The 55,236-nt window shown below is 62.6% G+C and carries 56 protein-coding genes (2 of these 56 only partly in view); 29 read left to right on the top strand and 27 right to left on the bottom strand.

The genetic code is table 11. The annotated features are described in order from the left end of the window. On the top strand, positions 1–562 hold the 3' portion of the coding sequence (locus tag N7568_RS22390; RefSeq protein ID WP_261611954.1) for a LysR family transcriptional regulator substrate-binding protein. It extends 164 nt beyond the left edge of the window; the window shows 562 of its 726 coding nt (coding positions 165–726); the start codon falls outside the window, past its left edge; the stop codon is at positions 560–562. On the opposite strand, the gene N7568_RS22385 is transcribed toward N7568_RS22390, so the two are convergent. Continuing rightward, positions 563–1,261, bottom strand: coding sequence for a GntR family transcriptional regulator (locus N7568_RS22385; protein ID WP_261611953.1), 699 nt, complete (start codon positions 1,259–1,261; stop codon positions 563–565). A 109-nt stretch (positions 1,262–1,370) separates the two neighbouring features. Between N7568_RS22385 and N7568_RS22380 the strand changes: the two genes are divergently transcribed. Genes N7568_RS22380 through N7568_RS22365 form a run of 4 tightly spaced genes read left to right on the top strand, consistent with a single transcriptional unit; the run spans position 1,371 to position 6,962 of the window. Beyond that, complete coding sequence (locus tag N7568_RS22380; RefSeq protein ID WP_261611952.1) at positions 1,371–2,129, top strand: LamB/YcsF family protein; 759 nt, start codon at positions 1,371–1,373, stop codon at positions 2,127–2,129. Between the two features lie 47 nt (positions 2,130–2,176). After that, on the top strand, positions 2,177–3,526 hold the full coding sequence (locus tag N7568_RS22375) for an MFS transporter (RefSeq protein WP_261611951.1): 1,350 nt from the start codon (positions 2,177–2,179) through the stop codon (positions 3,524–3,526). Between the two features lie 6 nt (positions 3,527–3,532). Further along, positions 3,533–5,197 carry a 5-oxoprolinase/urea amidolyase family protein gene (locus tag N7568_RS22370; RefSeq protein ID WP_261611950.1) on the top strand — a complete coding sequence of 555 codons (1,665 nt, stop codon included), beginning with the start codon at positions 3,533–3,535 and terminating at the stop codon, positions 5,195–5,197. Between the two features lie 7 nt (positions 5,198–5,204). Beyond that, positions 5,205–6,962, top strand: a complete 1,758-nt coding sequence (locus N7568_RS22365; RefSeq protein ID WP_261611949.1) for an acetyl/propionyl/methylcrotonyl-CoA carboxylase subunit alpha — start codon at positions 5,205–5,207, stop codon at positions 6,960–6,962. Between the two features lie 3 nt (positions 6,963–6,965). Here the strand turns inward: N7568_RS22365 and N7568_RS22360 are convergent, their stop codons facing one another. After that, the gene (locus tag N7568_RS22360; protein WP_261611948.1) at positions 6,966–8,213 is read right to left on the bottom strand and encodes a D-arabinono-1,4-lactone oxidase; all 1,248 of its coding nucleotides are present in this window, start codon (positions 8,211–8,213) and stop codon (positions 6,966–6,968) included. A 129-nt stretch (positions 8,214–8,342) separates the two neighbouring features. Here N7568_RS22360 and N7568_RS22355 point away from each other — a divergent pair, with 129 nt between their 5' ends. Further along, positions 8,343–9,347, top strand: coding sequence for a LacI family DNA-binding transcriptional regulator (locus N7568_RS22355; RefSeq protein WP_261611947.1), 1,005 nt, complete (start codon positions 8,343–8,345; stop codon positions 9,345–9,347). Here N7568_RS22355 and N7568_RS22350 read toward each other — a convergent pair whose 3' ends face one another. From N7568_RS22350 to N7568_RS22340, 3 genes are all read right to left on the bottom strand, one after another. Further along, entirely contained in the window at positions 9,348–10,343 is a 996-nt protein-coding gene (locus N7568_RS22350) for a bile acid:sodium symporter family protein (RefSeq protein WP_261611946.1), read from the bottom strand. A gap of 84 nt (positions 10,344–10,427) precedes the next feature. Beyond that, complete coding sequence (locus tag N7568_RS22345) at positions 10,428–11,924, bottom strand: SulP family inorganic anion transporter (protein WP_261611945.1); 1,497 nt, start codon at positions 11,922–11,924, stop codon at positions 10,428–10,430. A 6-nt stretch (positions 11,925–11,930) separates the two neighbouring features. After that, positions 11,931–13,037 (bottom strand): GTP pyrophosphokinase, encoded by a 1,107-nt coding sequence (locus N7568_RS22340; protein ID WP_261611944.1) that lies wholly within the window; start codon positions 13,035–13,037, stop codon positions 11,931–11,933. Positions 13,038–13,147: 110 nt separating this feature from the next. Here N7568_RS22340 and N7568_RS22335 point away from each other — a divergent pair, with 110 nt between their 5' ends. Then, positions 13,148–13,969: an alpha/beta hydrolase fold domain-containing protein gene (locus tag N7568_RS22335; RefSeq protein ID WP_261611943.1), complete on the top strand. Its 822-nt coding sequence runs from the start codon at positions 13,148–13,150 to the stop codon at positions 13,967–13,969. A 40-nt stretch (positions 13,970–14,009) separates the two neighbouring features. After that, positions 14,010–14,945, top strand: a complete 936-nt coding sequence (locus N7568_RS22330; RefSeq protein WP_261611942.1) for a carbohydrate kinase family protein — start codon at positions 14,010–14,012, stop codon at positions 14,943–14,945. Between the two features lie 3 nt (positions 14,946–14,948). On the opposite strand, the gene N7568_RS22325 is transcribed toward N7568_RS22330, so the two are convergent. Further along, positions 14,949–16,007 carry a glutathione S-transferase family protein gene (locus tag N7568_RS22325; protein WP_261611941.1) on the bottom strand — a complete coding sequence of 353 codons (1,059 nt, stop codon included), beginning with the start codon at positions 16,005–16,007 and terminating at the stop codon, positions 14,949–14,951. Between the two features lie 84 nt (positions 16,008–16,091). Between N7568_RS22325 and N7568_RS22320 the strand changes: the two genes are divergently transcribed. Then, entirely contained in the window at positions 16,092–16,901 is an 810-nt protein-coding gene (locus tag N7568_RS22320; RefSeq protein ID WP_261611940.1) for an HAD family hydrolase, read from the top strand. Between the two features lie 58 nt (positions 16,902–16,959). Beyond that, positions 16,960–17,778, top strand: a complete 819-nt coding sequence (locus N7568_RS22315; RefSeq protein WP_261611939.1) for an isocitrate lyase/PEP mutase family protein — start codon at positions 16,960–16,962, stop codon at positions 17,776–17,778. A gap of 31 nt (positions 17,779–17,809) precedes the next feature. On the opposite strand, the gene N7568_RS22310 is transcribed toward N7568_RS22315, so the two are convergent. Together N7568_RS22310 and N7568_RS22305 are read right to left on the bottom strand one after the other, a co-directional pair. Next, entirely contained in the window at positions 17,810–18,727 is a 918-nt protein-coding gene (locus tag N7568_RS22310) for a methyltransferase family protein (protein ID WP_261611969.1), read from the bottom strand. A 2-nt stretch (positions 18,728–18,729) separates the two neighbouring features. After that, positions 18,730–19,596, bottom strand: coding sequence for an SDR family oxidoreductase (locus tag N7568_RS22305; RefSeq protein WP_261611938.1), 867 nt, complete (start codon positions 19,594–19,596; stop codon positions 18,730–18,732). A gap of 134 nt (positions 19,597–19,730) precedes the next feature. Here N7568_RS22305 and N7568_RS22300 point away from each other — a divergent pair, with 134 nt between their 5' ends. Then, positions 19,731–20,000, top strand: coding sequence for a hypothetical protein (locus N7568_RS22300; RefSeq protein ID WP_261611937.1), 270 nt, complete (start codon positions 19,731–19,733; stop codon positions 19,998–20,000). 13 nt (positions 20,001–20,013) lie between these two features. Continuing rightward, positions 20,014–20,811 carry a glycerophosphodiester phosphodiesterase gene (locus N7568_RS22295; RefSeq protein WP_261611936.1) on the top strand — a complete coding sequence of 266 codons (798 nt, stop codon included), beginning with the start codon at positions 20,014–20,016 and terminating at the stop codon, positions 20,809–20,811. A gap of 82 nt (positions 20,812–20,893) precedes the next feature. On the opposite strand, the gene N7568_RS22290 is transcribed toward N7568_RS22295, so the two are convergent. After that, a complete protein-coding gene (locus N7568_RS22290) occupies positions 20,894–22,711 on the bottom strand; it encodes a glycoside hydrolase family 2 protein (protein ID WP_261611968.1) in 1,818 nt (605 codons plus the stop codon). 74 nt (positions 22,712–22,785) lie between these two features. On the opposite strand from N7568_RS22290, the gene N7568_RS22285 reads away from it, so the two are divergent. Genes N7568_RS22285 through N7568_RS22275 form a run of 3 tightly spaced genes read left to right on the top strand, consistent with a single transcriptional unit; the run spans position 22,786 to position 26,297 of the window. Beyond that, positions 22,786–23,748 carry a D-2-hydroxyacid dehydrogenase family protein gene (locus tag N7568_RS22285; RefSeq protein WP_261611935.1) on the top strand — a complete coding sequence of 321 codons (963 nt, stop codon included), beginning with the start codon at positions 22,786–22,788 and terminating at the stop codon, positions 23,746–23,748. A gap of 49 nt (positions 23,749–23,797) precedes the next feature. Further along, entirely contained in the window at positions 23,798–24,940 is a 1,143-nt protein-coding gene (locus N7568_RS22280) for a glycerate kinase (protein ID WP_261611934.1), read from the top strand. 58 nt (positions 24,941–24,998) lie between these two features. After that, the gene (locus tag N7568_RS22275; protein ID WP_261611967.1) at positions 24,999–26,297 is read left to right on the top strand and encodes a GNAT family N-acetyltransferase; all 1,299 of its coding nucleotides are present in this window, start codon (positions 24,999–25,001) and stop codon (positions 26,295–26,297) included. Positions 26,298–26,322: 25 nt separating this feature from the next. On the opposite strand, the gene N7568_RS22270 is transcribed toward N7568_RS22275, so the two are convergent. Then, positions 26,323–26,559: a DUF2630 family protein gene (locus N7568_RS22270; RefSeq protein ID WP_261611933.1), complete on the bottom strand. Its 237-nt coding sequence runs from the start codon at positions 26,557–26,559 to the stop codon at positions 26,323–26,325. 93 nt (positions 26,560–26,652) lie between these two features. Between N7568_RS22270 and N7568_RS22265 the strand changes: the two genes are divergently transcribed. Further along, positions 26,653–27,096, top strand: a complete 444-nt coding sequence (locus N7568_RS22265; protein WP_261611932.1) for a YdeI/OmpD-associated family protein — start codon at positions 26,653–26,655, stop codon at positions 27,094–27,096. Between the two features lie 119 nt (positions 27,097–27,215). Then, complete coding sequence (locus N7568_RS22260) at positions 27,216–28,049, top strand: alpha/beta fold hydrolase (RefSeq protein ID WP_261611931.1); 834 nt, start codon at positions 27,216–27,218, stop codon at positions 28,047–28,049. A 27-nt stretch (positions 28,050–28,076) separates the two neighbouring features. Here N7568_RS22260 and N7568_RS22255 read toward each other — a convergent pair whose 3' ends face one another. Next, positions 28,077–28,967, bottom strand: a complete 891-nt coding sequence (locus N7568_RS22255) for a LysR family transcriptional regulator (protein ID WP_261611930.1) — start codon at positions 28,965–28,967, stop codon at positions 28,077–28,079. A gap of 204 nt (positions 28,968–29,171) precedes the next feature. On the opposite strand from N7568_RS22255, the gene N7568_RS22250 reads away from it, so the two are divergent. Further along, positions 29,172–30,497, top strand: a complete 1,326-nt coding sequence (locus tag N7568_RS22250) for an MFS transporter (protein WP_261611929.1) — start codon at positions 29,172–29,174, stop codon at positions 30,495–30,497. 50 nt (positions 30,498–30,547) lie between these two features. Here N7568_RS22250 and N7568_RS22245 read toward each other — a convergent pair whose 3' ends face one another. The 6 genes from N7568_RS22245 to N7568_RS22220 form a co-directional block, all read right to left on the bottom strand. Beyond that, positions 30,548–32,092, bottom strand: a complete 1,545-nt coding sequence (locus tag N7568_RS22245; protein ID WP_261611928.1) for a PucR family transcriptional regulator — start codon at positions 32,090–32,092, stop codon at positions 30,548–30,550. A gap of 103 nt (positions 32,093–32,195) precedes the next feature. Continuing rightward, entirely contained in the window at positions 32,196–33,338 is a 1,143-nt protein-coding gene (locus N7568_RS22240; protein ID WP_261611927.1) for a DUF917 domain-containing protein, read from the bottom strand. A gap of 1 nt (position 33,339) precedes the next feature. Then, positions 33,340–34,896 carry a hydantoinase/oxoprolinase family protein gene (locus N7568_RS22235; protein WP_261611926.1) on the bottom strand — a complete coding sequence of 519 codons (1,557 nt, stop codon included), beginning with the start codon at positions 34,894–34,896 and terminating at the stop codon, positions 33,340–33,342. Then, positions 34,893–36,236, bottom strand: coding sequence for a purine-cytosine permease family protein (locus tag N7568_RS22230; RefSeq protein ID WP_261611925.1), 1,344 nt, complete (start codon positions 36,234–36,236; stop codon positions 34,893–34,895). Before N7568_RS22230 ends, N7568_RS22235 begins: the two co-directional genes overlap by 4 nt. A gap of 122 nt (positions 36,237–36,358) precedes the next feature. Beyond that, a complete protein-coding gene (locus tag N7568_RS22225; RefSeq protein ID WP_261611924.1) occupies positions 36,359–37,480 on the bottom strand; it encodes a VanZ family protein in 1,122 nt (373 codons plus the stop codon). A 136-nt stretch (positions 37,481–37,616) separates the two neighbouring features. Beyond that, a complete protein-coding gene (locus tag N7568_RS22220; protein ID WP_261611923.1) occupies positions 37,617–38,882 on the bottom strand; it encodes an MFS transporter in 1,266 nt (421 codons plus the stop codon). Between the two features lie 50 nt (positions 38,883–38,932). Between N7568_RS22220 and N7568_RS22215 the strand changes: the two genes are divergently transcribed. Then, on the top strand, positions 38,933–39,886 hold the full coding sequence (locus N7568_RS22215) for an ArsR/SmtB family transcription factor (protein WP_261611922.1): 954 nt from the start codon (positions 38,933–38,935) through the stop codon (positions 39,884–39,886). A 48-nt stretch (positions 39,887–39,934) separates the two neighbouring features. Here the strand turns inward: N7568_RS22215 and N7568_RS22210 are convergent, their stop codons facing one another. The 5 genes from N7568_RS22210 to N7568_RS22195 all read right to left on the bottom strand — a co-directional run bounded on the left by N7568_RS22210 (position 39,935) and on the right by N7568_RS22195 (position 43,875). Next, positions 39,935–40,486 (bottom strand): dihydrofolate reductase family protein, encoded by a 552-nt coding sequence (locus N7568_RS22210; protein WP_261611921.1) that lies wholly within the window; start codon positions 40,484–40,486, stop codon positions 39,935–39,937. A 21-nt stretch (positions 40,487–40,507) separates the two neighbouring features. Then, positions 40,508–40,828 (bottom strand): hypothetical protein, encoded by a 321-nt coding sequence (locus tag N7568_RS22205; protein WP_253465376.1) that lies wholly within the window; start codon positions 40,826–40,828, stop codon positions 40,508–40,510. Positions 40,829–41,373: 545 nt separating this feature from the next. Continuing rightward, entirely contained in the window at positions 41,374–42,075 is a 702-nt protein-coding gene (locus tag N7568_RS26000) for a trypsin-like serine protease (protein ID WP_368736529.1), read from the bottom strand. Positions 42,076–42,116: 41 nt separating this feature from the next. Further along, positions 42,117–42,506, bottom strand: coding sequence for a hypothetical protein (locus N7568_RS22200; RefSeq protein ID WP_261611920.1), 390 nt, complete (start codon positions 42,504–42,506; stop codon positions 42,117–42,119). Positions 42,507–42,663: 157 nt separating this feature from the next. After that, positions 42,664–43,875 (bottom strand): hypothetical protein, encoded by a 1,212-nt coding sequence (locus N7568_RS22195; protein ID WP_261611919.1) that lies wholly within the window; start codon positions 43,873–43,875, stop codon positions 42,664–42,666. A gap of 128 nt (positions 43,876–44,003) precedes the next feature. Here N7568_RS22195 and N7568_RS22190 point away from each other — a divergent pair, with 128 nt between their 5' ends. The 3 genes from N7568_RS22190 to N7568_RS22180 all read left to right on the top strand — a co-directional run bounded on the left by N7568_RS22190 (position 44,004) and on the right by N7568_RS22180 (position 46,232). Continuing rightward, positions 44,004–44,294, top strand: a complete 291-nt coding sequence (locus tag N7568_RS22190) for a DUF4190 domain-containing protein (protein WP_261611918.1) — start codon at positions 44,004–44,006, stop codon at positions 44,292–44,294. Positions 44,295–44,413: 119 nt separating this feature from the next. Beyond that, positions 44,414–45,601: an MFS transporter gene (locus tag N7568_RS22185; RefSeq protein ID WP_261611917.1), complete on the top strand. Its 1,188-nt coding sequence runs from the start codon at positions 44,414–44,416 to the stop codon at positions 45,599–45,601. A gap of 250 nt (positions 45,602–45,851) precedes the next feature. Continuing rightward, complete coding sequence (locus tag N7568_RS22180) at positions 45,852–46,232, top strand: hypothetical protein (protein WP_172325457.1); 381 nt, start codon at positions 45,852–45,854, stop codon at positions 46,230–46,232. A 465-nt stretch (positions 46,233–46,697) separates the two neighbouring features. Here N7568_RS22180 and N7568_RS22175 read toward each other — a convergent pair whose 3' ends face one another. Together N7568_RS22175 and N7568_RS22170 are read right to left on the bottom strand one after the other, a co-directional pair. Beyond that, positions 46,698–47,240, bottom strand: coding sequence for a GNAT family N-acetyltransferase (locus N7568_RS22175; protein WP_261611916.1), 543 nt, complete (start codon positions 47,238–47,240; stop codon positions 46,698–46,700). Positions 47,241–47,416: 176 nt separating this feature from the next. Next, entirely contained in the window at positions 47,417–47,983 is a 567-nt protein-coding gene (locus N7568_RS22170; RefSeq protein ID WP_253465431.1) for a type 1 glutamine amidotransferase domain-containing protein, read from the bottom strand. A gap of 192 nt (positions 47,984–48,175) precedes the next feature. Here N7568_RS22170 and N7568_RS22165 point away from each other — a divergent pair, with 192 nt between their 5' ends. The 5 genes from N7568_RS22165 to N7568_RS22145 all read left to right on the top strand — a co-directional run bounded on the left by N7568_RS22165 (position 48,176) and on the right by N7568_RS22145 (position 51,438). After that, on the top strand, positions 48,176–48,667 hold the full coding sequence (locus N7568_RS22165; RefSeq protein ID WP_261611915.1) for a DUF2975 domain-containing protein: 492 nt from the start codon (positions 48,176–48,178) through the stop codon (positions 48,665–48,667). Continuing rightward, the gene (locus N7568_RS22160) at positions 48,667–48,870 is read left to right on the top strand and encodes a helix-turn-helix domain-containing protein (RefSeq protein ID WP_231343434.1); all 204 of its coding nucleotides are present in this window, start codon (positions 48,667–48,669) and stop codon (positions 48,868–48,870) included. Before N7568_RS22165 ends, N7568_RS22160 begins: the two co-directional genes overlap by 1 nt. A gap of 69 nt (positions 48,871–48,939) precedes the next feature. After that, positions 48,940–50,370 (top strand): lysozyme, encoded by a 1,431-nt coding sequence (locus tag N7568_RS22155; protein WP_261611914.1) that lies wholly within the window; start codon positions 48,940–48,942, stop codon positions 50,368–50,370. Between the two features lie 82 nt (positions 50,371–50,452). Further along, on the top strand, positions 50,453–51,064 hold the full coding sequence (locus N7568_RS22150; RefSeq protein ID WP_261611913.1) for a nucleotidyltransferase domain-containing protein: 612 nt from the start codon (positions 50,453–50,455) through the stop codon (positions 51,062–51,064). Continuing rightward, positions 51,064–51,438 (top strand): hypothetical protein, encoded by a 375-nt coding sequence (locus N7568_RS22145; RefSeq protein ID WP_261611912.1) that lies wholly within the window; start codon positions 51,064–51,066, stop codon positions 51,436–51,438. Before N7568_RS22150 ends, N7568_RS22145 begins: the two co-directional genes overlap by 1 nt. Positions 51,439–51,839: 401 nt before the next feature. Here N7568_RS22145 and N7568_RS22140 read toward each other — a convergent pair whose 3' ends face one another. Then, complete coding sequence (locus N7568_RS22140) at positions 51,840–53,195, bottom strand: uracil-xanthine permease family protein (protein WP_261611911.1); 1,356 nt, start codon at positions 53,193–53,195, stop codon at positions 51,840–51,842. A gap of 255 nt (positions 53,196–53,450) precedes the next feature. Here N7568_RS22140 and N7568_RS22135 point away from each other — a divergent pair, with 255 nt between their 5' ends. Further along, positions 53,451–54,056, top strand: a complete 606-nt coding sequence (locus N7568_RS22135) for a malonic semialdehyde reductase (protein WP_091325629.1) — start codon at positions 53,451–53,453, stop codon at positions 54,054–54,056. Positions 54,057–54,141: 85 nt separating this feature from the next. Here N7568_RS22135 and N7568_RS22130 read toward each other — a convergent pair whose 3' ends face one another. Beyond that, positions 54,142–54,288 (bottom strand): hypothetical protein, encoded by a 147-nt coding sequence (locus N7568_RS22130; RefSeq protein WP_261611910.1) that lies wholly within the window; start codon positions 54,286–54,288, stop codon positions 54,142–54,144. 109 nt (positions 54,289–54,397) lie between these two features. On the opposite strand from N7568_RS22130, the gene N7568_RS22125 reads away from it, so the two are divergent. Beyond that, on the top strand, positions 54,398–54,913 hold the full coding sequence (locus tag N7568_RS22125) for a 2'-5' RNA ligase family protein (RefSeq protein WP_261611909.1): 516 nt from the start codon (positions 54,398–54,400) through the stop codon (positions 54,911–54,913). On the opposite strand, the gene pgm is transcribed toward N7568_RS22125, so the two are convergent. After that, positions 54,903–55,236, bottom strand: the final stretch of a protein-coding gene (gene pgm, locus N7568_RS22120; protein WP_261611908.1) for a phosphoglucomutase (alpha-D-glucose-1,6-bisphosphate-dependent). Its footprint extends 1,328 nt past the window's final position; the window shows 334 of its 1,662 coding nt (coding positions 1,329–1,662); its start codon lies off the right edge, out of view; its stop codon occupies positions 54,903–54,905. The genes N7568_RS22125 and pgm overlap by 11 nt on opposite strands.

Below are 55,236 nucleotides of genomic sequence, written 5' to 3'. Positions count from 1 at the left end.
GGTGTTGCATGACGGTTCCGCTGACCTGAGCTTTGTTCGGTTGCCCGTGGACCGTGAGGGCCTGAACGTCATCCCCCTCTATGAAGAGCAGCCAGTGGTGGTCGCTCCCAAGGGGCACGAGATCTCGGTGTTTGAAGAGGTGGCCCTTGAGGATCTCTCCGAGGAGAACTTCCTCAACATTGAGGAAATGGGCGGGCCGGACATGGCCCTCCAGGTGGTGGCCGCCGGTGCTGGGCTGGCAATTCTGCCGATGTCCGTGGCGCGGCATCTGAATGCCAAAGACACCGTCATGCGGCGCCTGACCGGTGCACCCACCACGCAGATTGGTTTGGCGTGGCTCGTTGGAACGGACAGCCCGGTGATCGAGGAATTCATCGGGATTGTGCGGGGGAGGACGGCGCAGAGTTCGCGTCAGCCGTCAGCCCAGCAGGAGAAGCCCAAGAAGGAACCAAAGCCCGACCGCCGCGGGGGAGGCCCCAGGAAGCCTGCCGTTGCGCAGCGCTATGCGCCGAATCCCGACAAGGGCCGCGGCAAGGGCTCCCGCAAGAAGGGCAAACGGTAGCTACGCGCCGTGGATTGCGGTCTGCTGCTGCTCTGAGCGGTTGAGGTAGGCCAGGAGAAGGTCGCCAGCGCGTTCGAGTTCGCCCGCTTCCAACGCTGAGCAGATTTGCTCGTTTTCCTTGAGCCAGTCGCTGTAGAAGTGCGCGTTCATGGTGGCCTTGTGGAAGTACAGCCGCATCTCCGCGAGGATCTGGGCCATGATCGTGTCCAGCCGGTTGCTCTCGGCAAGGGCAACGATCGCGCCGTGGAAATGCTGGTTGGCGCTGCCCAGCCCTTCGTTGTTGTCGGCTGCAGCTGCGCGCTTCCCTTCTTCGACGGCGGCCCGGACGGCGGCGATGCGCTCCGGTGAGCCACCGGCGCGGATGGAGCTGACTTCAATGGCGCGCCGAACCGTGTAGACGTCGTGGATATCGCCGGCTTCGAGGGTGGCCACAAAGACGCCCTTATTGGGTTGGCGGAGGAGCAGCCGCTCGGCGGCGAGTTCAGCAAAGGCCTCGCGGACAGTGTTCCGTGAAACGCCCAGATCCTCTGCGATGGTGGCCTCGGTCAACTTGGCTCCGGGAACCAAAAAGCCTTCAGCCAGTTGGTAGCGCAGTTCTTCGGCAACCCTCTCCGCAACGGACGGGACCTTCATGCGTACCCGTGCCCGCGCGCTATTAAGGCCAACGTGGTCGTAATTTCCCTGATCTGCACTGGCCATGACACCAAAATTACACGATTGCCGAAACCTTGGATTGCTGGATCGTTGAACAATCCAGCGAAATAGTGCATGCTGGATGTAACGCACATCACGAGGCAGGGATCACATCATGGCAAGCATCGATCTGAACAGCGACGTCGGAGAGTCATTCGGGCGCTGGACACTCGGCGATGACGCCGCCATGTTTGAGTCCGTCTCCAGTGCCAACGTTGCGTGTGGATTCCACGCTGGCGACCCCAGCGTCATCCGCAGCACGTGCCAAAAGGCGGTTGAGGCCGGCGTCGTGATTGGTGCCCATGTTGGCTACCGCGACCTCGCTGGGTTCGGCCGCCGCTTCATGGACATCGATCCCATGGAACTGGCCGATGACGTGGTCTACCAGATCGGTGCGCTGCAAGCGCTGGCGGCCACTACAGGTACCCGTGTGCAGTACGTGAAGCCCCACGGCGGTCTCTATAACGCGATCGTCAAGCACACCGCCCAGGCCCGCGCCGTCGTCGATGCTGTGAAATCGGTTGACCCCACCCTTCCGATCCTCGGCCTCCCCGGCTCTGAAGTCCTGCGGCTTGCCGAGGAAGCCGGCCTTCGGGGCGTTTCCGAAGCGTTCGCGGACCGTGCGTACAACCCGGACGGAACGCTCGTTTCCCGCTCACAACCGGGCGCCGTCCTCCATGACCCCGCTGAGGTTGCGGACCACGTCCTGCGGATGGCTACCGAACAATCCGTCAGGACCATTGACGGGTCCATCCTGAAAATCCGCGCAGAGAGCATCTGCGTGCATGGTGACTCACCCGGAGCCGTTGCGATGGCTACCGCTGTGAAGTCCGCACTGGGCGCTGCCGGCGTTACCGTCGGCTCGTTCCTCTAGCCCATCCTGGGCGCCCCGCACCATCCCTCATCCCCCCGGAGGACATCATGACCAGCACCAACAACGCAGCCAAGGCAGTGACAAGGAAGCCACCGCCCGGCGCGCTTAAGGCGTACGTTGCCAGCCTCACCGGCACCTCGCTGGAGTACTACGACTTCGCCATCTACTCAGTGGCTTCGGCCCTCGTGTTCCCCAAGATCTTCTTCCCGGGCAATGACGAGTTCGTTGCACTGCTTCTCTCCTTCTCAGCCTTCGCGGTGGGCTACCTTGCCCGTCCGATCGGTGGCATCATCTTTGGTCGTCTCGGTGACAAGATCGGCCGCAAGTACGTCCTGGTCTTCACCCTCGTCCTCATCGGCGTCGCAACCGTCCTCATCGGTGCTTTGCCCGATTACTCGGTGATCGGCGTCGCGGCACCAACCATCCTTGTGCTGCTGCGACTGGCGCAGGGCATCGGTGTCGGCGGCGAATGGGGCGGCGCAGTGCTGTTGTCCAGTGAGTTCGGCGACCCCAACAAGCGCGGTTTCTGGTCCTCCGCAGCACAGATCGGCCCGCCCGCCGGCAACCTCATGGCCAATGGTGTCCTGGCCATCCTCGCTGCGTCACTCAGCGACGAAGCATTCCTCTCCTGGGGCTGGCGTGTAGCCTTCCTGGCCTCCGCTCTCCTGGTGGTCTTCGGCCTGGTCATCCGCCTCAAGCTGGAAGAAACCCCGGTGTTCAAGGCCATTCAGGCGCACGGTGACCGTCCCAAGGCTCCCATCAAGGAAGTCTTCACCACCCAACCCAAGGCCTTGGTCGCAGCTGCACTCTCGCGTGTATGCCCCGACATCCTCTATGCGCTGTTCACGGTGTTCGTTGCCGTCTACGCCACCAAGGAACTGGGCATGACCACGGGCAACGTCCTGTCCGCCATCCTGATCGGCTCAGCCTTCCAGCTGTTCCTGATCCCGGCGGCCGGCGCGCTGACGGACCGTTTCAACCGTCGCTGGGTTTACGGCATCGCCGCAGCAGCGACCGCCGCTTACATTCCGCTGTTCTTCCTGATGATCCAGGGCAAGTCCGTCGCCATGCTGACCATTGGCACTGTGATCGGCCTGGCACTCCATGCCTTCATGTACGGTCCGCAGGCTGCGTTCATCACAGAGCAGTTCCCGGCCCGACTCCGTTACGCCGGCAGCTCGCTGGCCTATACCTTGGCCGGTGTGATCGGTGGAGCCGTTGCACCCATCATCTTCACAGCGCTCTATGGGGCAGCCGGCGGAGGTTGGTACCTGATCGCCGTTTACATCCTTGTCGCTTCTGTTGTCACGATCGTGGGCATGCTCCTCGGTCGCGACCCGAAGCCGGAAGAAGATGTCCGTTTGATGCAGGGAACGCACGCTCAGCCGGCGGCGTAGCCAAAGATGGAAACCGTGATGCAAACGACCACCGCTAAGAGGGTTCGCTCCGTCAGGCCCGTCGGCACCCGTGCCGTCCTGGCCGAGCTGGATGGCCTGCAGGATGTCCTGGCCCTGCAGGACATGCTCTACAAGTCCCCGCTCCCTGGTCAGGTGGACGTGCTCGCAGCCGCGGAAACGGTAATGGTGGTGGGTGAGTCGGCGTCGGCCACCCGCGCTATCGGCGCCAGGCTACTGGAGCTGGAACTCACCGCACCGGAAGTCACTGACTCCGGGTTGGTGGTCATCGATACCGTGTACGACGGCGATGACCTCGCCGATGTTGCGGAGCTCACCGGTCTCAGCGTGGACGGTGTCATCGCAGCGCATAGCGGCCAGATCTGGACCGTTGCCTTCGCGGGGTTCGCTCCCGGCTTCGGCTACATGGTGGGCGAAAATGAAGCCCTCACGGTTCCGCGACGCTCTTCTCCGCGGACGGCAGTTCCCGCAGGGTCTGTTGCCCTCGGTGGGCAGTACTCAGCCGTTTACCCGCGCCGTTCACCGGGTGGCTGGCAGCTGATCGGCCGCACCGGGGCGCGGATGTGGGACCTGGACCGATCGCAGCCTGCGCTTGTGAGGCCCGGCGACCGCGTTCAGTACCGGGCGGTCCGGGAGGTTGTGACGGCTGGAGCTTCAGAGGCCCGCGAGCCCGAAAAGGAGCACCACACTGAGTCCGGTCTTCGGATTCTCAACCCTGGTGCACAGAGCCTGATCCAGGACCTGGGCCGTCGGGGTTACGGTCCGCTGGGCGTCTCTGCCGCCGGGGCCCTGGACAGGGCATCGCTCCGCAGAGCCAACCGCCTGGTGGGGAATGCCGCTTCGGCAGCGGCCATCGAGTCCGTCAACGGAGGGCTGACCGTCGAAGCCGTCGGTGATCAGGTGATTGCCGTGGCAGGTGCGCCGGCAACGCTGACTGTCCAGTCGCCGTCGTGGGTTGAGTCCGAAGAGCCCGACGGCGGCGTCCAGCCGGGCGCGCGACGGACCGTCCCGGTGGCCGCGCCTTTCGCGCTGCTCGACGGCGAGGTGCTCACCGTGGGTGCTCCGGAGTCCGGGTTCCGGAACTACCTGGCCATCCGAGGCGGAGTAGACGTTCCCGAGGTTTTGGGCAGCCGGTCAGCGGACACGATGTCCGGGATCGGACCTGCTCCTTTGGTCATCGGGCAGACGCTGCCGATCGGCCGGGATACGGAATCCACGGCTGTCGGGAGCCCCGAACTACAGCCCGATTTCCCGGGAACTGGTGTCACGGTGTTGGACGTTGTGCCTGGACCGCGAGCCGATTGGTTCGATCAGGAGGCGCTTGACTCATTGTGCGGCCAGGAATGGTTGGTCACTCCGCAGTCCAACCGTGTGGGCATGCGCCTGGACGGCACTCCACTGAAGCGCACCCGCGAGGGTGAGCTTCCCAGCGAGGGCACCATGGCCGGCGCCCTCCAGATTCCGCCTGCTGGACTGCCCGTCTTGTTTCTGGCGGACCACCCCATAACAGGCGGCTATCCGGTGATCGGAGTGGTGCGCGATGAACATCTGGACCTTGCCGCGCAGGTCCCCATCGGCGGACGGATCCGGTTCCGGTTTGTCCGCGACTCCCCAGACTTCACCACGACTGTTACCAAGACCCCAGAGAAGTGAGTATTTGATGCGTAAGGTCCTGATCGCGAACCGCGGCGAAATCGCCGTCCGCGTCGCCCGAGCCTGCGACGACGCCGGCATCTCGTCGGTAGCCGTTTACGCCGACATCGACGCCGACGCCATGCACGTTGGTGCGGCCGACGAAGCCTACAGCCTGGGCGGAAACTCGCCGGCTGAAACCTATCTGAACATTGAAAAGCTGCTGGCGGTCGCGGCGCAGGCCGGGGCGGACGCCGTCCACCCCGGCTATGGCTTCCTGTCCGAGAACGCCGACTTTGCGCAAGCAGTGCTCGACGCCGGACTCGAGTGGATCGGCCCGTCCCCTGAGTCCATCCGCCAGCTGGGCAACAAGATCACCGCACGCGAGATCGCTGTCCGCGCCGGCGCGCCCCTCGTGGCAGGCAGCGACGGACCGGTGTCATCTGCCGCTGAAGCCCGTGCTTTTGCCGAGCAACATGGCCTTCCGCTTGCCATCAAGGCTGCTTTTGGCGGTGGAGGGCGCGGGCTGAAGGTAGTTCGGGAGCTCACTGAAGTTGAGGAAGCGTTCGACTCTGCAGTCCGCGAAGCCGTGGCTGCCTTCGGCCGTGGGGAATGTTTCGTGGAGCAGTACCTTGACCGCCCCCGTCACGTTGAGGCGCAGGTCATCGCCGACGTCCACGGCAACGTGGTTGTGGTGGGTACGCGCGATTGTTCGCTGCAGCGCCGCCACCAGAAACTCGTGGAAGAAGCTCCGGCTCCCTTCCTGAGCGAGGCTCAGCGGCAACAGATTTACGACGGCGCCAAGGCTATCGTCCGTGAGGCCGGCTATTACGGTGCCGGGACAGTGGAATTCCTGGTGTCCGCTGATGGCGCTGTGGCATTCCTTGAGGTCAACACACGCCTCCAGGTTGAGCACCCCATCACGGAGGAAACTGCCGGGATTGACCTTGTGCAGGAGCAGTTCCGCATTGCTGCCGGCCTGCCCCTGAGCATCACGGAGGATCCCGCGGCACGGGGACACTCCTTCGAGTTCCGTATCAACGCCGAGGACGTGGGCCGTGGATTCCTGCCGTCCCCTGGCACGGTGGATTCCTTTGAAGCGCCGACTGGTCCAGGCATCCGCTTGGACACCGGTGTCCGGTCCGGCTCGTTCGTGGCGCCGCAGTTCGACTCGCTGTTGGCCAAACTGATCGTCACCGGAGCTGACCGCCAGCAGGCGCTGCGCCGTGCCCGCCGGGCCCTCGCCGAAATCAACATCACGGGGCTGGCAACTGTCCTGCCGTTCCATCGCGCGGTCCTGGAGTCCGAGGATTTCACTTCCGTGGCCGGAATGCGGGTTCATACCCGTTGGATCGAGACCGACTTCGCAGACCAGATCCCCGTGGACCCCGAATACAACGTGGTTGCCCCCGAAGGGGAACGTCGAACCATCACGATCGATGTCGACGGCAAGCGGCTGGCTGTTGGCCTTCCAGCGGATCTGTTGGATGGCTGGGCACGTTCCGGTCAGGGGCTTCCCACGGCTGCGGACGTCACGGGACTGCCGGTTTCTGATTCGGATTCATCCGTTGCTGAATCCGCCCTCGTCTCCAGCATGGCCGGTACCGTGGTGAAGTGGCTCGTGGAACCCGGCGACGAGGTATCCGCCGGTGACCCCTTGGTGGTCCTTGAAGCCATGAAGATGGAGACCCAGGTGCCCGCCCACCGCGCAGGAACGCTCTCCGAGGTGCTGTCGGCACCCGGTGGTGTGGTCACAGCTGGCGCCGTGCTGGCTCACATCGAGTAGCCGCTAGGACGTAACGGCCACGCCCAGCACGCTGTCCAGGAGGCTGTTCCGGAACTTGCCTGTGGGATCACTTGCCAGGACCAGCGCCCGGAAGTCCTCGAACCGGGGGTAGAGCGCAGCGAAGTCGTACTGGCTGGGTGTGAAGAGTTTGCCCCAGTGCGGGCGGGCGCCGAAAGGCCGCAGCGCTTCTTCAAGCTCAGGGAGCACTGCCTCTACTTCGGCCTGCATCGGCTTCCACGTGAAGTGCAATGCCACGCTCTGCTGCTGGTAGAACGGGCTGAGCCAGAACTCGTCCGCTGCCACTGTCCGGATTTCGGAGACGAACAGCAGCGGCGCGAGCTTGTCCGCGAGGCCACGTACCGCCTGCAGTGCAGCGGGTGCATGATGCAACGGCAGGAGGAATTCGCTCTGCAGTTCTTCGCCGTTGCTGGGCGTGAATTCGTGACGGAAGTGGGGCAAGCGGTCCAACCACTTGCCGGCGACGTCCAGTTGCTCGGTGCAGTTCTCAGCTGACATGTCCGGCAGGGGATGCATGGCGGCCGTCGCAGCCGTGGCCCCAAAGAGATCAGGCAGGGGAGGTTCGGAGTCCAAGGCCTTGAGCCAGACCTGCGGGATGGTGTCACCGGCGTAGTCGGTGAAGAAGCTGACGCTGTAGGCACTTGACGCGATGGCGTCGAAGTTCTCCAACGCGGCCTCCCACGACAAACCGGTGAGCACGCGCTGCCGGACCTCATAGCTCGGACGGACGGCGAGCTCCAGCCCCGTCACGATGCCCAGGGATCCCACGCCCACCACGCTGGCGAGGAATTCGTCGTCGTCCGCTGTGAGCGTCACCAACTCGCCGGAGGCGCGCACCAGGTCAACACTCACGACGGCGGCAGCCAGGGACGGGTTGTTGACTCCGCTTCCGTGGGTGCCGGTTTGGATGGCGCCCGCGACGGAGATATGGGGTAGCGACGCGAGGTTGTGGATGGCGTAACCCTGCTCCTCCACTGCGCGGCCGAGCGCTCCGTAGCTAATGCCTCCGCTGACCTTCACGGTGCCCGTGTCCCTGTTGAGGACAACTTCCTGGGGCAGTGCGTCAAGCAGGATGTGGGTGCCGTCTGTGTCGGCCACCGTGTTGAAGGAGTGCCGGGAACCGAGTGCCTTGATCGCTGTTGCGTTGGCCACGAGCTCACGCAGCTGCTCCACGGTGGTGGGTTGCTGCACCTCCGCGGACGAGTACTCAAGGTTTCCTGCCCAGTTCTTCATCGAATAATCTTCCCGCTTGTATACGTAATGGCTCCAGTAATTGTTAACGTTCACAACTAATTGCGTCAAGAGGTGTCCACGCTGTTGCGGATAGAGTTCAAGAAAGCCGCTGTCTATCAGGAGTCGCACGTGAGCAAGGGATCCAAGCCCACCATCCGGGACGTAGCGAAGGCGGCGGATGTCTCACTGACCACAGTGTCCTATGTGCTCTCCGGCCGGCACGGCGGAACCACCCGCATCAGCCAACCCACGCAGGACCGGGTGCTGGCAGCGGTGAAGGAACTCGGCTACGTGCCCAATCAGGCGGCCCGGGGGATGCGTCGGGGCAAGACGGACGTGGTTGCGGTGGCCATCGGAAACCTTGAATGGCCGTGGGACCGTGCCCTCGCCACAGCGGCAGCAAAGATCCTTCCCGAGCACGGCTATCAGCCCGTGATCCTGTTGGGAGACGACTGGCGGAAGTTCATGATGTCCGGCGGCGCCGATGGGGTCATCATCGGCTACTTCCCTGAGGCGAGGTCCCAGGATGAAACAGTCACGGAGCTTGCCCGGCGCGGCGTTGCGCAGGTGGTGATCTCGGGAACCATGAGGCCCGCAGGCTTTGATGTGCTGGCGCCTGAAACCGACGCGGGGCTCAAGGAGTGCATGGACTTCCTCACCGCGTCCCACCGGAGGATCGCCTGCATCCGCAGGGCGGACCCGGCCGGCCGTCCCAAGAGTCGGTTCTCCGCATACGCAGCCGGGCTGGAGAAGGCGGGCATCCCGCTCGATGAGTCCCTGGTGAGGACTTCGCATCACCGCCCGGCCGCTGCATATCAGTCCGCGCTTGAGTTGCTCCAGCTACCGGACCGGCCCACTGCCATCCTTTGCACGGACGACATGGAAGCACTGCAGACCATCCGGGCCGCCTATCGTCTCGGCCTCCGTGTGCCTGAAGACGTCCAGATTGTCGGCGTCGGAAATTCGACCGAAGGCCAGGACTACGATCCCGCATTGACCACGGTCGGACCTGACCCGATCTTCGAACAGGTGGTCCGTATGTTGCTTGATCGCTTGGCGGGGACCACTCCGCCTGAGGGCGTCCGGGTGGCGTCGCCGTGGAAGCTGCACCGCCGCGGCACCACTCAAAGCTAGCTAGTCCTTCAGCGGACGGCGGGCCAACCAGGCAGCGACGATCGCGCCCGAGATGTTGTGCCACAGCGAGAAGACGGCGGAGGGCAGCGCAGCCAAAGCGCCGAAGTGTGCAGTCGCCAGAGTCGCGGCAAGTCCGGAATTCTGCATGCCCACCTCGAACGCCAGGGCGCGGCGTGCTTTGTCGTCCAGCCGGCCGAGCCTGCCGGCCAAGTAGCCAAGGCCCAGACCGAAGCCGTTGTGGAGGACAACTGCCAGGAACACGATCGCGCCCGCTGCGACGATCTTGCTGGCGCTGCCGGCGACGACGATCGCCACGATCAGTGAAATTACGACGGCGGACGCCCACGGAAGTGCCGGAAGAACCTTCGCGACGAGCTTCGAGAGGAACAAGCGGGCCAAGAGCCCCGCGATCACTGGCAGGAGCACGGTCTTCACGATGTCCATCACCATGGCTCCGGCGTCGATGTGAAGGAAAGACCCGGCAAGGAAGAGTGTCAGGGCCGGAGTGACGATGGGGGCGATCAACGTGGAAACCGAGGCGACAGCTACGGAGAGCGCAACGTCTCCCTTGGCCAGGAATGCCATCACGTTCGAGGCAGTACCCGAGGGCGCACAACCCACCAGGATCAGCCCCACGGCCAGTTCCGGCGGCAACTGCAGAAGGACTGCGATAAGCCATCCGGCGCCGGGCATGATCACGTAGTGCGCCACGATGCCCAGGGCAACAGCCCAGGGGCGGCGGGCAACAGAGGCAAAGTCCGGCGGAGTGAGCGTGAGGCCCATGCAGAACATGATGACGCCCAGCAGGTAGGGGACTGCGACGCCCATCGGCTTGAACAGATCCGGAACAAGGAATCCGAGGACGCCGGCAACAACCACCAGAACCGGGAACACTGTGACGGCGATACGCGCAATCTTGGCTTCGGCGGCAAGGGCGGCGTTCACGGGCGCTGCGGGTTCTTTGGTTTCTGACGGGGTATTGGTTGCCTCAAGCATTCATCCATGCTCACACTCACTCCGTCAACCCCGCGACTTCGTGACATTCGGCGGGGTGTATATGTCAGATGACCGCTGTTTAGGTCAGGAGTTGAGCTTCCCCGCCAAGCGCTCACGCATCCGGACGCTGGCTTCGTTGAGCCCGATGAACTCGACCTCTCGCCCGTGATTCCGGTACTTCTCAGTCACTGAATCAAGCACGGCAACAGTGGACGCATCCCAAATATGCGAGCCGTGCAGATCGATGATCACCCGATCTATGCCTTCAGAGGAATCCTTCGCATAGTCGAACTGCGTGTAGAGGTCGTTGGACGAGGCAAAGAAGAGTTCACCGTCCACCGTGTAGGTAGCAACGTTTTCGCCGTTGAGTTCCAGTTCTGTCCGCTCCACTGTCGCGAAGTGCGCCACCCGCCGCGCGAACAGGACCATAGCGGTCAAGACCCCGACGCCGACACCCACCGCAAGGTTGTGTGTCGCCACTACGGCGGCAACAGTAATGAGCATGACTGCCGTTTCGGATTTGGGCAGTCGTTTGAGGGTGGAGATGCGAATGGAATGCCAGTCGAAGGTGATCAGGGAAACGAAGATCATCACGGCTACCAGGGCGGCCATGGGGATCATGCCAACAACGTCGCCCAGGACCACCACCAACACCAGCAGGAACACGCCTGCCAGGAACGTTGAGAGACGGCTGCGCGCGCCTGATCCCTTCACGTTGATCATGGTCTGCCCGATCACCGCACAACCACCCAGGCCGCCAAGGAAACCAGTGACGATGTTGGCCGTTCCTTGCCCCCAGGAAACCCGGGTCTTGTTGGAACGGGTGTCGGTGATGTCGTCCACGAGTTTGGCGGTCATCAGTGATTCCAGCAGGCCCACCAGCGCCATGGAGAGCGCGAAGGGAGCGATGATCTGGAACGTCTCCAGGTTCAAGGGAACGTTGGGAAGGAAAAGTCCGGGAAGACTGTCCGGGAGTTCGCCCTTGTCGCTGACGGTGGGGACGTCGATGTTTCCCAACACGGTCACCAGCGTGATGGCAACGATAGCCACCAAGGGTGCCGGGATGGCGGTGGTCAGACGAGGAAGCCCGAACACGATGACCAAGCCAACAATGACAATCGGGTAGACCATCCACGGCACGTTGAAGAGCTCGGGCATTTGGGACATGAACACCAGGATGGCCAGAGCATTCACGAAGCCGATCATTACCGAGCGCGGGATAAAGCGCATCAGTCGCGTGACGCCCAGGACAGCAAGGATGATCTGGAAAACACCTGCCAGGATGATCGTCGCGATCAGGTAGTCGAGCCCGTGCTCCTTCATCACCGGGGCGATCACCAACGCCACAGCACCGGTGGCCGCGGAAATCATGGCAGGCCGGCCACCCACCAGCGCGGTGACCACGCCCATGGTGAAGGAAGCGAACAGTCCTATGCGCGGATCAACCCCCGCAATCACAGAGAATGCGATGGCCTCCGGGATGAGCGCCAAAGCCACCACCAGTCCCGCGAGGGATTCCGTCATCAGGCGGCGGGGCGAACGGAAGGTCGCCCGCAGTGACATGAGTTGCTCGGGAGTCATGGGTCCTTAGGGTGCAGTCTGGCGGTAACGCTCAATCTGCTTAAGACGCCGCTGGAGGCTGTCGCGCCGCGGGTGCGGAACGACGTCGGGCGCCTCAGCGGTGAGATCAATGTGTTCGGTCCCGTACTGCCACAGCAGGAGGTCATCCAGGAGGCGGTCGGGGCCGGGGGAGTAGCGGTGGTCCAGGGCCTTGCGGACCTCGGTGATCCGGTTGGCGCTGAGCAGCCCGGCTAGCTCCACGGTCTTGGTGAGGCCGTGGGCGGCGAGCAGCTCGGCAGCCCATCCCCAGTCGTCATCAACTTTACGGTCAACGTGCGGCAGCAGCGTACGCCAGACGTCACGGACCCGGTTGGGCGTCAACGGCGAGCCGCCCTCACCTTCGAGGTCCCAGTAGCCTCGGACTTCCTCGTAGCGCTCGTGAAGGTCGGCGAAGGCGCTCTCCACCGTTTCCAGCATGGCTGCGGTGGCCGTGAATTGGCGGTCGAAATGGGGCGTCCAAGCGCGGGGGTCCTCCGCCTTGAAGCGGATGTCGTGCTCGATCTCGCTCCATGCGTGGGCGAACACCGTGCGGATCTGGCATTCGAAGAAGTAGCTGCCGTTGGCGGGCATGTCCGGGTTGAAGACGTGCTGGTATTCCTTGACGGCCTCATTCTGGATAGTGCGCAGGATGAGGTGACGGCTGGAGTAGCCGTACGTTCCCGACTCGATGGAACCGATGTCCTTCTCGCGGTCGCCACGGCAATCGAAAAGCTGGCGCTGGCGCTTGATGATGTTGGCCACCGCAGCATTTTCGGCGGGCAGTTTGGTGATGACGCGGATGCCCACCATGTCGTTCAAAGTACGGAACGGGTCCGGGAATTTCAGCACACGCGGTCCGCCGGGCTCCAAAGGATCATCCGTGCGGGAGATCTTTTCACGGAACGACTCCACCGTCTTGGTACGTCCCGTGACAAACAACGGGGTGACCTCGGCGTCGTTCAACATGTCCCGCAGGGTGAGCAGGACATCGCGCGTGACCCGCTTCAGGGCAGGGCGAACACGCTCGTAGAGTGCCACGTTCGCATCCACTGCATCGCGCTGGTCCTGGTCCAGGCTGTCCCAATTGCTTGCCATGCCCCCAGCTTACGGGTCGGGTCCGACACTCAATCGAGCCACTCGCCGTCGGGGCGCCTCTAGCCAAACATCCGAATCGTCACGATAGGCTCAGTACAAAGGAGGGCGCAATGTTGCGGCACAAGTACAGCTACGGCGAACACCCCAGTCAGTGGGGCGAACTCTTCATACCTGAACCGAACAACGGAAACCATCGCGGCGCATCAGCTGTGGCAGGTGGAATCGCCGTTGTGATCCATGGCGGCTACTGGCGCTCACAGTACGGCGCCGAGCTCGGCGAGCCTCTTGCGCGCGACCTCGCAGCGCACGGCATCACCGCCTGGAACCTTGAGTACCGTCGGGCTGGCAATGGCGGTGGCTGGCCCCATACCTTCGAGGACATCCTGGCCGGCATCGACCACTTGTCCACGATTGCCGGGGATCACGATCTTCAGCTCGGCAAAGTGGTGGCACTCGGCCACTCAGCCGGCGGCCACCTGGCTGTCTGGGCTGCGGGCCGGCAGCGGCTTTCGGATATTGGAACGCCCGACGCCGACCGCCAGCTCCAGCGCAGCCCCGAGGACAATGCCGTGCACCTGACCGGCGTCGTCAGTCAGTCAGGCCTGTTGAATCTTGCCGCGGCGGAGAAGCTGAACCTGAGCAACGGCGCCGTCTGCAACCTCATGGGCGGGGATTCCCATAGATTCCCAAAACGGCATAAGTACGCAGACCCCATGAGTTCACTGCCCCTCGATGTCCCGATATATGCCGTCCACGCCACGGACGATGAAGACGTCCCCGCCAGCCAGTCCGAGGCATACGTAGCTGCGGCTACGGCGGCCGGAAGTGCTGCCCAACTGCTGCGCGTCCCCGGGGACCATTTTGACCTGATCGACCCCAAAGCCGTCGCTTACAAGAAGTGCCGGGAACTGGTGCAGCGACTGCTCTCGTAATCTGTGGTTCACGGGGGGCCGCCTCTGGCAGAGTGGTCCCATGCTGACAGTCATTGGTGAGGCCCTGGTCGACGTCGTTCAACGCCCTTCGGGAATCGAGGCGCACGTTGGTGGGAGTCCGCTCAACGTTGCCGTCGGATTGGCGCGGCTGGATCACCCTGTGCAGTTCATCGGCCGGTATGGCAGTGACGCCTACGGCGATTCCGTGGCCGCCCACCTGCGCTCAAGCTCAGTGATGGTGCCGCTGCCGCCGGACGAGAAGCCCACCAGCGTGGCCACTGCGCAGATCGACGACGACGGCGCCGCCACCTACGTTTTCGACCTCATCTGGGAACTGCCCGGACTCGCCGCACGGTTGCCCCTGATGCTCCAGGGCGCCACTTTGCTGCACACGGGTTCCATAGCCACCGCCTTGGAGCCCGGCGCCGCGGACGTGCTGGCCGCCGTTGAGCATGCCCATCCGAGCAGCACTATCAGCTTCGATCCGAACTGCCGTCCCAGCATCATCACGGACGTTGAGTACGCGCGAACGCAGGCCGAACGCTTCGTGGTGCTGTCCGACGTCGTGAAGGCTTCCGACGAGGACCTCGAATGGCTGTACCCGGGGGTCGACCCTGTGGAATCTGCCCGCCGATGGCTGACCTTGGGCGGCGAAGAGGGACCGGCTTTGGTGGTGGTGACGCGTGGTTCACAGGGCCCATGGGGCATTACGCGGGCAGGGGAAACGCAGGTTCCGGCGCCATCCGTGAACGTTGTGGACACCGTGGGTGCGGGGGATTCGTTCATGGCAGGGCTGTTGTCCGCGGTTGTGGATCATGGACTGGATGGTGCGCAGAACCGAGGTGCGTTGAGGGCCATGCCGACCGAAACGCTGGCCGCGATCCTGGATCATGCGACGCGCGCGGCCGCCGTCACGGTGTCACGGGCGGGCGCAAACCCGCCCACGCGGGCAGAGCTCAACCATGGGGTTGCTTAGGGTCTAGCCAGCACCGTGTCCGGCGGCGACTTCTTCGCCGGCCTTTACCGGACCTGGGGGCGTGCCATCCCCGAAGGGGCTGCCGCCCAACGCTTCCCGCCCGTGAGGGGTGAGCCAGCCGGACAGATCCGGGCCTGCAGGGACAATCTGCGTGGGATTAATGTCCTCGTGGACGATGTAGTAGTGCTGCTTGATCTGCACGAAGTCGGTGGTGTCCCCAAACCCAGGCGTCTGGAACAGGTCCCGGGCGTAGCCCCACAGTGCCGGCATTTCACTGAGCTTGTTGCGGTTGCACTTGAAATGACCGTGATAGACGGCATCGAAGCGCGCCAAGGTGGTGAACAGCCTGACGTCCGCCTCCGTGATGGTGTCACCCACAAGGTATCGCTGGCCTGTCAGCCGTTCCTCAAGCCAGTCCAAAGCGGTCCACAGACGGTTGTACGCGGCATCGTAGGCTTCCTGTGATCCGGCGAAGCCGCACCTGTAGACGCCGTTATTGACCTCCGTGAACACGCGCTTGTTGACTGCGTCGATCTCCTCACGCAGGTGCTCCGGATACAGCTGTGGCGCACCGGGGCGGTGGAACTGTGTCCACTCGGTGGAGAAGTCCAGGGTGATCTGGGGAAAGTTGTTGGTGACTACGCCGCCGCTGGGAATATCCACAATGGCCGGAACAGTGATTCCGCGGGGATAGTCCGGGAAACGGCGGAAGAACGCCTCCTGCAGCCGCTCGATGCCCAGCACGGGGTCCTTGCCGTTGGCGTCGAGGTCGAAGGTCCAGGAACGGGCATCGTGGGTGGGGCCGGGCTGGCCGAGGCTGATGACGTCCTCGAGCCCCAGGAGCCTGCGGACGATGACGGTGCGGTTGGCCCAAGGGCAGGCCCGCGCCGCAACCAGCCGGTACCGCCCCGGCTCCACCGGCCAACCCGGTTCGCCGTTTGGTCCCGGAGTGCCGTCGCGGGTGATGCGGTCCTCGATGTAGTTGGTATCGCGGTTGAACTCACTGCCAGTGACGTACGCGCCGCGTGTGCTGTGCTCTTCGCTTGTTGTCTGGTCACTCATTGACCCAGCCTATGCTCCCCGGTTTGGCAGCGTGCGGGGTTTGCAAGGAGGCAGCGCCTGTTTGCGCCCACGTAGACTGTCATGATGCGGCTCGTAGCAAGCGATATTGACGGCACCATCCTCGGTCACGACGGAAAAATCAGTGACCGGACCATCAAGGCATTCCAGGCGTGCCGCGACGCAGGGGTGGAACTCGTCTTCGTCACGGGTCGTCCGCCGCGCTGGCTGTACCCGCTCCAGGAGCAGCTCGGCCATAGCGGAATCGTGATCTGTTCCAATGGTGCGGTGGTGTGGGACCTGGAAACCGAGAAGGCACTTTCTTCGTGTGCCCTGGATGCCGACTCCGTTTTTGAGGCCCGTCGGATCATCAAGTCGCTCAGGCCTGACGCGCTCTTCGCCGTTGAGACCCTCACTGGATTCCAACTGGAGCCGGGGTTCATCGAGAACGAAACCAGCGAGCTGCTCGCCGAGTTCACGCCTAAGCCGCTGGCTGAGACGCTCACGGCGGAAGACGCCGTCGTAAAGTTCCTGGCGATTACCCGGAAAGGCACACCGGACGAGTTCCTGGCCGAAGTCCAGCCGGCGGTCGCCCACCTTGTGTCCACCACCCACTCAGCACCTCGGACTGCGATGCTGGAGATGTCCGTGCCGGGCATCAACAAGGCCGTCACGCTCGCCAAGTACGCCGAGTCCCTGGGGATCGAAGCTGCTGACGTGGTGGCGTTCGGGGACATGCCCAATGACATCGAGATGCTCCGCTGGGCCGGTCACGGCTATGCCATGGCCAGCGGACACCCGGAGGCCATTCTCGCCGCCGGACAGCAGGCACCGCACTTCGACGACGACGGCGTGGCCCAGATTCTCGAGGCAAAGCTGACGGAGCAGCGGGTCTAGTTTCGGTCATGTCCGATTTCTGCCAGACATCCATCGTGATGGCTGGTGGAATGGACCCATGAATCCGGAACAGAACCGAATCGCAGCCCACTTCAGATCCCTCCACACCAGCCGGAAGCCCTTGGCGCTCAGCAACGCCTGGGACGTTGCCAGCGCCCTCATCACGGAGGCAGCGGGTGCACCTGCTGTAGCGACCACCAGCGCCGGAGTTGCCTGGTCTTTGGGTCTGCCTGACGGCGACCGCCTGGACCGGGAGCGTGCTGTGGCCGTGATTGCAGGCATCGTCAACGCGGTTAAGGTGCCCGTCACGGCTGACATTGAGGGCGGCTACTCTGAAACGCTGGAGGGAATCGCCAGGACAGTCACCGATGTCCTTGACGCTGGCGCCGTGGGGATCAACATGGAAGATGGCTCCCGTGACCCCGCAGAATTCTGCGCACGGATTTCCGCCGCACGGGAAGCCGCCCGGCATGCGGGCCAGGACTTGTTCATCAATGCACGCACCGATGTATTCCTGGCCGGAGCAGGCACTGTTGAGCAGCAAATCGCCGAGGTCCTGGCACGGGCGGAAAAGTATGTGGCGGCGGGAGCCGACGGCATCTTCGTTCCAGGAGCGTCCGACGCAAACACCGTTGCCGCGTTGACCGCGGGGATATCCGTCCCCGTCAACGTCATGGTGGGTTCAGGGTCCCTCAGCGTCGGTGAACTCGGAAGGCTCGGTGTGGCCCGGGTCAGCCTGGGCTCCAGCATCGCCCAAGCTGCCTACGCTGTCGTTAAGCGGGCAGCGGAAGAGCTGAACACAACGGGCACCTACAGCGCCGTGAGCGAAGCCATCGACTACGGCTCCCTCAACGGACTGTTCGCCGGCTCCAAGTAGGGCGGGGCCTCCGCCTGATGGAGGAGGTCCCTCACCAGCTTGGAACCCAGCAGCGCACAGCATCGCGGTAGTGCCGGAATTCGGCTCCAAACCGGCGTTCCAGGTCTGCTTCCTCCAACGGACGGACGGCGTAGTTCCACAGGAGCGAGCCGATGACTGCGTAAGCGATAACAAGCCATGAGCCCAGAATGAGCCCTACGGCGACCCCTTGAGCGATGCCGGCGACCGCCATTGGATTGCGGACCCAGCGATACGGGCCGGCGATGACAAGGCGGTTGGGCATTGCAGACGGTAGTGGCGTGCCACTCCCGCGGGATGACATGGTTACCGCGGAAGCGACCCCAAGGGCGCTGGCAAGCAGCAGAACCACCACGCCGGCAGGAACGGTCATGGGGTGGAATGGCAGGGACACCGTCCAACGCTGTTCCAGCCACACCAGGGCAAAGGGGAGCAGTCCCAGGAAGAAGCCCCAAAAGAGCGCCATCTGACCCAATGTTGCACCTACATGAGCTGCAGTGGTGCGGCGGGCCGATGCTGGACGGAACGCGAACGGTCCCCTCACGATCAACCCCGTAGGGACACGTCCCAGCAGGACGAAGCAGAGTGCAACGCCCGAACATGCCGTGGCGGCAAACATGATCAGAACACCCCAGCCCGCCTCGGCAGTGATTGTTGCGTAGCCGGCCAAGGCCACGGCAACGATTCCAGTCCAGCCCGCAGCCACCACCGCTGCTGCCCTCACGCCGAAGGCGGCGACGGCCGAGCCGATGACGAACAGGGGAACGTCGAAGGCTGCCACAGCGATGGGGTCCAGGCTTCCGAGGGTGGCTGTGCGCACGGCGGGTGACAAGAAAACCGCAATCCACCACGCGAGCCCAGCCACAGCCTGGACCGCGAAGTAGGCCCGTCCCCAGCGTTGCAACTGCTTTCCCGCAGGGGAGGCCGCCAGTTTCACGGGTGCCGCACGCCCTCGCCGGCCAACAGCGCGCGGTAGCCCTCTTTGAACGTGGGAAAGCTGGGCTCGAAGCCCGTCGCCCGGAGGCGCGCGTTGGAGCAGCGCTTGTCGCCGGGGCCTGCGTCGGACGCGCCGCCCGGTGCCGCCGTCGGGGGTTCCGGGCACCCAAGTTCTGCCGCGAGGAACCGCAGGACTTCGCCCATCTCCGCCGCGTGGTCGTCAACACCGACATACACGGGACCTGGGTCCTGATCCATGGTGGTGAGGTGGACGATCATGGCGGCGGCATCGTCCCGGTGGACACGGTTGGTGTGCCGGGGTTGGGCCGGAATGAGGGCTTGACCGGTCTTCACCTGGTCGATCAGCCGGGTTCGCCCCGGGCCGTAGATTCCGCCAAGCCGCAGGGAAACAGGCCGGGTTCCAGTCCCACGCGTTCGGGCGAACAGCAGTTCCTCGGCCTCCACCAGGACTTTGCCGCTGAACCGTGTGGGTTCCGTGGGCGTCGACTCGTCCACAACAGCCCCGCCGGAATCCTTGTACACAGCTGTGGAGGAGACGAAGAGGATTCGACGCGGCTCAAGGGCTTGCCTTTCCAGCGCGTCCAGGACGTTTTTCACGCCGTCCAGATAGGCGGCGCGGTAAGCGCCTTCAGTGGATGCGTCAGCCGCGACGGCTATCACAACAATGTCCACGTCCGTAGGCAGTTCCGGCACGTCCTTGGAAAGGTCCGCGTACAGACCGCGGATCCCGGATGGCAGTTTTTCCGGGGATCGGCGCAGGCCCACAACTTCGTGTCCCGCCGCGGCGAAGCGCAGCCCGGCTTCGGTTCCAAGGTCGCCGCACCCGGCAATCAACACAGTCATGTCCCTAGTTTGTCAGTCCCGCAGTGTCATCCAGTTCCCAGCCTCCATACAACCGGCGTTCAACTTGCAACCGTAGGCTTCCAGCCAAGGACCCGTTCGCATCGTGTCTACCAGTCGAATTTGCAGGGGGAAACATGGCCAAGCGCAGGATCAACGATTTCAACACGGCGCCGCTGCGGCGGATCGAGCCGGATCACCATTGGCGCTCGCTGCGCCAGGGCGACCGCGTCAGGGTCACGCTGACTCCGGGCTATGAATCTGCCGGCGTTGTCGACGCCGTCACCGGCGATGCCACAGCCGTTTGGGTTGAGCTCGACGGCGGTCGCGGCCGGACGCTGGTTCACGTCAGCGACGGCGTTGCGATCGTTCCGCAGACGACGGCGGTCCTACCCCAGGAGAGCTAGCCGCACCTTTGCGATGGGCTACGCTACGGGAGTGACGCTGCCCTATTTCCTCCGCAAGGACGGTTCGCTGGGTCCTTTGGCCTTCGCTCACCGAGGTTTCTCCTTGGATGGCCTGGAGAACTCCATAGCTGCATTCCGGGCGGCAGCGGAGCTCGGGACGGTGCACCTTGAAACGGATGTGCACACGACGTCCGACGGCGTGCTGCTGGTCTTCCACGATTCTTCCCTGGACCGCGTGACTGACTCCGTGGGCCGGGTTGCGGAGCTTTCCGCTGCCGAGGTCTCCCGCGCGCGGATCGGCGGGGTGGAACCGGTGCCAACGTTTGATGAGCTGGTTTCAGCGCTGCCGGACGCCCGATTGAACCTGGACGTCAAGGACTGGAACTCCGTTGGCCCCATGGCTGCAGCGATCGAGAAGCATGGCGTCCATGACAGGGTGCTGGTCACGAGTTTTTCGGACAGGCGCCGCCGGGCGGTCCTGGCCAGGCTGTCCCGTCGAGTGGCGTCCTCGGCCGGCAGCTCACTGACGGCGTTGTTCGTCCTCCTCGGCCCCGTGCTGCCGGCACCTTTGCTACGCAAGCTGCTTGCCGGCGTCGACGTTTTCCAGGTTCCTGTCCGCTACGGACGGTTCCCTGTTGTGACTCCGGGGTTCGTGTTACGGGCTCATCGGCTGGGGCGGCAGGTGCATGTGTGGACCATCAACGATTCCGCGGAGATGGAGCGGCTCCTGGATCTTGGCGTGGACGGAATCGTGTCCGACCGCCTGGACCTGCTCAAGGAAGTCCTGATTCGTCGGGGCCAGTGGGTCTAAAAGCCCCCGGCAGCCTTCGCCGAGGTGGCACTTGATGACAGTCCCACGCCGAAAATTTGGCATTTATTGCCATCTCGGCGGGCTAGCGCTGGGTTTCGATCGCCGCCGGGCGCACTTGGCTCGCGCGGATTCTCTCCAGGTCGAATTTGGCCCCGCGATCAAAGGTGAAGATGCCGTTCTTCTCTTGGAACACGTCTGTGAGCTGGGTGTAGCAGTAGCCGAACATGTCCGGGTTTTCCAGCAGGACTGAGCAGAGCCCTTCGAAGCGGGCGTAGAACTCTTCCTCCGAACTGACACGTTGGCCGTAGCCCCACGAAGTGGACACGTCGGTCCCTTCCACAGCTTGTCGGGCTTCGATCTCGTTCCACCAAATGCCGCCGAACTCCGAGACGAAGTAGGGCTGGCCAGCGTAGGGGACCGAGTATTCCTCGCCGTCGGCCTTGCGGTTGATGTAGGGCTTCCCGTCTGCAAGGCCTTGCAGTTCGATGCGGAACCTGTCCGGATCCTGCTCGTAGGAGTGGGAATCGTAGATGTCTGTTTCCCGGATCCGGTGCGCGTATCCGGAAGCATCGATGACAGGCCGGGTGGGATCGGCGAGCTTGGTGGCCAGGAACATGGCTTCGGTGACATCGTCCAGGACGGTCAGGCGATCATGCAGGACCTGGTGCGTCTCGTTGAGGGGGCACCAGCCGATGATGGATGGGTGGTTGAAGTCGCGCTTGAGCACTTCCAGCCACTGGGCTACGAAGCTCGCCGTCGGCTTCTGGTTGTGGCCGACGGTGCCGCCACCGGAAACGCCCCAGTCGCCGAACTCGCCCCAGACCAGGTAGCCCAGGCGGTCTGCGTGATACAGGAAGCGCTCCTCAAAGACCTTCTGGTGCAGGCGGGCGCCGTTGAATCCGGCCGACATGGACAGTTCGATGTCCTTGATCAACGCGGCCTCATCCGGCGAAGTCATCAGCGAATCCGGCCAGTAGCCTTGGTCCAGGACCAGCCGTTGGAAGACTGGTTTGCCGTTGATGCGGACCACCTTGCCGTCCAAGGCAATGGACCGGACGGCCGCGTAGCTGCTGACCTGATCAACTATTCCGCCGGAGCCGTCCCGCACGCTGACATCAAGGTCGTAGAGGAACGGATCCTCAATGGACCAGGGGCGGAGGGACTCGGCGGGGATGTTCAGCCGAAGTGAGGGGGTGAGGTCCAGATCGGCCCGTGCAGACGCCTCAACGCGAATCCCCGAGCCGTCAGTGAGTATCGCAGAAACCGTGTGCCCCGTCCGGTTCCGGCTGATGGGAACCTCCACCGTGATGCTGGAGTCGGCCACATTGGGGGTCATCCGGAGGCGCTTGATGTAGACCTCAGGCACGGCCTCCATCCACACCGTCTGCCAGATTCCAGTGGTCCGGGTGTATTGGCAGTGGGTGTTGTTGTACCAAGTTGCTTGCTTGCCGCGAGCCTGCATCTCGTGTCGGGAATCCCGGGCGCGCACAACAATCACGGCATCCGTTCCAGGCTCGGCGACACCGCCGAGGTCAGCGGTAAAGGGAGTGAACCCACCCCGGTGCCGCGCAACTTCAACCCCGTTCACCCACACCGTGGCGTCGTGGTCCACGGCGCCAAAGTGCAGGAGGACATTCTGACCGGCCCATTCTTGCGGGATGGACACCGTTCGCCGATACCAAACGGCCTCCATGAAGTCGACGTGCTCGATCCCGGAAAGCGCTGATTCCGGTGCGAACGGAACCAGAATTTCGCCCGTGAGCTCGCGGGTGGTGAGGCCGCGCTCCACACCGGAGTCACCGGCGTCGATCTCAAAACCCCAGATTCCGTTGAGGTTCATCCACTTCTCGCGGATCAGTTGTGGGCGGGGGTGCTCGGGCTTGGGCATGGCGGAGGTCACATTTTGGCTCACACTCAAAAACCTAACGTGAGATGGGGTTGAGTACCACCGGCCGCCGCGCGAGGATAAGGGACGTGACCCGATTCCGTTTAGCCATCCTGGACGATTACCAGCAGGTCTCCGGCGACTACGCGCCGTGGGATTCATTGCTCGACGACGGCGTGAAGGTGAGCGTTTTCAGCGCGCCTTTTGTATCGGAAGAGCAAGCGTTGGCCGCCTTGGAGCCGTTCGACATCATTGTGGCAATGCGCGAACGCACGCGTTTTCCACAGCATGTCCTTGAGTCGTTGCCCAACCTCAAGCTGTTGGTGACCACTGGCATGGCGAACGCCGCCATTGACCTTGAGGCCGCCTCCGAGCGGGGGATTGTGGTGTGCGGGACCAGTGGTTCGCCGGCTGCGGCGCCCGAACTGACCTGGGCGCTTTTGCTGGCCTTCGCGAGGAACCTGGTGGTGGAGGAGAACTCGCTGCGCGCAGGCGACTGGCAGGCCGGCGTCGGGTTTGAACTGGAAGGCAAGACGCTGGGAATCGTTGGCCTGGGCAAGATCGGCAAGCGCATGGCGGGCTATGCCACAGCGTTCGGCATGGACGTTCTTGCGTGGAGCCAGAATCTCACGGTTGAAGCGGCAAAGGCTGCCGGCGCCCGCAAGGTCAGCAAAGAAGAGCTGTTCCGTGAGTCTGACGTTGTGACCTTGCACCTCCGTTTGTCCGAGCGGACGGAGGGGATCGTCGGAGCAAAAGAGTTGCGTCTCCTGGGCCCGGAGGGCGTGCTGGTCAACACCGCACGGGGACCTTTGGTGGATGAGGCCGCGTTGATCCAGGCTTTGGAAGAGGGGTGGATCCGCGGCGCCGCGCTGGATGTCTTCGACGATGAACCCCTTCCGGCTGGCCATGCACTGCTGCATTCGCCGCGGACGGTGCTCTCGCCTCACATCGGATACGTGACACATGAAAGTTACCGGCAGTTCTACGGCGGGGCGTTTGAGGACGTGAAAGCCTGGCTTGAGGGTGCGCCGGTGAGGGTTATCAGCGGCTAGGTTACAAAGTGGGCAAGCGCTTTCCGGGCAAAGCTGGCAAGATGGGTCCATGCGTATCCTCATCGCCCCGGACAAGTTCAAGGGATCACTGACCGCCGCCGAAGCCGCGTCAGCCATGGCCGAAGGCGCCCTCCGCGTTTACCCCGATGCCGTGACCACCCAGTTCCCGGTTGCCGACGGTGGAGAAGGCACCTTGGATGCCGCCATCGCTGCCGGCTACGAGGAGCGCAACAATGCCGTAGTTGGCCCGATCCTCAAGCCTGTTGGAGCTTCATGGGCCATCCGCAAGGACGCTTTCGGTGGGGCCAGCGTTGTCATCGAGACTGCGATGGCCTCCGGCCTTGCGCACATGGAGCCCACCCCGGAGAACTCGCTGCGCGCCCACAGCTACGGCTGCGGCCAGCTGATCGCGGCGGCACTCGAAGCCGGTGCCACTGAGATCGTGCTCGGCTTGGGCGGTTCGGCAATGTCCGACGGCGGCAGCGGTGCGCTGCGTGCGTTGGGGCTCAAGCCCGTTGATGCGGCCGGGAATGTGGTGCCGCTCGGCGGAGGTTCCCTGGCCGACGTCGTTGCCTTGGATGCCTCAGAGCTGGATCCCCGGTTGTCGAGCGTGAAGTTCCGCATCGCCGTCGACGTCCAGAACCCGCTGTACGGCCCCGAAGGTGCCGCGCACGTTTTTGGCCCCCAGAAGGGTGCCGATGAGGACGCTGTTGAGAAGCTCGACGCCGGCCTCCGCAACTGGGCGTCGCTGCTCCGGGAAGCCACCGGCCGCGACGTGAACGTTCCCGGAGCTGGAGCGGCCGGCGGGTTCCCGGCGTCGTTCCTGGCTTTCACTGACGCCGCGCTGGAAGGCGGCTTCGCGCTGGTGGCCGGACTGACCGGGCTCGCGCAGCACCTCGGCGACGCAGACCTGGTGATCACCGGCGAGGGCTCCATGGACGAGCAGTCACTCACCGGCAAGGCGCCCATTGCCCTGGCCGATGCAGCGAGCGTGCACGGAATTCCCGTCATCGCAGTGGCTGGCCGCATCACGGTGACGCCCGAAGACCTCGCGAAGCACGGCATTGTGGCCGCTGCCCAGCTGCTGGATGTGGCGCAGCGCAAGGACGGCGTTCCGGACGTGGCCGACGCCGTTGCCAACGCCGCCAAATACCTGGCGTGGGCTACAAGCCAGGTGCTTGAAGGTGCGTAGCCCGGCTTGGCCATAGCGCGACCGGCGGCTATTGGCTAGGCTCGAGGGCGTGTCAAAGATGAGTGGGGACTACCAAATCCGTCGGTTCGAGCCGGCTGCCAAGAATGAACCTGACTACGATGCCGCCGTAGCGTGGTCGCGTGCGGTGGCCTTCGGGTTCCACGAGGAGAGCAAGAGCGAGACAAGGATCGATCGAGGCCTGGCCATGAGCCGGGCCGACCACAGTGTGTTTACCGGGGTCTATCAGACCAGCGAACCGGCGGCGTACTCACTTGGGGCCGAGATGCCGGTTGCTACCTTCGCGACATGGCGCAAGACGCTCAACGTCGGTTTTGGAAAGCTCCTGGACGCTCACCTGATCTCAGCAGTGACAGTCCGCACCTCGCACCGCCGCCGAGGCCTGCTGCGGCAGATGATGAGCGAAGACCTCGCTTTGGCCAAGGACGATGGCGTAGCGATTGCAGCACTGACGGCCTCTGAAGCGTCTATCTATGGGCGCTTCGGGTTCGGTGTCGCGACCTTCGAACAATCCATCACGGTGGATACGGGCGCCCGCTTCAGGCTCAACCACGTTTCCGGAGGAACCGTGGAAGTAGCCGAGCCGAAGGTCCTTTTGGAGTTGGCGCCAAAGATCTTCGAGCAGCAACACCGGCAGTTGCCCGGATCAATCGACCGGCAGGAGTCTTACCGCCAGTTTGTCTCCGGATCGGTGGGCCGCGAGGACGCCGACGGCGACGGCGGACCGGATGCCAAGGTCAAGACGGCCCTGCATTATGCGTCCAGTGGTGATATTGACGGGTACGTGTCATACAAGTTCAGTGGGTGGGAGACGGAGCCCGCCACCATGGAGATCGTGGATTTGGTGGCGGCCAACTCCGCCGCCTACTTGGAACTGTGGCAGTACTTGGGCGCCATTGACCTCGTGGAATGCGTGAAGTGGAGCGGAGTCTCCGTGGACAACCCTCTCACCTGGGCCCTTGAGGACCCGCGTTGCATCAAGGGGTCCGACCCGCGGGACATGCTCTGGCTGCGAATCCTGGATGTTCAGAAGGCCTTGGAAGCACGCCAATTCCCTGCGGACGGCTCTCTGGTCCTGAAGGTCCGCGATGCACTCGGACTGACGCCCGGCACGTTCTTGCTCGATGTCCGCGAGGGGCAGGCGTCTGTAACAGCTACCGAGGTGGCTCCTGACCTGGAGCTGGATATCTCCGTGCTGTCATCCATCTACTTGGGCGCAGTCCATCCTGCCTCCCTGGTGGCGGCTGGGCGGATACAAGAGAACCAGCTGGGTGCGGCGTTCCTGGCAGCGTGGATGTTCGCAGTGGAGCGGCCAGCGTTTTGCCCGACGCACTTCTGATGGGTGGGCAGGCTCTGCGGCGTTACTACTGCCGGTAGCCCTCGACTTCGCTGACGGGTCGCGGTTCGGCCTCGTCGGGGTTTTCGCCGGCGTCCCTCTTGGCACGGCGTTGGCGCAGCAGGTCCCAGCACTGATCGAGGTGGGCTTCCAGCTGGGCGAGGCGGGCGCGGTTGTCGTCGTCCTCTGCGCTGGTAGAGTCCCGGAGACGGTGTTCCTCTTCGACCAGTGACTGGATTCGCTCCAAGAGATCCTGGTTATCCATTGCAATGACTCCTCTGAGTAGTTTGCGCGGTTACTTCGAACGTAGTCCTGCGGATGGGGTGCGTCTACTGGTGGGCACCGGCATACTGGGCTCATGAAATTCACTACGACCATCGTCGGCGATGGCAACAAGGCGGGCATCGAAGTTCCGGACGGGATCGTTGAGGGGTTGGGTGCCGGCAAGCGGCCTCCAGTGGTGGTGACCATCAACGGCCAGAGCTACCGCAGCAGCATCGCCGTGATGGGCGGCAAGTACATGGTGGGCGTCAGCTCGGCGAACCGTGAACTGACGGGCGCTTCGGCTGGGGACACGGTTGAAGTTGGCTTGGAAGTGGATACCCAGCCCCGGGTCATCGAGGTCCCGGACGACCTGGCGGCAGCACTCGACGCGGAGCCTGAAGCTAAGGCCTTCTACGGGACCCTGAATTACAGCAGCCAGCGGCGATACGTGGAGCCGATCGGGGACGCCAAGACGGAGGAAACGCGGGCCCGGCGGATTTCAAAGGTGGTTGCGGACCTGAAAGCGGGCAAGAAATAGAATCATTAGACTTTCCAATTGATCCAATGGTTTATTGATCTTGGACAGGCATGATTACCTCTGCGAGTCTGAAGTGAGGGGTCAACGGTGACCCGGTAACTCGACGGAAGGACCATCCCATGCCTTGGATCAACCTGCTAGGCAACGACATTCACTACACCGATGCGGGAGCTGGCCAGCCCGTGGTGCTGGTCCACGGCCATGGTTCAACTGCTGCCTGCTGGGAGCCGTTCATTGAGGCACTGAAGGGCGACTTCCGTGTTGTGGCGTATGACAGCTACGACCATGGATTCTCGGTGAATTCGCCGCGGAACGGGCATCCGGCAGACCGCGCCGAAGAGCTTGAGGCATTTATCGACGGCTTGGGATTGGTGCGGCCGATCATCATGGGCCAGTCGATGGGCGGCATGACTACGTTGCGTTGGGCCATCCGGCATCCACATGAAGCTGCCGCACTGGTTTCCTGTGGCATGGCGTGGCCCATCAACCTGCCCATGCCAGGGGAGTCGGACCAGAACGAGATTGCCAGCGCGTTGGATCCTGAAGAGCGGATCTGGCTGGGCGTGGGGACGTCGTTTACCCGGGACTGGATAAACGCCAACCCCGTGGAGTACGCGCGCTACATCCGGATCCGTTCAACGGCGCCGGCCATCGAAGCCGCCCGCCACCCACGCAATCTCAGGGCCAGCCTGGGTGAGTTCGTCAGTGCGGACCCCGCCGATGTGAAGCGCATGAGGGACGGGTTGGCCGCTGTCACCAGTCCGTTGATGGTGTTCGTCGGCAGCGAGGAGATGCCGGCAATCCGCGCCGGCGCAGAGGAAACAGCCGCCCTGGTACCCAATACGCGCCTGGTGGTCGTACAAGGCGCGGCGCACAACGCTTACTACCAGCGGCAGGATTTGTTGCTGGAGAACCTTCGCCAACTGGTTTCGGGAGTCCTTACGGACGCCTGAGGTGTTCATGGGCGGGGTGGGCCCCTCTTAGGAGTCCGCCCCGCTTTTCCATGTCCTCAAGAGCTTCAGGACGTTTTCCAGTGCGGCTGAGGAGGAGGCGGGATTCCATACGGCAGAGATGGCCTGTGGCTTGCTTTCCTTGAGGGGGATGAGCCTTGTTCCCGGCATCATGGGAGCGGCATTGACCATGGCGAAGGCAACTCCGATGCCTGCTGCCAAGGCAAGGCGTACGGCCTCGCCGTGGGGCACTTCGATGATCCTCCCGGGCACGCTGCCCGACTCAGCCATGAGTTCCTCGGCTTGGAGTCGGAGCGTGCGTCCCGGTGCGGGTGGAATCATGATGATGGTCTCGCCGTGCAGATCCTTGGCGGTGATCTCGTCCTCGCCCGCAAGCCGATGTGTTGGACTGACCGCCACACCCAGCGCGGTGCTGCCGATGCCGATGCGCTTCAGCCTTGGAGCAAGAACGGGAGTTCCCACGAGGGCTACGTCGAGGAGCCCTTCCTGCAGCCGTCGCGTGGCTTCCAGGTTTGTCCGCGATTCGTCGAGTTCAATCTCCAGCTGCGGGTAAGCATCATTCACTTCCCTCAGGAAGCGCACCAGTTGCTCAGTCACGAAGCCGCTGTTGAAGCCCACCCTGATCCGGCCGCGTTCACCTGTGCCGGCGTTGCGGGCTTGGGCCTCGGAAGCCTCAAGCGTACGCAGGACGTCCCTGCCCGGACCGAGGAAGGCCAGCCCGGCATCCGTCAGGGCCACCCGTTTGGTGTCCCGGTCGAAGAGTCTCACGCCGAGATGCTTTTCCAGGTGCTGAATGTGCTGGCTCACCACTGGTTGGGCAATGTGGAGGGTCTTGGCGGCGCGCCCAAAGTGGAGTTCCTCCGCTACGGCCAGAAACGACTTGATCCACGAAATCTGCATCTGAGGCCTCCAACTTGATGATATGAGAATCCGATCATCACTATGGTAAATCAATATTGGACTGGAATATGTTGCCCCTGTCACACTCGATGGCAGAGAGAACAACGACGTCCCTCTTGCGGGAACCACCCGCCCGAACGCCCACGAGGCCTGGCCGAACCCCGGCACCATTTTCGTTTTCCTGCTTCCCACTGGAGACATACCATGACCACCATGACTGCCGACGCCGGCAATGCCACTGAGTCGATGGGCCGCAAAGCCGCGGCCAGCGCCTTCTTGGGCAGCCTCGTCGAGTACTACGACTTCTTCCTCTTTGGCACCGCTTCGGCGCTCATCTTTGGCCCGCTGTTCTTCGCTCCGTTGGGACCTACTGGGGCATTGTTGGCTTCGTTCGCCACATTCGGCGTCGCCTACGTAACCCGGCCCTTGGGGGCAGTCCTCTTTGGGACACTCGGCGACAAGCTCGGCCGGAAGCGCGCCCTCGTCTGGGCCCTGAACCTGATGGGAATCGCAACGTTCCTGGTGGGATGCCTGCCTGATTACGCCACGGCCGGCATCTGGGCTCCCATCGCCTTGGTCATCATGCGCTTGTTCCAAGGCCTCTCCGCTGGCGGGGAACAGGCAGGTTCCAACGCGCTTTCCTTGGAGCATGCACCGGCAGGCAAGCGCGGCCTCTACACAAGCTGGTCCATGCAGGGAACCGTGGCAGGTGCGCTGCTCTCTACGCTCGCCTTCATCGCAGTGACATCGTTGCCGCATGAAACGCTCATTGGCTGGGCCTGGCGTATCCCGTTCCTGGTTGCCGGGCCGCTGGCACTGATTGCCTTATTCGTCCGGGCCCGCGTCGACGAGACCCACAGCTTCCAGCACGCCGTCGTTGACGCCGGCGCTGCGCCCAAGCTTCCGCTGCTGACTGTCTTCAAGGATTACTGGAAGCCCCTGCTTCGAGTGATTGGCGCGAATTTCCTCTCCGTTGTCAGTACCACGTTAGGTGTCTTCGCCCTCAGCTATGCAACGGGCACGGTGGGCATGGCCGCCAACGTCTTCCTCGTCTCAAGCTTGATAGGAAACCTTGTTGCCCTGATCTTCCAGCCCTTCTGGGCCCGGGTTTCGGACAGATTCGGACGCAGGCCCGTCATGGCGGGGGCGTTGGTCCTGGTGGCCCTGATGTGGTTCCCCTATTTTGGAGCCATCAATACCGGCAACCCCTTCCTCGTGGCCGGCACGGCCGCTTTGCTCATGTTGGTGTTCTCCGCAGCAAACTCAGTCCAAGCGTCCTTCTACGCCGAGCAGTTCCCAGCAAAGGTGCGTTACACAGGCATGGCCGTTGGCATGCAGCTGGGCATCTTGTTGGGCGGATTCACGCCGGCCATCCAGACGGCACTACGGGGCGATGGAACCACGGCGTGGGTGGGCCCTGCTTGCTTCGCGGCGCTCATGTGCCTCGTGGCCGCCGCCTGCGTCTGGTCTTCGCGTGAAACCAGCAGGGACAGCATCGATACGCTCGACCAGTTGGGTGCAACGCGCTGACCTCTCCCGTAGTCACGTAGGGCGGTTGTCTCCGAAAGGGGGTTGCCGCCCTACTCCGGCTTATCCATCAACAAGCTCCGGCATGCGAGCTGCAGCGCCAGCCGGGCTTCCGGGTCCTCCAGATTGATGGCGATGAGTGACTGAATCCGCCTGATGCGATCACTGACAGTGTTGCGGTGGACGTTCAGGATCGCAGCTGTTTCGGTCAGCGAAGACTCACAGTCCAGGAACGTGGTGAGGGTCTGCAGGAGTTCGGGCCCGGCTTTGAGGAGTGGCGCCAGGAGCTCCCGGGCGGCGGGGCGGAACGTGTCGGTGCGGGTCCAGATCAGCAGCAACTGGGCCATATCCAATCGGTCCACGTGGACAAAGTAGCCGGAGTTCTCCCTTGCCCCGGCGATGCGGGCGGCATCGTTGGCTTCCTCAAGTGAACGGACGATTCCTTCGGGCTGCGCCTGCATCCTCCCCACACCGAATTGGGTAGCAACGGTGGACGCGAGTTCCCGTTGAGCCCTGCGGAGTGCGTTGCTGATCCTGCTGACCTCGGCCGGGTCTGGTTTGGAGGGAAAGGAGATCCACCCTGCCCAGCCGTCGGACTGCTCCACCGTGGCAGCATCGATCCTTTCGCGCTTGAGGGCGCGGTCCAGATCCGGCTTTCGGGCCACCAGGTCCACCGGCTGGCGGGTGATCACCCGGAAAGCTATGTGAAAGCCGTCCAAGGTCCAGCCGAGCTCCAATGCCCTCGCCCTAAAGGATGGGCTGACGGTCCCGGCATTGTCGATCAGTTCGCCCAACAGGGCAATCCGGTGCCGCGCGTCGCGTTCCCTTTCCAGCCGTTGCCGGGACAGCAGCTCGGAAACCGCGATGGCCGCTACTTCCAAAGCCGCCCGGACGGCGGCCTGTTCCTGATCCGGTGCGGGATCAAGGACCACCCTCAGCCGGGGACTGCTGTCCTGCTCCCGATGAACAGAGGCGAGAATCTCCGTGCCACCGGACTGCGCATCCCCGTCGGCGCGCGGGCCGGTGTCCTCAGCGGAAATCAGCTTCCCGGATGGATCCACCAGCGTCACCCCGTGCCCGATCGCTACTCCCAGTCGCTGCAGCAGATGACTGAGCGAGCCATACGGCATCCGGCACTCGGCCGCCACGCGGGAGATCAACTGCCCCTGACGATGCGCGGCGCCGGACAGCAGCTCCTGTGCAGCCATCCCGAATTGCCATGTGTTGTGGACGGCCAGCACCACCAGCCCCAAGCGTTCGGCGAGCCTTGCCACGTTGGGCGGCAACGCGCCGTCGTCGTTCTGCAGTTTTACCGCAAGAGCCACGACGCCGGACGCGGACGCCAGTGCCAACAGCGCCTCCACGTCCCAAGAGACGCCCGACGGCAACGGCTCCAGGGGTAGCAGGATGCAGTTGCGGAGGGTGAGGGGGTCGCCGTCGAGGTTCCGCTGTTCCCGGACCTGGTGATTGACCTCGGCCAGGGTCCCGGCCAAGGCCACCAATGAGGAAACCGTTGCGCTACCAAGCTCCCCGACTCGTTCCATCACGCCCGCCGGGAGGTGATTCGTGACGGACCACAGCGGGATCGGAGGGATCATTCAGCTTCTCCGGTTCTCCTCGATGGTTACCTTCCCATAATGCCACCGCCGCGCCGCCAACTGTTGTTGGGGACGCGGCGGTGGGGCAAGCGTTCGACGGCGGTCAGCTGCGGTAACGCTCGATGGACTCGGTGTGCTCTTCGGGCGTCCCGTCCCATCTGTGCGAAGGGACGCCGTAGCCGAAGTACTCCGGTCCGGCCAGTGCCAGGCCCTCAGTGGTGTGCCAGCGAGGGTCGCTGGGCGCGGTCAGGATGCACAAGCGCTGCCCATAGCGCAGGTTTTCGGTGGTTACCGGTTCGGCGGATTCGGCGTCCACCACGATGATGAGGTCCGGCGTCGTTGTCACCGCGGTTCCGTCCTTGGTGGCGAGCAGGTGCTCGTTCTGGAAGTGCAGCGAAAGAACGGAACCGGCGTCCGCGCCCATGCCCTCGATCATGGCCTGACCCTTGGCGAACCCGCCGGTCGTTTGACGCTGCAGGTCAGTCACCTTGCCCAGATGAACAATGCGCCCACTCAGCGTTTCCGCCAACACATCACAGGGGTTGAGGTTGTGGTGTTGGGCGTTGGCGACGGCGTCTCCGATGGCGATGGCGAAGGACATGGAGCCGGCCACGAAGCTCTCACGGGCCTGCGCGCCCGTCATGGCATAGGTGCTGTTGAAGGCGTTGCATCCCATTTCGATGGACGCCTGCCGGGCAAAGCGCTCAGCCCAGAACGAGTCGATCGCTTCGATGACAAGCGTGTTGCCCTTCTCATCAGCCAGTGCCATGGGAGTGGCGTGGATTCCGTACAGCGGTGCCATTCCCATCTGTATCTCAGGGAAGGCCCGTCCGATCAGGTCACCGTCGACCAAGGGAATTCCCAGTTGCGCTGCCGCCACGATAGGCAGCAGGGAGTTTGACCCGCCGATCTCCAGGCAGGCGGTGTGGGTCGCTGTCCGGTTCAAGGACGCCGCCAGCTTCTGGATGGTCAGGTACAAGTTTTCCACTGTGTCGAGCTTTTCCACGGCAACCGTGGGAGCACCAATCGCAGCAATGGGAACAATGAAGGCATCATCTGCCAGGTCCTCAACGGAGACGAGTTCCACGGGGCCGAACTCTTCGATGGCCTGTTTCGCAAGGAGGGCCCCAATGTAAGGGTCGCCGCCTCCACCCGTGCCAAGGATGGCCGCCCCGCGCGCCAGGGAATCAATATCGTCCACGGTGATCTTCTTCAGCTTGCGGCCGTGCGCCACTTCCAGGGTCATGTCATTTTCCTAACGTGAGGTTGCCGGCTGCCTTGACCCGAACACGCATCGCGTTTCCGGGTAGATAGGGGATGGGAATGGCTTCCTGCTCAACGATCGAGACTGTGTCCGGGTCGGCGCCGGCGGCTACGGCGCGGTCAATGGCCTCCTGCCGGGCGGATTCCATGGCGCGCTTTTGATCCCAGTCCGCAATGGAGGACACGCGGTCCACCTCCCCGCTGATCTGGGCGATGGCGGCTCCATACGCGTTGGCGACATCGAAATTGCCGGGGCGGTGGATGGTGCCCAGGCCGTCCAGTTTGTCTGCCAGCAGGATGGATCCGCCGCCGACGGCGACAACCGGAAGTTCAGCGGATGAGGTCCGGATCCGGTCGGCAATGTCCGCGATGGTCCTGTCGATTTCTTCCAGGGCTGACCGGACCACAGCGTCACTGATGTGGCGGACCAAAGACGCGTCTCCGACGTCGGCCCTCCCGCTGCGGACGGCGATGTCAGTTGCAGTCAGGACAGACCCGCCAAAGACGAGCGACTCGTCGGTGAGGCGGTAGCCCACCGAATCCGGGCCTACGGTTCCCTGATCGGTCCGGACCCGGGACCCACCTCCGAGGCCTGCGGAGAGGACGTCCGGCATCCGGAAGTTGGTGCGGAGCCCTGCGAGCCGGACGTGGGTGCTGGACTCACGGGGGAAGCCGTTCACCAGGACGCCGACATCGGTGGTGGTGCCGCCGATGTCCACGATCAGGCAGTCGGAGAATCCGGAGAGCGCTGCGGCCCCGCGCATGGAGTTGGTTGGACCTGAAGCGAACGTGGCTACGGGGTAGCGCCGCGTGTATTCAATGTCCATGAGCGTGCCGTCGTTCTGGCTGACGTAGAGCGGGGCTGTGATGCCCTGCTCCAGGACGGCTTTTGCGAGGCCATCAACAATCCGGTTGGCCATCTCGGCGAGGGAAGCGTTGACGATGGTTGCGTTCTCACGCTCCAGGAGGCCCACCCTGCCGATTTCGTGTGAAAGGGAGACAGGGAATTCGGGGCCCAATTCCTCGCGGAGGATGGCAAGCGTTCGCTGCTCGAATTCGTCGTTGACTGGTGAGAAGACGCTGGACACAGCTACTGATCGGATGCCGTGTGCTGCGATATCGGCTGCGTGACGCCGGATTTCGTCGGGGTCGAAAGGACTGATGGGGCGGCCGTCGAATTCGTGTCCGCCGTGGGCCATGTAGGCGCGGCCACTCACCGCCTGGGTGAGGGTGTCTGGCCAATCCGTGAACGGCGGGAGGGACGCGGTGGCGGGCAGCCCCAGCCGGATTGCAGCTGTTGGGCAGAGGTCCCGGGCCTCGATGAGGGCATTGATGAAATGCGTGGTTCCGATCATCACGCCGCGGATGTGGTCCGGGCTGAAACCGTTGAGGTCCTTCAGCGCGGTGAGGACTTGGGTGATGCCGCTGGTGACGTCCCTGGTGGTGGGGACTTTGGTGGAGGCGAGCACCTGCGCGCCATCCAGCAGCACGGCGTCTGTGTTGGTGCCGCCGACGTCGATGCCGATTCTCAGGCTACTCATGGTGCGGTTACCGATTCTTCCTTGGTGGTGTTTGGGTTGCTTGGTTGGTTGTCGCCGTAGGACCGCAGGAGGTTCAGCTTGCCGGCGACGATGTAGAGGATGAAGGCAGCGGCCAGTGAGGTGAAGGCCGGCAGTCCGAAGGTAACGAAGTAGCCCAGGGCTGCGGAGATCGCCCAGATGACGAACGTGGCGGGGATCCAGTTGGGCGACTCAGCTGGCGGGAGTCCGGAATCGCGGCTTGCTTCCAGGAGCGGACGCCACTTCTTGACCACGAAGTATTCGGCCATGATGATGCCGGCTACTGGTGGGAACACGACGCCCAGAACCATGAGGATGTCGATGAACTTGTCCAGGATGCCTGCGGCTGCCAATACCGTTCCGACGACGCCCAGCAGCAGCGTGACGTGTCCCCGGTTCAGGCGTTTGTTCATGGCGCTGTTGAAGAAGGAAACAACGCCGAGGCCGGCACTGTAGAGATTCCAGTCATTGATCTTGGATGTTCCCAGGACGATGATCAGGATGCCCACCCAGCCCACGGAGGAGAAGATGATCTGGGTGACGTCTGCCGTTTTCACGGCGTGGGCCAGCAGGACGCCGATCATGCCGATGCTGTAGTTGCCGAGCGTCATCCCGACGACGGTCTGCTTGACGACGTCGCCGGCGCTCCTGTTGTAACGGGTCATGTCGGGCGTAATGACTGCCCCGAGCACGGCACTTCCAGCAACGATGGTGGTAGCTGTGACGAAATCCAGCTGTGGCCCGGGAGGGGCGTCGTTCATGAGTTGGCTGATGGAGTGGTTGCTCAGCTCGGCCCACGCGGCCCAAGCGATCAGGATCATGAACAGCGGCACGGTGATGTTGGCCAGCCACTGCATTGACTCAAAACCACGGACTACGATCAGCGTGACCACAAGCCCAAAGACCAGCGACCAAGCCCAGGTGGGAATTTCGGGGACAATCTGGTTCAGTCCAGCGCCGGAAATCCCTGACTGGATACCGAACCATCCGATGAGGCTGATACAGATGGCGAGGCCAAGCACCGAGGCGCCGCCGCGGCCGAAGCCGGTCCAGCGGGCAAGCATGGATGTGGTGAGCCCTTGGCGCATGCCGGCGATGCCGACAAAGATCATGAGTGCCTCGACGATCAATGCGCCTACCGTGAATGCCCAGAAGGCGTCCCAGAAGGTCATGCCGAAGCCAAAGGTTGCCCCGAGAAGAAACTGGCTCAGGTCAGAAGTCTGGCCAAAGCGTTGGACTGCGATGCCGAACCAGTGCTTCCGCTTCGTTGCGGGAACCCTGGTGATGGGGTAGTCATCGTGCCCTGTGTCGGAGGTGGACATGACATACATTCCTTTCGAGTGATTCACTTCACAGTATCTGTGGGTCACTCGAAGATCATTGGGCAATGTGCAGTGCTGGCTGGCCATGGGTATGCGAAGTGCACAGATGCGTTGATCGGCCTCTAGTCCGCCCGCGTCGCTGAACCAGCCACCCGCCGTCGTACGCTTCCGCGTGAGTCAACCATCTGTGCTCCTGTCAGAACTCCCGAAAGTCCCCGCGACTTTGTGAGGGGAACCGCTACAAAAGCTGCCAGCAGGACCAAGCCCGTGAGTGGGCCGAACGCGGAGGTCGGCAGCAATGCGCCAAGGAACGACAACACCACGTAGAGCCCGCCCGTGGCGCTGGCCCGCAGCAATGTCCGACGGCGGGTGGCCGGCCACTGCGGTTGCAGCCACACTGCGCGCTGGCCGAGGGAGGCTCCCGGGCCCACGAGCGCCGGCAGGTAGAACACCAAGAACCCGGGGACGAGATGCATGAGGATGAGGGAGATGGCGTCGTCGTTGCCGGGGAGATCCGCGCCGATCGCAAGCAACCCAACCCGGTAGGTGACAACTAACGCGAAGCCAAGGAACGCCAGCGATACGTAGTCGATGACCATTCCCAACCAACGCCGCCAAACGGTGACGGGACGGCTCTGGCCGCGGGCCGCGCGGAGTTCGCGTCGTTGCGGCATGAACCAGAGGACGAGGGGTGCGATGAGCGCGCCGATCAAGGCGCCGAAGGCGTTGGTGATGAGATCGTCGACGTCGGCCAGGCGGTAGGCGCAGTCGTAGAGGCCCCATAAACCGGTGAATTGTGTGGCTTCGATAAGCCCGGAGGCCAGGGCACCGGTCAGCGTTGAAACTGCGATGTTCCACGAAAGGTAGCGCCGCGCGATGACGCCCCAGGGAATGAAGAGCACCACGTTGAAGACCACTTGCAGTGTTGCACGGCTGGTCAGCGTTCCGGTGATCCCAAGGCCCGACGTTTCACGTTGAATGTCGTCCAGGAATTGGAATGGGATGGCTTGGAACGTGCTTCCGCCGGGACCGCACTTCAGCAGGCTGGGGTCGGGAAGTGGAAGCAGCGTGTATGCCACCAGGGCCACGCCGTAGACGCTCAGCCCCGCAGCGCCCAGGAATCGACGCCAGGTGAATCTGCCGAACATCCTGTACTGGACCGCAACGATCGGCACCATGAACACGCCAAAGAGGAGCACCCCTCCCAGCACACCCACGTACGCGGGCCACACCCATTCCCCCATGATTCCCTTCCACTTGTTAACTCCATGGTTTCAGGATGGGGGGGTTCAATTCCTCCGTCTGGGTGGTGATGTTGCTCGCGGCGGGCTGGTACCAGGGACGGAGACACGCGGTGGCTTGGGCGCGCGCTCGGCCCGCCTAGGCGAGTACCGCCGTCGTCGAGGCTTTCCGCGCTATCAGCGCGACACCCGCCGCCGACGCAATGAAGACCGCACCCAGGATTGCCCAACCCAGCGTGCCATGTTCGACGACGGTAGCGGTCACCACCAGCGGTGCCAGCATGGCCCCCAGGGCGGAGCCCATGCCGAACATCCCTTGGTAAGCGCCGGCTTGGAGGGGATTGGCGAGTTCGAAGCTCAGCCCCCAGGCTCCCGCTTGCGAAAGTATTTCCGCCAACGAGTGCAGCAGCGCCGCTCCGCACAGGAGCGTGATGGCGGCGATGACCGGCAGGCCGCCCGCCATTGCGTAGAGTGCGCAGGCTGCGGCCATGAGCACGCCACCTGTCATCACGATCTTTCCTGCACGGCGGGGCTGGTCGGTGCCGCGGGAGAGCGGGACTTGCAGCAGGACGACACACACGGTGTTGATCACCAGGACCACGGATATGAGCACATCGGGCGCGCTGGTGTCCTGTGAAATCCACAGCGGGACGCCCATCTCGGCGAGACCGAACTGCATGCCGAAAATGCCTGAGAGCACGGTCAGCAGTATGTACCGGCGGTCCCGGAAGGGGGAGATGCCCCGCGTGGGAGCAGGGTTGGCGGGATCGTGGCGCGGTGCATCAACGCGGTTGGGGAGCCGGCGGAGATGCAGCGCGCTCAGGATGTAGACCACACCGGCGCTGATCATCATCCACCGGAACGCGTCGGCGGTTCCGGCCATCAGTGCGAGTCCGGCGATCATGCCTCCCACCGCGATGCCCACGTTGGTGATGGTGCGGAGGATTGCGCGGGCATTCACGCGGTTCGGCCCGTCAAAGGCCCGGGCGATGATCGCGGAGCGCGTGGCGTTGGCGCCCCGGTCCACGCCTACCGTAATGCAGGCAATCACGACGGCGGTGCTGAAGTTCCCGGCGAAGGTATAGCTGGCGATCGCGAGACCTTGGACGGCCACCATCCCCGCCAGGAGCCGTCGCGCGGAAAAGCGATCGGCAAGGCGACCGCCGATGTACGACGTCGCGACGCCAACACCGCTGGAAACGGAGAGGATCACTGCGATTTCAACGGCGCTCAGCCCGACGAAGCGGCTGAAGTACAGCACGGTGAGGGTGAGGAAGATGCCGCGGCCCACGGTGGAGACGAGGATGGCCGAAGCCAGGATCTTGAGGGTGGGATCTGAGAGCGCGACCCGGAGGGTGTGCTGTGGAGCGGGGGCCGTGTCTGCGGGGGATTTAGTCACACACATAGTTCTGTCACTCGCGGAAGACGGCCGGTATTGATGTAGCGTAGTGCTTCATGTTGAGGTACGAGTTGTCCGAAGCAGATCTGGGCGGCGTGCGCTTTGGCATCTCCCCTTTGTGTGAACTCGGACTTTCCCTCAGGGCTATTCGCGATCCCAGCCAGTATCCACTCCAGCTGCCGTGGTTGCGTCGGACCGAAGAGGCCCGCTCACGCTTGGACCTCGATGGATTGCTGGCCCTGGTTGATGACAGGCTGTGGACGCCGGACTTCCTGAACCCCCGGCCTGAGTCCCCACTCACCCGGATTGATGACGAGTTCGCGGCACTGGAGCGGATTTCCGCCGAGCAGTTTCACGGCGACCTGATCCGGGTGCACGGCGCTGTCCCGACTGTCTTTTCCGGCCCTGTTGGTCCAGCCATACAGCGGATGGTCCGCATCCTCCGGGAATTCTGGGACACCTGCTTCGCGCCGCACTGGCTTCGCATGCGCACCATTCTGGAGGCGGATATTGTCTACCGTGGCCGGCAGATCGCGCAGGGCGGCCTGGTCACGATGCTCAACGATTTGTCCGGCGCCGTGGAATTCGACGGCCGCGTCATTTCCGTGCGGCTCAAGAACCCGGCGTCGCGGACCGAGAAGACTGACGGCTTGGGGCTGACCCTGGTTCCCACCATGTTCACCCGAAGGGCCTCTGCCCCTGTGAACCGTGGCGATCCGCCGCTGCTGATGTACCCGGCCCGCGGGCAGGGGGCCATGTGGGAGGCCGAGCAGGTGCGGAACCCTGCCGCTGTTGTGGCGGTGCTCGGCGAGGTCCGGACCAGCTTGCTAACTGCCTTGGCCGCGCCGGCGTCATCCACGGAACTGGGTGTGCGTTTTGGCGTCACCACTTCCGCAGTGAATCAACACCTTCGGGTGCTTCGAGACGCCGGACTTGTGACGTCCACCCGCTACGGCCACAGCGTCCTCTATTTCAGAAGCGAGCTGGGTTCGGCGTTGCTGCTGGGGTGATCGCCGTCGGGGGGTGGCCGCACGAGGCGAGTCCCGCCGTCGTACGTTTTAGTCTTTGCGGAGGCTGTACGTGCTGATCACGTTGCCCTTGCTGGTGGCGTACTGGTCCTCCAGTACGAGCCGGTTCTGTGGGTCGCCGTCCTCGAACAACCGGCGCCCACTGCCTGCCACGACGGGGTGGGTCATGAGTGTCAGCTCGTCGAGCACGCCGGCGAACAGCAGTTGGCGAACCAGGGAGATGCTGCCGCAGACGGCGATCTCGCCGCCGTCGCGGTTCTTCAGTTCTGCGACGAACTGCTCCACGTCACCTTCGATCAGGTGCGAGTTCTCCCATTCCAAGGGCTCGGACAGCGTACGGGACGCGACAAACTTCTCCACGGGATTGATGAAGGCCGCAAAGTCCTCGTCCCGCGAAGCGTTCGGCCAATATCCGGCCCACTCCTGATAACTGACTCGACCCAGCACCACGGTATCCACCGTGTTGATCATCTTGGTCAGGCCCTTGCCAAGCTCGTCGTCGAAGCTGTCGAACTGGAACTTAAACGGATCCTGGACCACGCCGTCAACGGAGTGGAACAGTCCGGCGGTGACTTTGCGCATGGGGTCCTCCTGCTAGGTGGCTTAGGCGGCGCGGCTGGTTGTCTGAAGTTCGCGTGACGGCAGGGCCGTCACATTGTTGTTCTGGAGACGGACGGGGACCTCGTGAAGCTCGGCGAACACCTGGAGCTGTTGCAACGCGTCTGCATCAACGGTCGCTTCCGTCAGGTCCATTTCGACGCCGAGGCCGCCGCCCAGGCTCCGGGTGCGTTGGACCACCGGGTAGAGGCCTTGAAGGCTGGTTGCGGTCACATGACCGGTCGCTGCGATCTGGATCTGTTCGCCGTCAACATCGACGCGAACAACTACGGAGAGCTTGTCGCTGGACAATGTGTTGCCTTTCATCAGGTTGCTGCCACGCTGCAGCGACCCCCAGCGTATGTGTCCGATGTGACCTACGCAACATTGCGACGGCGGGGCTGGCCTAGGTGCGGCCACCTGTTTCGCAAGGTGGGCGGGTGCAAGCGGCCACCAGCAGGGCCACTATGTCCGCAGCGTGGATATGGGCTCGTGGGCCACAATCCAGCTGTCCCGGAAGTTGTCTTAGTGACAGCTGTTTGAAGGGGATGTTTTGGGACAACATACGGGACGGCAGTGTTACGCGGACGCTGGACAGGGGATTTGTCGTTTTCAGAAGCTAACTGCACTGACATCCCTGTGATTACGGGAGTAGTGCAGTTGGCTATGGACACGCCGGTGTCCGAAGTCCTATGCACAAAGCGTCACTTTGATCGGGAGTCGGCTGCACTAGAGCGCCAAGGCGCCGGGGACGAAGGTTCAGGATGCCCTGGCCCGCTGGTCGGAAAAGTCACGAGAATGACGCGGCGCGTTGAATGGTCCGGTTTCTCAACGGCCTGCCGGCTCGTCGTTTTGGCACACTTGAGGCCTTGTTAGGGACCGTTGAGATTTGATGGGGCGTCCAGGTTCCGGTGAACGGTTGGGCTAGTTGGGAAGCAGTCTTTGCCGGCAAGGGTCAGAGCTTTCACTTCCCAATGGTTCGCTTCTCTGGTCAGTAGTGCGCCGCCACTGTCGCCGTAGCAGGAGTTGAGTCCGTGGGGGTCGGTTGGTGCTGCGCACGTGTACTTGGTTGACTCCGCGGGCTCAGTACCGAGGGCTCTTAGCTCTGATTGGCATTGTTCCGTCGGCAGGATGGTCATGGGGATCTTCTTCTGCAGGCATGGTCCTGGCTTTGTCTCAGCGAGTCGACCCCAACCAACAACGATCCCTTCTCGTTGTTCTTGCGTTGACGGGTGGGTCTCTGCTGGGGCGGTTTGAACGTTTTCGTCCAAGAGCAGGTAGGCAAGGTGCGGGATGGATTCTGACTGTCGCACTTCCATGACCCGTCGTCGCTCAGACTGGGCATTTGTGGAGCATAAGTTGGAGACTCCGACGGTGACGGCGACCGTTGAGGCATCCCGGCCTTCCATGCAGTGATCCACGGTGACGACTACTTGCGGGGAAATCAGCACACCGCCACAGAACTGACCATCTATGAGGAAGTCCGTTCCGCTGGATTGATTGACGAGAGCTACTCGGGCAAATGCCGGGATATCAATCGTTGCGGAGTTGCTGGCCGGAACTGATGCGGCCATGGTGGCTAAGAGAGCTACCGCCGCTGGCCGCATCTTGGGGATCACGGTTGTTTACTCAGGCAGGTAGTAGTTGGGAACCTGTATCCCATTTCTCCTTCAGTGAGGTAGTTGGTGGATCCGGACGAGTACTTCACTGACATCCCTGCCGTGGATGCCTCTTGGTCAGGATCCTTTATTTCTACTTCGAAGACGACGTTGACGGTCTGCTGAGTGGACATCCGGTAGTCCTTCAGGGGCTGCTTCGATGACCATGTTTCTTTTGCTGTTGGAGAGTCTTCCAGGGTGCCCATGCTGATGTAGGACTGGTGGAGGTCTTCGACCGGCAAAACCCATGCATGCTTGACCTGGACGTTCTTCTCATCTTTTAGGGATGCGGAATCCAGCTTCACTTCGGATGCGTTGGAGGCCTGGAGAAGGTCTCCGATGAGCATCGTTTTACCTTCTCGGATGGGTGTGCATATCTCCCCTGTCCCTCCACCTAGCACTGCGGGGCCGGTGGGGTTGGGAGCAGCACAGCCGCCAGCGATGCACGCCACGAAAGCGAGCATCGCTGGCCCTACTAGTTTGTTTCGCATGATGTCAGCTCGATCAGACGAAGTCGCCTAGCATGATGTGGCCCGGGTTGGCCTGTCCCGGGCCCGCGTTTGAACCACAGTACTGACGGCGGTCCAGAGACGAGTACGTCAGTGATGCGCTGGTTGAATACCCGGTCTTCGACGACAGGTTAACCCCAATATCTGATTGGGTGGCAGCGCCGACGCTCCAAGTGATCGCGTTGTTGTCCGTTCGGGTGATGGAAGACTCGGCCGCGATCTCGCTGCAGTAGTTTTTGGCAGGGGTTATAGATGTGTCTACCGTTCGGGTTCCGCCGAAGTGGGACTCCGGGCGAACTTCGTACTTGTCAGTCCACACACCTGTTGTGGGGTTGGTGAGGCACCGCACGTGGTACTTCGCGAAAACGAACTGGGTTTGGTAGATCTTCTTATGCCCTTGATTGACGTTCCCGTAGTTGTTCTCCGATGAAACGCCCACGGTGCGTTCTCCACTAGCAGTGAAGCTTCCAAACGAACCGGAGGGCGACGCGCCTATGCCAATTGTGCTGCTTGCGCCCGCCGTCATCTTGAAGTTCGCGGACGTGTAGTAACTCGGGCCTAGTGCGAACGAAGCACCAACAGTGACCCAACGAGGGCTGTAGGTCTGCATCTTGGCCGATGTGCAATTGAGGGCAGCTTTCAGGGCCAGGCCTTCGGTTGCCTCACCGTCCTGCACAGCAGTTGCAGGGCCGCCTGCTGCGGTGAGAGGTGCAAGATCAAGAGATTTAGGCTTTTGGTTCTTCTGAGATTCCTGACGCGCAACAACAGCACCCCCTGAATCCGAGGCGATCTTTCTATCGAAGCTGTACCAGTACGACTCGCCGTTTTTCCCGGTTGACGTCACGGAAAAGTCCACATTTCCGCTCTCCGATGTTGCGATCTTAACCGACTGGTCATCGGTGATATTCAGACTGAATCGACCGTTTTGATCGGTAACGGCGCTAGCTACGACGTTGAGCTTGAGCTTCTCTCCTGTTTTGGAGTTTTTTTGCGTTTCAGCGCGCGGCCAGGCAAGAAGAGATACCTCTTGGCCGGCTCCAACTGGACTCCCCGATGAGTCGCGAAGGATGCCACTTGAAACAACACCGTCAGCTGCTTGCGCCGAGGGCATGATTACTAAAGTGGACAAAAGAAGGGCGCTGATGGTTGCTGCTGGCAGCAGAATTTTTCTCATTTTTCCCCCAAAATGTTGATGTGCCGTAGTCAAGCACATGTTCTTCCGTTCGGAAAGTCACATCCCCCATCGCCCGGTACTTGCCAGTCCCACAAAGCCCGGTACTCCTCTGCTTCGCGGTTAGACTCCCTTGACGCTTACGAAATGGGGAAACTGTGAGTATGTCATCTACGAAGGCACCGTCGACCACTGGCCGCATTAACGTGCTGGCCATTATGTCCGTTGCCTTGGCCGTCATCGCCTTTTCAGGTATTTGGTTCTTTGGCGTCGGGATTCTTGCGACCTTTGCTGTCGGGGCTGGACACGTCTCGTTGAATCAGATCAAGCGAAAAAACGAGAGGGGTCGCTCCATGGCGATAGCGGCCCTCGTGCTCGGCTACGGACTTGCCACCTGGGCCCTGCTCAACGTGCTGACCTACATCCCTGTTGCACTACAACAGATGCCTAACTAGACCTACTCATCATTACGGCCCGCTGAAGGATCGGTTTGCGGAGAGTGATTAGCTGCGGAAAACCTCATCTGGACACGAGTGGGTGGGTGGGTTTCTGAGTCGGTTATATGCTCGGAGCAATGTCTATCGGCCGCTCGTTCCACGTCCTTCTAGGCGCAAATGCGGCATCTAACCTCGCTGACGGTCTTGCATTCGTGTCCATACCGCTCGTTGCGGCATCTCTCACCAATGACCCCCGCCTCGTCGCAGGTCTGGCCACCGTCTACGCGCTTGTCAGGTTATTTGTCGCCCTACCCATTGGCGCGTGGGTCGACCGCGCCGACCGGGGCGCCCTCCTGGCAATGGCCAACCTCCTGCGGGGCGTTGCGATCCTCGCCCTGGCTATCTGTCCGTTGGTCGGCGTTGAGGGTTTGGTCCTGCTTTACGTGGTCTTCGGGATCCTTGGCACCCTTGAAAGCGCAGCCGACAACGCAGCCATCTCCCTTGTTCCCTCCTACGTTCACGAGCGGGACCTCGATCGGGCGAATGGGCGCATCTCAGCGACACAACTGGTTGCCGATGAACTCATCGGACCACCTTTAGGTGGCTTGTTGTTCGCCGTCGCCGCGACCGCGCCGGTGTTCATGATGGGAGGACTGTGGGCTGTTGCCGGCTTTCTGGCACTGGCCCTACCCCGGACTCTGAGACCACCGGCCACCCGTACTGAACCGTCGGCTCCTCGGGCGTTTTGGGTAGAAGCATTCGATGGGTTGCGGTGGATCGCCCAGAACCGTGTCGTGGGCGCACTCGCCCTCGTAGGTGCCCTGGCTAGTGTCGGTTACATGCTGCCGTTCTCGGTCCTTGTCCTCTCCGCTCAGGACCGGCTTGGTGTCAACGAGACTCAATACGGGCTGATCCTCGCTGTCTCAGCCATCGGAGGGCTCGCTGGGTCGTTTCTTGTCAGTCGTGTCCGAGCCCGATTCGGTTACCGGATGACCATCGCAGCTAGCCTTCTCATCGGTGCGGTCTCGTTGTTCGCTCTAGCGACGACGACGGAGCCCACCCTTGCCGCGATCCTGTTGGCGATCTACATCCTGCACGCCGTCGTTTGGGGAATTTGCGCCACGTCCCTGCGTCAGCGGCTCGTGCCGGAAGACCTCCGCGTGCACCGTCCTGGCTCTCTTCCTGATCCGAACCAACGACGCGCCACCAGCCGCAGTCCGATCAGTCGCAACCGCGGACCCACACCACTTACGAAGCGCACGGTGAGGGATCCCCTTACGGGCACTCGCGCGGCATCGAACGCCAGCAAGAAAGCCGCCAGGTAAAACGTATCCACGATGGGGGAGTGTGTGACGACTCTACGTGTCCCAGTTCCAAGGAAGTGGGACACCGGGCTGGGAAGCCCTGAACGCGACCTGACCTTCGGAGACCGTGCCAAGAGAAAGAGCGCTTGACTTGACAAAAGAAAGTGGTCACTTGAGACTCAGAACGGCTTCGCGGTGTGATCGCCAACACATTCTTGGGGCGGGTGTGATGCCAGTAATTCACTAAAAATTCTGGGGAGGGAATTACGACATGCGTAAATCACGATTGGCTCTTTCCGGCGCTGCAGCCGCGGGGGCTATTGCAATCTCAATGTTGGCCACAGCGCCAATGGCATCCGCCAGTGCAGCGGCTTCGGTGACCGGGTCCTACGCTTACTACAACTCGTCCACTAACGTCCTAACGAGCCGGGACACCCGCGTGGATGGCGTCTCATCCGTAGCGCAGCTCAGGTATGTTTCGAACGGGACTACCTACATTGCGACGCTGACCAACAGCCAGGGAAGCGGCGAGCAGGCTCAAGCTCAAAGCAGCGGCTTGCGAGGGACCGTTTACGTCCGGGCGTGCCTTAACAACCGAAGCGCCGGCACTGGCATCTATGGTTGCTCAGGTTGGGTGGCTTCGGCAGCCTAGGAACTTCAATAAGAGGATGGGGATAACGCACTGTCTATCCCCATCCTTTTCTTGTCTAATTCGCGGTACTGATGGGGGCTATCGACTGGCAGACTCATCGCCCCTAAGCTGTCCGCCAAGCCGAAGTGCGGGAGACCGTTATGCATGAACCCCACTTCGGCAAAGTCAGTACTTGGCAGACCGCCGAATTGAACGCGGGGGATTGAATGCGTGCATGGGGTTTCGTTGATGCTAAGTTGTCGAATCCCGGAGCAGATGGCGGCATCGATATATTGTGCAGCAATGCAGATGCGCAAGTGAAGTATCAAGCCAACGATTCAGGCTGTGCCGAATATTTTGGAGCCCCGCCCCTCAGGCCTCCTCTGAACACTGAGCGGCCAGCCCGGTAACCTGCCTTGTCGCAGTTCCAAGGATGTGGGACACCGAAACCGCAATGGAGCAGGGAGGCCCGCTTAGCGTGATTTCCTAGCGAGTAGGAAGGCGCGAGTACATGTACATGTCCTTGCGCTGGCCGCCAATCTCTAGCCAGCTCCTCAAGGTCCCTTCCCGTACGAACCCGCTGCGCTCGGCTGCGCGCCAGGAGCCCTCATTCCAAGGCTCGACGTAGAGTTCCAATCGATGAATCCCGGGTTGCGCAAGACCCCAGGCGGCGAGGGCAGCTAAAGCAGAGGAAGCAGCTCCCTTCCCACGATGACTTGGCGCCACCCGATAGCCAATGCTCGCCCGGCCTTGGCTGAGGTTCTTCAGCCACAGCCCGATTTGGCCAACCGCCTGATCGGAGGAGGAATCAGCAATAGCGAAGGAGTACCCGGTGCCATCAATTAGGCGTTGGTGCTGTCTTTCGATGAAGGCCAGTGCTGCCTGGCGTGAACCGCTGGCGGGAACTGTCGTGATGGCAGGAATTAGTGGATCGCGCGAGGCTTCCTGGACCACAGGAACATCGGCTGTCGTAAACGGACGGAGCCTGTAAGGGGACGCGACGAGTGCAGGCTGCTCCAAGGGGTTCATTCTCAGACTCTACGTGGAGCGCCCATAGCAGCGTTCGAGATACCGAAACTGCCACCGTCCCACTCCCAAGGAAGCGGAACATCCGGATGACCTAGGTCAGGGAAACGGCAAGTGCCGCCGTCGTGCTTCTACAAGAAGTACGACGGCGGCACTTGCCGTATGTGCCTCGGCGACCGCTAAGCGGTCTGGCCAGCGTGCTGCCCCTCGGAGATTTCCTCCACGAGCTTGCTATTGAATGCCGGGAGGTCGTCCGGGTTGCGGCTGGTGACCAGGCCTTGATCGCACACCACTTCTTCGTCGGTCCAGTTGGCGCCGGCGTTCTTCAGGTCCGATTGGAGCGTGTGGTACGAGGTGACGTTGCGGCCCTTGATGACGCCGGCGTCGATGAAGATCCACGGTCCGTGGCAGATCGAAGCCACGGGTTTGTGCTGCTCAAAGAAGGCGCGCGTGAAGTTCTGTGCGTCCTTGTCCACGCGGAGGTTGTCCGCGTTCACGACGCCACCCGGGAGTACCAGTGCGTCAAAGTCGGAGGCGTTGGCGTCGGCCACTGCGAGGTCGACGTCGAACGTGTCGCCCTTCTCCACGCCGTTGAATCCCTGGAGCTTTCCTGTGGAAAGCGCTACCAGCGTGGGCTCGCCACCGGCATCCTTCACGGCCTGCCAAGGGCTGGTGAGCTCAACCTGCTCCACGCCGTCTGTCAGGAGAAATGCGACCTTCTTGCCTGCGATGTTGTGTTCTGACATTGTTCCTCCTCGTTGCGCAGCGGGGTGCTTTTTGGGCGATACCGCCGCTGTGAGAGTTGTTTGTCTGACCTGTTCCAGCCTAGGGAACCCTGCTTTAGTAAGCAAGCTGACTAATTGTGTCACGGGACCTGGTCGTTTGCTAAGTGATCGAATATCGATAGAATCAGGTTGTTGTTCGATAAAGGAGTTTCGATGGGTAAGCTGACGATCCTCGCATTGCGGGTTGTGATCGCGATGGTGCTGACAGGCTCGCTGTTCGTCCAGGTGTGGATGGTGCCGCTGCTTTCCACCGACCTTGTTGAGGCCGGTGCGCCCGACGGTCCGCGGATTACGCTGCTGGTGATTATCGTTCTGGGAATCCTCTGCATGCAGGTAGTTGCGGTCTGCGTGTGGAGGTTGCTGACGATGGTGCGCCGCGGGACGGTGTTCTCCCACGGGGCCTTCCGGTTTGTGGACATCATCTTCGGGGCTGTATCTGTGGCCGCACTGCTGATGTTTACGATTGCGGCGCTGCTGGCTCCGGGCGACATTGCGCCCGGTGTTGTTCTGCTTATTTGCGGCGCTGCGTTGATGATCGGGGGAGTGGCTCTTCTGGTGCTGATCTTGCGTACGCTGCTGGCCCAGGCCGTTGCGCGTGACGTTGAGGCTGCTGGCTTGCGGGCCGAGCTCGACGAGGTGATCTGATGCCGATCATCGTGGACATCGACGTCATGCTGGCCAAGCGCAAGATGCCGGTGGGTGTGCTTGCCGAGCGAGTGGGGATCACGCCGGCCAACTTGGCTGTGCTCAAGAACGGGCGGGCGAAGGCGGTTCGGTTTACGACGCTGGAGGCGTTGTGCGAGGTGCTCGAGTGCCAACCCGGCGACCTGCTGCGCTGGGAGGCCTAAGCCGGATAGTAGGCTGAGCTGCATGACGTGGGGGCGCCGGTTCCTCCCGCACTCCTAAGGAATCGTCGAATGAAGTTCTCCATGTCCAGCTACTCAAGTCGCCTGAAAGCCTCGGCTGTACTGCTAGCCACCTTGGTGCTCGCCGCGTCGGGGGCAGGGGCGGCCACCGCGTCCGAAGAATCGCCCTCAGCCCAGAACGACCACGCCATGGGATCGACACTTCGTGATCATGAAAGAGCGGACCAGAAGTTGTTTTCCATCCAAGGCACGGAATCCTCTTTAGCAGTGCCGTCGGGCGTGCGCGGAATGGATGTCAGCAGCCACCAAGGCGAGGTGGACTGGACCAAGGCAGCAGCGAACGGCGCCAAGTTTGCGTACGTCAAAGCCAGCGAGGGGACCGCCTACCGCAATCCCTACTTCCAGGCCCAATACTCGGGGGCTGCTTCAGCCGGCATGCTGCACGGCGCCTACCATTTCGCCCTCCCCAACGCGTCGTCCGGTGCAGCGCAAGCCAACTACTTCCTCCAGAGCGGTGCAGCCTGGAAGCCGGATGGGAAAACGCTGCCTGCCTTGCTCGACCTTGAGGAAAGCCCCTATGGCGACGGCGCCTGCTATGGACTGACCCCGGGCCAGATGATTTCATGGATTTCCGACTTCGCCACCACCATCCTGTCCCGAACCGGACGCCTTCCAGCCATCTACACCACCACTAATTGGTGGGAGGACTGCACGGGTAAGGCCAACGGCTTCGGGAACCACCCGCTCCACATCGCAAGGTGGGCATCGACGCCCGGTGCTCTGCCGGCCGGTTGGAAAAACTACACCCTGTGGCAGCACGCCGAGTCCGGAGTGTTCCCGGGGGACCAGAACGTCTTCAGGGGCTCGCTCACCGAGTTGACCGCGTTCGCCAAGAATCCGGGTCCCATCTTCTCTGATATCTCCGGCGGCCAATTCACTGCCGAAGTTAACTGGCTCGGGTCTCGCGGCATTTCAACAGGGTGGACCGAGGCCAACGGTGCCAGGACATATCGACCCCTGGTCCCTGTTGCCCGTGATGCGATGGCCGCGTTCATGTACCGTTTGGCCGGTTCGCCCGCCTTCACCGCTCCCGCGAAGTCGCCATTCGCGGACGTTGCCACGGATAACCCGTTCTATAAGCAGATCACGTGGCTTGCCAGTAAGGGCATCAGTACCGGTTGGACTGAGGTCAATGGGACCAAGACGTACCGGCCGCTTGAGCCGGTAGCCCGTGATGCAATGGCCGCGTTCATGTACCGACTCGCCGGCTCGCCCGCTTTTACTGCACCTGCGAAGTCGCCGTTTACGGATGTTGCCACGGATAACCCGTTCTATAAGCAGATCACCTGGCTGGCGAGCAGCGGCATCAGCACCGGGTGGACTGAGGCCAATGGCACCAAGACGTATCGACCGCTTGCCCCTGTTGCCCGTGATGCGATGGCCGCGTTCATGAGCCGTTTCGACACCAAGTTCGGGAGCTAACAGGGCCCAGGCGGCGGAGTCATTGCCGCCCATCCCCAGGATTCCCAATCGCGTACAATAAGAAGCGATTGGGAGGTCTTCCATGCAACTTCACAACCCGTTGAGAGCGATCTGCCCGACTCTTGAGGCCGATGTCCTCATGGCGTTGGTGGATGGTCGGCGGACCACGCCTGGCCAATTGATCCGTGAGCGGGGGATTCAGGCCTCGGTTTCAGGTGCCCGGCGTTGCTTGGAGCGCCTGGAGGCGAACGGGATTGTTATAGCACTGCGGGTCGGCAACCGAACCGAGTACGCTCTGAACCCTCGCCATATGCTTGCCGCCGTTGTCGCCGAAGCGTCTCGAGGGACTGAACGATTCATAGAATTCCTGATACGTGCAATATCCGACTGGCCCGAGCAGCCCCTGCAGGTAACACTCTTTGGTTCAGCCGCCCGGCGGGAGATGCGCAGCGACTCGGATATCGACTTGCTATTCGTCATCCCTGACGGAGCCAGCGACGAGCTCTACGAATTAATCGGCGACTTGGCCGTCGACGCTTACAGTCTCACGGGTAACGACGTTCGGCCGATGATCTACGAAGCTTCCGAAGTTCGGAGCGCCCCAATTTTTGATTCCATCACGAGCGAGGGAAATCACGTCGCCGGGGACCGTAGCTGGCTTTCGCGCCACCTTCATGGTTTGGAAGCAGCCTAGTGACAGCGCGCACGGATGCGCATGCCAGGCTTGAAGATGCCAGAGTCTTCCTCGAAGCGGCAGAAACGATCAACACGCTCAACGCCGAAGAGCCCTATGCGGATGTCATTGCAACCCTGGCCGTCCATGCAGGAATTGCTGCTTCCGATGCGTTCTGCATGCTTGAGCTGGGCCGGCACTCAAAGTCTGAAAACCACGCGGACGCCGTGAAGACCTTGAAGGAGGCTGGGGGTGACAGTGCCATCCTGGCACGCCTCCTTGGAGAGAAGACGAAGGCTGGATACAACGTTTCGAGCCTTACGCGGGCTAAGTCGGCTAAGTGCATCGAGTGGGCTTCGAAGTTAGTGTCGGCTGCTGAAACCAGATACATGTAGCTGTGACTCAGGCTGACGTGATGACAACCAACCAACCTAAACTCCCTCGGTCAGCGATCCAACCATGGACACGTTGAGCATTTCCTCCGTGATCGTCGCCGGTGGGCGGGGAGGTCACCTGCAGGTCATGGAGTGGCTTCTACCACCCTCCGGCCCTAACCTGTACGCCGCTGCTAGGCGGACGACGTAGAGGTATAACCCGCGAGACCAACTCCCCGTTGGCGTTGTAGGTTTCAGCCCATCCCTTGCGCGTCGTTGCCCCGAATCCCAGGCCTTCCTTCCCGAGAGAAGCCCGAGGATCTTCCTCATCATGGGGTCAAACGAGGGCCTCACCCGGCAGCAATAGACGGAAAGAGGCAGGTCGAGTACTTGCCGCTCGGCGTCGGTGATGGGCCGTACCCCTACTTCCCCTTCTTCCCGCCCCGCTTAGCGGCAGCGTTCATCGCCGACTTCACCGCAGGTGGCAGCCCCGCCGTCTCAGTTTCCGGCTCAGCGACGGTCCCGCGCCAGTGAGCCAAGCCCTTCATGCCGTGGTAGATCACCAGGGCAGCAGCGGAACCAAGGGCAATGCCGGTGAACTTCAGCTCGCCAATGGTCCAGGTGTAGTCAGCAATGCCGATGATCAGAGCCACAGCAGCGGTCGTCAGGTTGATCGGGTTGGAGAAGTTGACCTTGTTCTGCACCCAGATCTTGACGCCGAGCACGCCGATCATGCCGTACAGCATGGTCGCAGCACCGCCCAGCACACCAGCCGGCACGGTCGCGATCAGTTCGCCGAATTTCGGGGAGAAGCTCAGCAGGATGGCGAAGACGCCGGCCACCCAGTAGGCCGCCGTCGAGTAGACCTTGGTGGCGGCCATGACGCCGATGTTCTCCGCGTACGTCGTCGTACCGGAACCTCCGCCGAACCCGGCAAGAACCGTCGCCGCGCCGTCGGCCATCAGCGCGCGGCCGGAGACGCCGTCGAGGTTCTGGCCCGTCATCGCAGCCACGGACTTCACGTGCCCCACGTTCTCAGCCACCAGCACCAGCACCACCGGAACAAACAAACCGACCACGCCGATGTGGAACTCGGGCGTCTGGAAGAAAGGCAGGCCAACCCACGCAGCGGCGTCCATCTTTTCGTAGGAAACCTCGCCACGCATCATCGCCACGAGGTAGCCCACAACCACGCCCACCAGGATGCTCAAGCGGCCCAGGATTCCACGGAACAGAACAGAAACCAGGATGATCGTGACCAACGTGATCAGTGCGGTAACCGGTGCGAGGTCGAAATTCGCCTTGGCCGCCGGTGCGAGGTTTAAGCCGATCAGAGCCACAATTGCGCCGGTGACGATCGGCGGCATGAGGCGGTTGATCCACTCGGCGCCGAACTTCTGGACCACCGCACCAATAAGCGCCAGTACGACGCCGGCAAGTACGACGCCGCCCAAAGCGCCACCGACGCCGTACTGCTGCTGGGACGCCATGATCGGGGCGATGAACGCGAAGCTTGAACCCAGATAGCTGGGCACGCGGCCCTTGGTGATCACCAGGAACAGCAGGGTGCCTATGCCGGAGAAGAAGAGGGTGGTGGCTGGCGGCATGCCCGTGATGATGGGGACCAGGAAGGTCGCGCCGAACATGGCCACCACGTGCTGCATGCCGATGCCGATGGTCAGGGGCCAGGCGAGCCGCTCGTCGGGTGCCACCACGTGGCCGGGCCGGACGGACTTGCCGTTGCCGTGGAGCTTCCATTTCATGCCGAGCATGCTCATGGCGGGGCCTTCCTCAGAAGAGTGTTGGGATTCGGTGCAACATTACCGCCATTGTGGGGCCCGCTCTACGCGCCTCGCGCGCTCGGGAGCGCGCACAACAGGCCTCACAACTCAAAGAAACGACACGTGAGGTCACGCACTGTGCCTAACGTCACGGGCCGTCACGGGAAGAGGACAACGGAAGTTGAAGTTGCAACCATGGAAAGCAGAAGTGCCCGGCCGCTCACAAGGCCAGGCCCAGCGAAAGGTTCATGAATGACGATCGCCCACGAAGAAGCAGTCATTGACGCCGCAGCAGTCGACGCCATTTTTGCCGAAGCCCGCACCGCCAACAGCTTCGCCGGTGAGGTCACCGACGAACAGGCCCGCGCCATCTACGAGCTCACCAAGTTCGGCCCAACCGCCTTCAACTCCCAGCCTCTCCGCGTGACTTACGTCCGTTCGGATGAAGCCCGCGCCAAGCTGGTGGACACCCTCTCCAACGGCAACAAGGCCAAGACCGCGTCGGCCCCGCTGGTCGCCATCCTGTCGTACGACACCGACTGGCAGGGGCAGTGGGACAAGTTCCTGCCCGCCTACGGCGCGCCCAAGGCAATGTACGACGCCGATCCCGCTTTCGCCGCTGCTACGGGCAACAACAACGCTCATTTGCAGGCCGGCTACTTCATCCTGGCCGTGCGCTCCCTCGGTTTCGCCGCTGGCCCGATGACCGGCGCTGACTTCTCCGCCATCGACGCCGAGTTCTTCCCGGCCGGAGACCAGAAGAGCTTCCTCGTGGTCAACATTGGTCAGCCCGGCCCGGACGCCTGGGGCGAAGCAAAGCCGAAGTTCGCTTACGACGACGTTGTTCGCACCGTCTAACTTTTGCCGCTGTTCGCCGATGCTCTCTTACGGAAAGTGAGAGAGCATCGGCGTTTAACGGCCATTGGGTGAGAGACGGTCCGCGTCACCTGAATGTCCCAGGGCCCTGGCCGTTGTCCTTTTTGCCCGTGTTCCGTAGCAGCAGGCCAACCAACAGGACTACTGCGATCACCACAACCACTGCTACCAGCAAGGCGAGAAATACCAGTACGTGCCAACCTTCAAGCCTCATCGTTCCCCCAGATGTTGATTCGCGCTTGGGTCGACTCTAGCCGGAGGTGAGTGAGGGTTTCCGGCTGATCCTCGCTCACCTTCCGCGTGCCGAGTGGCAAACTATGCCCATGCGGAATCTCATTTGGGTGGCGTTCACGGAGCCCGTGCAGCCGGGGCTGGTTTTTCCGCGCAGCGACTGGCCTCTTCACATCACCCTGTTAAGGTTCGACGTCGGCAATGAGGTAAGTGCCGACGTCGCCGATGTTCTGGCGGACTTGGCGGCAGCGCCAGTCAGGGGAGCCCTCGGAACCAGGCTGACCGTGGGTGAAGAGGCGGGCTTTGGGCATATGGGGTCCATCCCGGTGAGCTTGATCCACCACAACCCACTGCTGCAGGGACTGCACGAAGAGATGGTGGATGCCGTGAGCAGCATCGGCGGGAGGATCGCTACGCCGAACTACATCCTGGAACGCTACCGGCCGCATATCTCGCATCACGACGGCAAGCGCCCCAAGTCCGGAGACGTCGTCGTGCTTGATCAAGTGGCGCTTGTGGACATGGCCCCCGAAGGCGACCACACCATCCGCCGGATCCTCAAGCTCTGGACGCAGGACGCCCAGAGCCTTGAGGGGCCTAGGCAATAACCCCGTCCACCAACGCCTTCGCTTCTTCTTGAACCTGCTTCAAGTGGTCCGCGCCCTTGAACGACTCGGCATAGATCTTGTAGACGTCCTCGGTGCCGGAGGGGCGGGCTGCGAACCAGGCATTTTCGGTGACAACCTTCAGGCCACCAATCGAAGCGCCATTGCCCGGAGCCTCAGTGAGCTTGGCCGTGATCTCTTCGCCGGCCAAGGAGGTAGCCGTGACGTCGGCGGCGGAGAGCTTGCCCAACTTGGACTTCTGCTCGCGGGTGGCGGCAGCGTCGATGCGGGCGTAAACGGGTGCGCCGAACTGGTCAGTGAGTCCC

This window comes from Paenarthrobacter aurescens (assembly GCF_025421775.1).
GTDB classification, from domain to species: Bacteria; Actinomycetota; Actinomycetes; order Actinomycetales; family Micrococcaceae; genus Arthrobacter; species Arthrobacter aurescens_B.
The sequence above is the reverse complement of the archived record's forward strand: the minus strand, read 5'-3'. Positions and strand labels throughout refer to the sequence as shown.

Excerpts from the sequence above, each read along its gene's own strand:
- N7568_RS22385 (WP_261611953.1), bottom strand. The coding sequence starts at position 1,261 with ATGGCCAGTGCAGATCAGGGAAATTACGACCACGTTGGCCTTAATAGC.
- N7568_RS22380 (WP_261611952.1), top strand. The coding sequence starts at position 1,371 with ATGGCAAGCATCGATCTGAACAGCGACGTCGGAGAGTCATTCGGGCGC.
- N7568_RS22375 (WP_261611951.1), top strand. The coding sequence starts at position 2,177 with ATGACCAGCACCAACAACGCAGCCAAGGCAGTGACAAGGAAGCCACCG.
- N7568_RS22370 (WP_261611950.1), top strand. The coding sequence starts at position 3,533 with ATGGAAACCGTGATGCAAACGACCACCGCTAAGAGGGTTCGCTCCGTC.
- N7568_RS22365 (WP_261611949.1), top strand. The coding sequence starts at position 5,205 with ATGCGTAAGGTCCTGATCGCGAACCGCGGCGAAATCGCCGTCCGCGTC.
- N7568_RS22360 (WP_261611948.1), bottom strand. The coding sequence starts at position 8,213 with ATGAAGAACTGGGCAGGAAACCTTGAGTACTCGTCCGCGGAGGTGCAG.
- N7568_RS22350 (WP_261611946.1), bottom strand. The coding sequence starts at position 10,343 with ATGCTTGAGGCAACCAATACCCCGTCAGAAACCAAAGAACCCGCAGCG.
- N7568_RS22345 (WP_261611945.1), bottom strand. The coding sequence starts at position 11,924 with ATGACTCCCGAGCAACTCATGTCACTGCGGGCGACCTTCCGTTCGCCC.
- N7568_RS22340 (WP_261611944.1), bottom strand. The coding sequence starts at position 13,037 with ATGGCAAGCAATTGGGACAGCCTGGACCAGGACCAGCGCGATGCAGTG.
- N7568_RS22335 (WP_261611943.1), top strand. The coding sequence starts at position 13,148 with ATGTTGCGGCACAAGTACAGCTACGGCGAACACCCCAGTCAGTGGGGC.
- N7568_RS22330 (WP_261611942.1), top strand. The coding sequence starts at position 14,010 with ATGCTGACAGTCATTGGTGAGGCCCTGGTCGACGTCGTTCAACGCCCT.
- N7568_RS22325 (WP_261611941.1), bottom strand. The coding sequence starts at position 16,007 with ATGAGTGACCAGACAACAAGCGAAGAGCACAGCACACGCGGCGCGTAC.
- N7568_RS22320 (WP_261611940.1), top strand. The coding sequence starts at position 16,092 with ATGCGGCTCGTAGCAAGCGATATTGACGGCACCATCCTCGGTCACGAC.
- N7568_RS22315 (WP_261611939.1), top strand. The coding sequence starts at position 16,960 with ATGAATCCGGAACAGAACCGAATCGCAGCCCACTTCAGATCCCTCCAC.
- N7568_RS22305 (WP_261611938.1), bottom strand. The coding sequence starts at position 19,596 with ATGACTGTGTTGATTGCCGGGTGCGGCGACCTTGGAACCGAAGCCGGG.
- N7568_RS22300 (WP_261611937.1), top strand. The coding sequence starts at position 19,731 with ATGGCCAAGCGCAGGATCAACGATTTCAACACGGCGCCGCTGCGGCGG.
- N7568_RS22295 (WP_261611936.1), top strand. The coding sequence starts at position 20,014 with ATGGGCTACGCTACGGGAGTGACGCTGCCCTATTTCCTCCGCAAGGAC.
- N7568_RS22280 (WP_261611934.1), top strand. The coding sequence starts at position 23,798 with ATGCGTATCCTCATCGCCCCGGACAAGTTCAAGGGATCACTGACCGCC.
- N7568_RS22275 (WP_261611967.1), top strand. The coding sequence starts at position 24,999 with ATGAGTGGGGACTACCAAATCCGTCGGTTCGAGCCGGCTGCCAAGAAT.
- N7568_RS22270 (WP_261611933.1), bottom strand. The coding sequence starts at position 26,559 with ATGGATAACCAGGATCTCTTGGAGCGAATCCAGTCACTGGTCGAAGAG.
- N7568_RS22265 (WP_261611932.1), top strand. The coding sequence starts at position 26,653 with ATGAAATTCACTACGACCATCGTCGGCGATGGCAACAAGGCGGGCATC.
- N7568_RS22260 (WP_261611931.1), top strand. The coding sequence starts at position 27,216 with ATGCCTTGGATCAACCTGCTAGGCAACGACATTCACTACACCGATGCG.
- N7568_RS22255 (WP_261611930.1), bottom strand. The coding sequence starts at position 28,967 with ATGCAGATTTCGTGGATCAAGTCGTTTCTGGCCGTAGCGGAGGAACTC.
- N7568_RS22250 (WP_261611929.1), top strand. The coding sequence starts at position 29,172 with ATGACCACCATGACTGCCGACGCCGGCAATGCCACTGAGTCGATGGGC.
- N7568_RS22245 (WP_261611928.1), bottom strand. The coding sequence starts at position 32,092 with ATGATCCCTCCGATCCCGCTGTGGTCCGTCACGAATCACCTCCCGGCG.
- N7568_RS22240 (WP_261611927.1), bottom strand. The coding sequence starts at position 33,338 with ATGACCCTGGAAGTGGCGCACGGCCGCAAGCTGAAGAAGATCACCGTG.
- N7568_RS22235 (WP_261611926.1), bottom strand. The coding sequence starts at position 34,896 with ATGAGTAGCCTGAGAATCGGCATCGACGTCGGCGGCACCAACACAGAC.
- N7568_RS22230 (WP_261611925.1), bottom strand. The coding sequence starts at position 36,236 with ATGTCCACCTCCGACACAGGGCACGATGACTACCCCATCACCAGGGTT.
- N7568_RS22225 (WP_261611924.1), bottom strand. The coding sequence starts at position 37,480 with ATGGGGGAATGGGTGTGGCCCGCGTACGTGGGTGTGCTGGGAGGGGTG.
- N7568_RS22220 (WP_261611923.1), bottom strand. The coding sequence starts at position 38,882 with ATGTGTGTGACTAAATCCCCCGCAGACACGGCCCCCGCTCCACAGCAC.
- N7568_RS22215 (WP_261611922.1), top strand. The coding sequence starts at position 38,933 with ATGTTGAGGTACGAGTTGTCCGAAGCAGATCTGGGCGGCGTGCGCTTT.
- N7568_RS22210 (WP_261611921.1), bottom strand. The coding sequence starts at position 40,486 with ATGCGCAAAGTCACCGCCGGACTGTTCCACTCCGTTGACGGCGTGGTC.
- N7568_RS22205 (WP_253465376.1), bottom strand. The coding sequence starts at position 40,828 with ATGAAAGGCAACACATTGTCCAGCGACAAGCTCTCCGTAGTTGTTCGC.
- N7568_RS26000 (WP_368736529.1), bottom strand. The coding sequence starts at position 42,075 with ATGGCCGCATCAGTTCCGGCCAGCAACTCCGCAACGATTGATATCCCG.
- N7568_RS22200 (WP_261611920.1), bottom strand. The coding sequence starts at position 42,506 with ATGCTCATCGGAGACCTTCTCCAGGCCTCCAACGCATCCGAAGTGAAG.
- N7568_RS22190 (WP_261611918.1), top strand. The coding sequence starts at position 44,004 with ATGTCATCTACGAAGGCACCGTCGACCACTGGCCGCATTAACGTGCTG.
- N7568_RS22185 (WP_261611917.1), top strand. The coding sequence starts at position 44,414 with ATGTCTATCGGCCGCTCGTTCCACGTCCTTCTAGGCGCAAATGCGGCA.
- N7568_RS22180 (WP_172325457.1), top strand. The coding sequence starts at position 45,852 with ATGCGTAAATCACGATTGGCTCTTTCCGGCGCTGCAGCCGCGGGGGCT.
- N7568_RS22175 (WP_261611916.1), bottom strand. The coding sequence starts at position 47,240 with ATGAACCCCTTGGAGCAGCCTGCACTCGTCGCGTCCCCTTACAGGCTC.
- N7568_RS22170 (WP_253465431.1), bottom strand. The coding sequence starts at position 47,983 with ATGTCAGAACACAACATCGCAGGCAAGAAGGTCGCATTTCTCCTGACA.
- N7568_RS22165 (WP_261611915.1), top strand. The coding sequence starts at position 48,176 with ATGGGTAAGCTGACGATCCTCGCATTGCGGGTTGTGATCGCGATGGTG.
- N7568_RS22160 (WP_231343434.1), top strand. The coding sequence starts at position 48,667 with ATGCCGATCATCGTGGACATCGACGTCATGCTGGCCAAGCGCAAGATG.
- N7568_RS22155 (WP_261611914.1), top strand. The coding sequence starts at position 48,940 with ATGAAGTTCTCCATGTCCAGCTACTCAAGTCGCCTGAAAGCCTCGGCT.
- N7568_RS22150 (WP_261611913.1), top strand. The coding sequence starts at position 50,453 with ATGCAACTTCACAACCCGTTGAGAGCGATCTGCCCGACTCTTGAGGCC.
- N7568_RS22140 (WP_261611911.1), bottom strand. The coding sequence starts at position 53,195 with ATGAGCATGCTCGGCATGAAATGGAAGCTCCACGGCAACGGCAAGTCC.
- N7568_RS22135 (WP_091325629.1), top strand. The coding sequence starts at position 53,451 with ATGACGATCGCCCACGAAGAAGCAGTCATTGACGCCGCAGCAGTCGAC.
- N7568_RS22130 (WP_261611910.1), bottom strand. The coding sequence starts at position 54,288 with ATGAGGCTTGAAGGTTGGCACGTACTGGTATTTCTCGCCTTGCTGGTA.
- N7568_RS22125 (WP_261611909.1), top strand. The coding sequence starts at position 54,398 with ATGCGGAATCTCATTTGGGTGGCGTTCACGGAGCCCGTGCAGCCGGGG.